The following is a 57671-nucleotide window of genomic DNA, read 5'->3' as shown; positions in this document are numbered from 1 at the left end:
AAAGAGGGATTTAGTACATTGACCGTCAGTAATAATAACCATTTTTTTGATGATGTTTCTGTGGGGGCTAGTGTTGCGATTAATGGTACGTGCTTGACTGTCACCCAATTTAAAAACGATATCGTCTGGTTTGATATATCAGATTTTACGGCTGATGTGACCACGTTAAAGTTTTTAAATGTGGGGGATGAAGTTAATATTGAAAGATCACATCAAATGAATAAAGAGAATGGTGGTCATAGTTTATATGGACATATTGAAGGCGCAGCAGAAGTTGTTGATTTTATTAAAACGGGTGAAACTTATCGATTAGTGATTAATATCCCTGGCGATAATATAAAATACTTTTTCCATAAAGGATTTATTGGGTTGCATGGCTGTAGTTTAACAATAAATGGTATAAATGAAGAAGAGAAAACCATAGAGTTGAATTTAATTCCAGAAACTTTAAGGGCGACTAATCTTGGTAATATTAAAGTTAATGATTTACTTAATTATGAAATAGATCAAACAACCAGAACGATTGTAGATACGATATCCAGATCGATGAATGCTATACCCTATGGATTTCAAGATGCATCGCGACGGCAAGGGAGTGAATCCCCGGGAGCATAGGTAACTATGTGACCGGGGTGAGTGAGCGCAGCCAACAAAGAGGCAATTTGAAAGATAACGGGTATAATAGATCAATATGATAATTGAAGTAATATAGATAAGTTAGGATAAGTTGAAATGTGAAGCGGTAAGTCACTTTACTTCCGCTTCTACAATTAATTCCAGGCAATTAAATAACAAACATTTGATTATTTTAATGTCCGTTTGTCATATATTCCATAATAAATAGTTAACTTGAGTTTTGCTTGAAATAGTGAATTAAAGTACCTTAGATACTATCTGAGTTTTTGATGATAACCAAAGTCGTAGAAATCCTCAGATTGATTGTAAGAAGTCTCGTACCATCTCAATAGCATTTAAAAATAATAGATTATCTGAAGGTAACTCAGTTAAATTTTTGCGATCTTAACATCCAAGATTAATGGAAATATAAGTAATCGATATTTTGATAAGATGGTTATTATTATGCGAATGCAAGTTAAAAACTGATTTAAATGAATAGCTTTCATAAAGTAATTGTTGTAAATATAATATTTTCTCGTTTTTCCTTTTCTGATATTTGATTCTTTAGGCTCTTCTATTAATGCATTCGGTAAAGATTTGCCTGAGGAAATCTGAGACAATGTTTTTTGTAACTTGGTAGAAATACTATAAATGGTAATGACTAACTAATAAGACAGAGAAACAGATTGTGGCAAAGAAAGAAAAACGGCCTCACCATGACGGATTATTCAAATATTTTTTAACGCAGCCTGAAACGGCCAGAGAGTTTCTATCCCTTTATCTGCCCGAAGAAATCCAGTCGTTGTGTGACTTAGCTACATTGAAACTGGAGCCCGGCAGTTTTGTGGATGAGCATTTACGTCAACTGCACAGTGATGTGTTGTACTCGGTCGAAACGGCCCGGGGACAGGGCTATATCTATTGCCTGATTGAACATCAGTCCACCCCTGACCCGTTAATGGCCTGGCGGCTGATGTATTATGCCATGTTAGCCATGGCGGCTCACCTGAAAAAAGGCCATACTGAACTCCCGTTGGTGGCACCTCTGCTGTTTTATCATGGTGAGATTCGGCCGTATCCTTACTCAAACCGGTGGCTGGATTGTTTCACGCTCCCCGAACAGGCGGCTCGCTTATACCGTCAGGCGTTTCCGTTGGTGGACGTCAGTGTGCTCAGCGATGAAGAGATCCTGACACATAAAGGGGTAGCCCTGATGGAACTGGTGCAAAAACATATTCGCTGCCGGGATATGCAGGAATGGCTCCTCCAATTGGTGGAACTCTTGAATGCAGGGTATAATACAACCGAGCAGCTCAATGTGGTGTTACGCTATATTTTACTGAATGGACATACGCTGGATCTCTTACAATTTGTCCATCAACTGATTGAACAATCTCCGGAGCATGAAACGATGCTGATGACTATTGCAGAACAGCTTGAACAAAAAGGGCTTGAGCGAGGTATCAAGCAAGGTAGAGAGGAAGGCCGAGAGGAAGGCCGAGAGGAAGGTCGAGAAGAAGGCCGAGAGGAAGGTAAACTGGAAACGGCTCGTGCCTTATTACGGCATGGCGTGAGTTTGGACATTATTGTCACCAGTACCGGACTGAGCCGGGATAAAATTGAAATGTTAAAGCATTAAATTAATCTTCTCTTTCACAGTAAAATGCCGATATTTAAGATCGGCATTTTTGTTCTTATTCAGGATGATGGCTATACAAGGGACTTTTACGTTTGCCCGGCGAAGCTGAAACCGGTCAGACTGAAGTAACAATCTCCGGAGCATGAAACGATGCTGATGACTATTGCAGAACAGCTTGAACAAAAAGGGCTTGAGCGAGGTATCAAGCAAGGTATTGAGCTAGGTCGAGAAGAAGGCCGAGAAGAAGGTAAACTGGAAACGGCTCGTGCCTTATTACGGCATGGCGTGAGTTTGGACATTATTGTCACCAGTACCGGACTGAGCCGGGATAAAATTGAAATGTTAAAGCATTAAATTCATCTTCTCTTTTACAACAAAATGCCGATATTCAAGATCGGCATTTTTGTTCTTATTTATAGGGAGCGAGTGCAGCCAACAAAGAGGCAACTTGAAAGATAACGGGTATAAATGGGTATCGTGTGGCAAAGGGCAGAGCTGACGGGTATTTAAAAGGGTAACAGAAACTATAGTGATACTAGGAAAAACTAAAAACATTATTTTCATGCTGAAACTCTCACATTGATTTTGGATAATTACTGTATCCATAAAAGCCGACAGGTCAGTGATTGGTTGGCCCGTCATCCTAAATTTAACCTATTGTTTTTACCTGTTTATTCTCCCCGGCTGAATAAAATTGAGCGTCTGTGGCAATCCTTGCATGAAACGGTGACACGAAATCATGGCTGTCAGTATATGTGGCAGTTGCTTGAGAAAGTGAAAACGTTTTTAAATTCATCCCCCTACATGAATAGCAGAGAATAAAAAGAGTGGGTGTCCATATAAGTTATTTATGATTGTTTTTTATCACCAAACCGAATTGGTTGTGTCAAAATAGAATTTAGTTTTTACATCAAAACTGTTAAATTCCAAACTTTCGGGATATAGTGGTTGTCGTAGTGTCAACTTTGACCATAACACCTTTATTGAGACAAAGTTCATTTTGATTTCCAATAAATCATAAGGCAACAACACGGTGAAAACAGGGCTAAAACAACGCTTTCATATGCTAATAGGATTAGCAGCAATACTGATCATAATCCAATTATTTGATACTTTAACCGGTGGCGCACTAAGTCATTTCGGCATCATTCCCCGATACGCTCAAGGGTTAATTGGTATTCCATTATCTCCATTCTTACATGGTAGCTGGGGGCATTTGTTCAGCAATCTCCCCGCATTATTAGTATTGAGTGCGTTATTGATGGCCCACTCCATTCGTTATTATGTGATAGCCAGCTTGTTTATTATCTTTGTGGGCGGAACATTAGTTTGGTTATTTGGACGTTCGGCTATTCATATTGGTGCCAGCGGATGGATTTTTGGTTTATGGGGATTGCTGCTGGCTAACGCTTTTTTCCTGAGAAGAGTAAAAGATTTCTTCTTTGCGATTCTCGTGTTTGTATATTATGGTGGGATTGTGTTTGGCTTGTTACCGTGGCAAACGAATATTTCAACGGAAGGCCATATTTTTGGCGCGATATCTGGGCTGGTTTTTTCTTGGTTATCGAAGAGATGGGTAATAACGAGCCATTAGTTTTATGGTATTGGGGATAAGTAGATTATCCCCATTTCAGATAATTATTAATTTCGGGCGATTATGTCCATTTCAACGCGGCATCATCTACAGGCTGTCCCAAAACTTGTTTATCTTTTTTGTAATCATGTGGAATCTGCCAATTTGGACTATATCCCTGACGAGGAAGCAAGTCCTGTGCACGTTTCACATAACCAGATCGCAAAGCGCCAAAAATATGTTCGTCCTCCTGCATCTCACCCGGCTGAGCATGTGGTGTTACAACGGTAGCATCGCGACGTTCCATTTCATTCAACAAACGGCAGATATAATCCGCAGATAGATCAACTTTCAACGTCCAGGCGTTATTGATATAACCAAATAGACAGGCAAAATTAGGGATATTCTGTATCAACGTTCCCTTATAAAGCATGCGATCATGACTTTGTTGCTTTTGTCCATCAATAGAGAGTTCAATTCCACCAATAAAATGTAATTTCAGCCCAGTGGCGGTAACAATAATATCTGCGGGTAATTCTTTGCCCGATTTTAATAAAATACTGTTTTCAGTTATACGTTCAATATGGTCAGTAACGATAGAGGCTTTACCTTTTTTTAGTACCTTGAATAGGTTATTGCTGGGAATAAGACAGAGCCGTTCATCCCACGGCATATATTTTGGCGTCAAGTGCTTCATGTCAAAATCTGGGCCGACACGCCTGCGAGCCAATGCCAGTAAAAACGATTTCAATAATGTAGGTAAATGTCGACTTATTTTATAAATTAAGCGAAACAGAAAAAGATTGCGCTTTCTGCTCAATGTGTAAATCCAGCGCTGTGGAATAATGCCTTTGCAAAACTCTGCTATCTTATCCCTTTCAGGCATTGAAAAGATATAACTGGGGGAGCGCTGTAACATCGTGATATGTTTAGTATCATTTGCCATTGCAGGCAATAAAGTCACTGCTGTTGCACCACTACCAATGACAACAACTTGCTTTCCTTTGTAATCCAACCCTTCAGGCCAGAGTTGAGGGTGAATTACCGGGCCTTTGAAATCTTCAATGCCGGGGAATTTAGGTAAATGAGGTTCATCATAGTTATAATAACCTGTTGCAGCGATGAGAAAACAACAAGTAAATTGCCGGGTTTCCCCACTTATTTCGTCAATCGCGGTAACGGTCCACTGGCGAGTCGCATTTGACCAGTCAGTATGAGTAATTTTTAGCCCAAACTCTATTTTCTTATCAATGTCATACTCTTTTGCCGTTGCATGGATATAACTTTGAATTGAAGGCCCATCTGCAAAAACACTGGTGTCTGTCCAGGGGCGGAATGTATAGCCATAGCTCATCATATCTGAATCTGAGCGAATGCCGGGATAGCGAAATAAATCCCAAGTACCACCTATCGTTTGGCGACGTTCTAAGATAATAAACTTCTTATCAGGACATTTCCTTGTTAAATGACATGCTGTACCAATGCCTGCAATACCCGCGCCAATAATCAAAACATCATAATGGTTATTCACTGTATCTCTCCTACAAGGTCATTTTTTGATGAGTTGAAACTCATCTAGCTAAAGCAATGTGATTCTTGTCGTCATTGACAGTAGCATATCAATATGAAATTGTTTTAGTCTTACGTTGCTCATTACAAACGTTTAACGTGTCAATATTCCCTACCACCACAATTAAATAATTAGTCTGAGAATATTTTCACCCTTTAATATGAATATTGGGCACCGTGTTTAAGTCGTTATAGACGAAACAAATACCACCAAAAGTTTGCTCAAGCATTTCTGCCTGCGCTCGCTCACCCCGGTCACATAGTTATCGATGCTCCCGGGGTGAATGAGTGCAGCCAACAAAGAGGCAACTTGAAAGATAACGGGTATATAATGTTTTTATGTAAAAAGCGGCATAATACCGCCTTAATTTAGTGTTCTATTTTTTTGTGATGAGATTACTCTGGTGTTTCTAACTCACACTAGCGGCCAATTCAATATCACAACGCAGTCATTGTAATTATTCTTGGTACCGTTTTCAGCACCGATAGTGGCTGTCCCGGGTTTTTCATCAAGGGTATTATAAGCATAACGGAGCTTGCAGGGTTTGCCATCTCCTTCAATCTCAATACAGATTTTGCCTGTACCGGATGTATAGGCTTTAGTCGCCATTAAATTATCTGTTCCTTTGCCGGTTAATGTATCTACCAGAAGATTGTCAATATAGACTTTTACCGTCTGCCGATGAATATCGGTATTAGAATAGGCTGTCAGGCCAAATCGAATACTTTGAGGTAATTGGAAACAGTGTTTACCCGTGTCATTAGTACCACATGTTCCGCTACAGCCTCCGTTATTTCCTCGGTCACTGCCTAATAAATCGGTATCAATCAATACTGCTGCTTGAGCTGTTTTGAAGGCTCCTGCGGTATAATGAGCAACAGGAACAATTTCATGTGCAAGAGTGTGTAATTGTGGATAAAATCCGATATGCTGATCCTCTTTGAGGAAATCAATAAAAGGATTATCTTGATGAATTTTTCTCCATGTAGCAGCATCCAGGTTTTTACTAAATGCTGGGTATTTCTTTGTTATTTCCCATCTGTCTAAGATAGATTTTCGCTTAATTGTGTGTGAGTTTACGGCATAATCAATGCAATCACTGCCTTTAAAGAAACAAACGCTACTTGTTGTTAATTCTATGGCCGCATCTATCCCATTTTCGAATTCGGTTCCTTTCAATCCGGGCCACCCATCTGCAATAAATTTTGGACCATCAGTTACTTTTGCTTTTGCTATGTTGAATTTAAGATATTGAGATCCTTTAAAAAAATATAAATAACCATTTAAATTAATCACATCGTCAATATGTTTGTGAAATTCGATAGGAAGATCGGGCCAATCATTACTGATAGGTTGATGGTAGTTTTTATCTGGTATATTTAATGTGTCATTAAATCTGGCGTTCTCTGCATTAAGGAATAAATAGACATATGGATTCATTAATATATATCCTTCAGGGTTTTTAGGTTTGTGATTGATTCTGCATATTTGTTAAACTTTCTGTTCATAGATAAAATATAGTAATAATAATATTAAGACTATTTGGAGAAACAGAAAAATTTACACTGTGAAAATTAATATAAAAGATGGGGCGTGGCAATATTATATATTAACAAATTATTTATTGATTTAATGATGTTGTTTTTCTGCAAAAATATAAATATATACTAAGAGATAAGGTTTATATTATGCAGTGAAGGTATAAAACACTGTTTTATATTTCTATTTAATTTGTTTTTGTGTTTTGACAATAACAGATTGAAAATATATTAGATTGATAATGCTTGCATATAAAAAGCGGCATAATACCGCTTTAATTTATTAATGATTTTTTGTGGTGAAATTAATAGGGTATTTTAAACTAATTCACCAGTGGCCAATTCAATACCACCACACTATCGTTGTAATTGCCCTCGGTACCACTTTCGGCACCAATAGTGACTGTTCCCGGTTTTCCGTCAAGAGTATTATAGGAGTAACGGAGTTTACAAGGTTTGCCATCCCCGATAATCTCAATACAGACTTTGCCTGTACCGGATGTATAAGCTTTAGTATCGATTCCTTTGCCAGTGAATGTATCTACCAGAAGATCATCAATATAGACTTTTACTGTTTGTTGATGGATAGCTGTATTAGTATAAGCTATCAGGCCAAATCGAATACTTTGAGGTAATTGGAAACAATATTTACCGCCATCACTAGTGCCGCATTCTCCAGCGCAATTGGAGGGTTTGGTAACCGGGAGGCAAGGATCTTTAACTTGTGCCATTTTCCACAGGCCGGTATAGGGTTTACGAAGGTTATTAGCAGCAGTGTATACATGGCATACTGTGTTAGGGACTCCAACCCAACCATTAGTATCAAGAAAGCCTCGGGTTCCCCATCGGTTATATAGCGTAATACTTTCATCTTCTTTGATTTTTCCATCAATCGATGGCATGTCAGAATAAATAATCCACTCTAATGTTTCTGGACGGATATTTTTATCTGATGTGTGTATCGGGTATATTTCGCCTTCTGGAACCTGTTGACTTGATAATGCATAATGTGCTAAATAGCCGCCATCACATTGATAAAGATTGTGGAGTAAAATAGTATCGTTGTTAATAACTTCACTGCCGATAGGCTTACCTGTTCCTGATTCAATTCGCCAGAATGTTCCTGCCTCAGTGGTGGTTATCACGGTATATTTTCCATCTGAAATACCGCTTTTTCCATATACACTAAGATACCCACCATCCCAGTTTCTGAAACTATTTAATATTTTTACGGTATCGCCATATTTAAGTATATTTGCCATAATTTCTCCAGAAAGTTTGTTATCTGTTTCTAATCGTTGATATGTCCCTTGTAACTGTTATGAACTCATCTATTACCGCTCAATAACCTTTTAAATTGAACCATTGTGATAAATAGGGGCTGCACTTTTGTGGTTCTTAATCGGGATAGCCGTCGCGATAAACGCCTGCTGATTGAGTATCAGCTCTAATGATTATTCGGTAAAGGTAGTGCCTTTGTTACTTACTTCTAACAATGAATGAGTCTGCTGAAATTGTTGTTGCTTGATTATTCTACTTTACCATCATCAGCTTCATCTCAAGCCTGATTACGTTGTTCATTTACTGGATAGTACACGGTGCTTTTTTTTGCTCGGCATGTGATGTAAATTGCTTATCACGTCGATGAAATTTAAGCCAACAGGAATTGAGATTTATAATGTCGAAGTTAATTGGAAATAATCAGGTAGTTGGAACTAATAATATAGTTGTTATTGCGATGGTTGTCGCATTAGTTCAATTTATTAATGCGTTAGAGTACATGATGGTAACTCCGCTTTTTGTTTATATGTCGAAAGATTTTCACATGCCGGTTACGATGGCGGGGGTTATTGCGGGTGCTTATGTTTTCTCCTCGGTATTTTCTGGCCTGACATCCTTTTTCTTTATTGATCGTTTTAATAAAAGAAAGGTTCTCATTTTAAACACCCTGTTTCTCGGCCTGATTACGTTCTTAACGATTTTCGCCTCAGAACCATACCAACTTATTCTGCTACGTATCATTGCCGGTCTGTTTGGTGGTGTGACGTTGGGGGTAGGTATTGGGATCTTACTGAATAACTCCCCGGAAAGTATGCGAGGAAGGGTATTGGGAATTGCGTTTTCATCTTTTTCATTTGTAAGTATTTTAGGTATACCGTTATGTTTATATTTGGCAGAGAGTTTTAACTGGCAAGTCTCTTTTCTATTTATCGTTATTTTATGCATAGTAAGTTTGCCTCTGATCCTCTTCTTTATCCCAGGAACAGAGAAAGTAAAAAATAGCCAGAAAAAAATTGTGCTAACCAAAAAAATAGCATTAGCTGGAATGGCAAGTGGCGTCAGTAACTTTAGCCCCTTCATGCTTATTCCGATACTTGCTCCGCTATTAATGAATGTATTTTATATCCCGGAAAATCAGGTTTCACTGGTATTCTTTTACGGTGGTATCGCGTCTTGGTTGGGAACTTATTTAACCGGGAAACTTTGCGATAGATACCCGCCTCAGAGAATTACCATCGCCGCGGCGACGTTATTTATTGTTAATATTTTTCTGGGATTAACGGGAAAAATAAATGGATACGTTTTCTTCTCACTTTTTATGTTCGCGACTTATGTACAGGTGATGGCGGCAAACGTGCTCGCTTCCTATGCCTCGACGCCTGAAAATCGGGCAGGTTTTGGTGCCCTCCAGATGGCATTTTCCAATTTGGGTGCTGGCGTGGTGTTCTTCTTCTCGTCCATTTTCTTAGACGGTAAGGAGATTATTGCTGAGAACGTGCGGCCTATTTTCATACTGACTATGGTTAGCGCCCTGATATTACCTATATATGTAATGAAATTAGCTCAGGTGATGAAAAGAGGGACGAAAAATTTAATGAGTAATGTTTAGCGTAATAATTAAGGGAAAATAAATGTAGATATGTGAGCTAGCCTTAATGATAAAATATAGATTTTGCGCTATATTTTAATTTAAGGCTAATCATTGATATAAGAAAATAGGCGTGATTAATAAGGATTGAATGTTATTTTAAGTGTAATGTCACAGGAGGAAATTAATGTTGCAAGGATAATTTAGGTCAATGCTGGATGGCAGTGTGCGAAAGGATGAAGTTATTATAAATCCTATCATAATTATTATTTGACTTACTAATTGATATAGGTGAATAAAATGGAAAGAAAATTAAGTAACACTCGGAATAAACCAGCTATTAATATTATCGCGGGAGTAACAAATATTAAATCTATTTATAATAAAGTGCCGTGTAAAGTTGTCGTTGAACATGGATATGTTGCCAGAAAAAGATTCTCTGTGGATAAAATGTCTGAATGGCATGGCGATTTATGGGCTCCCTGGATAGGTGATAAATATGAACCTAATAAAGCCATTCATATCTATACCGAAAGGGGATTTAAATCTGAATTTGAATTTAATATTTGGATATTTCAGGATTATTGGAATCCACCGAATGAAAATGCGGTTAAGTATTCTATAAATAGGGAATTCACTTACGATAATGCATTAGAGATCCCTGGTAATAATCGAGGTGGAGGAAATAAGATACTGACGTTGAATTTTAATGATAATAATATTGATCTGGAAATGATATAGCGTTATGAGATATTGAATATATCGGATAATGTGCTGTACCAATAGACATTCGTTGAAATGAAAGCATTTCTCCGCGTGTTGTTCAGTATTTTTGATTTCTTTGTGGATAGTTTATATGGTTGACTATTAGGCAAGTTTTTATTTGAGCTGATAATGAAATTATTGAAATGCTGATACGCGTAGAAATCGTTTATCTCTTTAATACCTATCTTATTAAACTATTTCGCTTACCGTTTATTGTTATAAAGAACAAATCCACTTAATGAAGTGAGTTGTACTGCGTATAGGTGAATACGCGGGTTGATGGAGATATAATTAATAATCAATATCATTTGAGCAAAGAAGATAAAATAAAGTCGTGAAATAATAATAACAATTATCCGATATTTATTGAATATTTTTACTGTTTATTACAGATTGTTACAATTTGTAACAAATTAAGAATTAAAAATGGCAATAATTATAATTAGTTACGAAATATCATTAAGAATTTCCTGAATTTTATTTATTTTTATTTAATTATGTCTTGTTTAACTTATGTTGAAGTTGTACCTCTTATTATCTATATAAGATTAATTTTTCTTTGTTGGATGTTTTCTACGGTAATTCTTTCGTTAGCGTGAGTATAGTTTGAGGCTATTTTTTTGCATCGGTTGTGTTATTAAGCCATTCGTCAATTGAGATGCCATTATTCATTCCCTCATATTTGCTGTTTGTCTAATTATCGGATTAATAACTATCTGGCTTTCGTCCTGACTTTCGTCAGGAACTGGAGCGTATTCTTCAGGATGAAATGTTGAGCGATGAACTGCGAGCTGAATTGGCAGCACTGACGCCGCAAGAAGGGTAATTGTCACATTATTTTCACGAGATTTAAGTAGTAAAGGTATTTGAATGACTATACAAGAGCAGGCTACATCTTCTGTGGCGACGGCTAACCATCATACCGGTGGGGTTTACTCGTCTTTGTTTGAGAAAATTAATTTACGTCCGGTAGAACGATTAAGTGATATTGCATGTTTTCATGACAGTGATGGATTGGCTGGGGTGACGGAAGATGAACGGGTGACCGCGGCGGTTAGCGTTCTTCTCGATCTGCTGAAAGCCTCCGCGCAAAAAGTGGAACAGTTGGATAAAGCATTGCTGGATTTTGAGATCGGCAAATTGGATCGCAAAATCGGCCGCCAACTGGATGTGGTGATACATCAGCCGGGATTTCAGCAAATAGAATCTGCCTGGCGAGGTTTAAAATTTTTGGTTGATCGGACAGATCTCGGTCAGAACGTCAAAATTGAAGTGTTGGATGTGGCCAAGGATGATTTGCGGCAAGATTTTGACGATGCACCGGAAATTGTTCAGAGCGGTTTCTATCGTCACGCTTACATTCAGGAATATGACACACCGGGTAGCGAACCGATTGGCGCAGTGATTGCCGACTATGAATTTAGTGCCGGATCGCAGGATATTGCCTTATTGCGCAACGTAGCCAAAGTTGCGGCAGCGGCGCACATGCCATTTATTACTGCTGTCGCTCCAACTTTTTTTGGCAAAAAGAGCATGGATGAAGTGGTGGTGATGAAAGATATGGGTCACTATTTTGAACGCGCCGAATACACCCAGTGGAGATCTTTCCGCGATAGTGAAGATGCCCGTTATATTGGCCTCACCTTGCCAAGAGTGTTGGGACGTCTGCCATATGGCCCGAAGAGTGTGCCGGTGCGAACGTTTAATTATGTCGAAGAAGCAAGAGGGCCGGATAGCAGTAAATATTTGTGGACCAATGCCGCTTTTGCTTTTGCCGCCAATATGGTCAGGAGTTTTGTCAAAAATGGCTGGTGTGTGCAGATCCGTGGTCCGCAAGCCGGTGGTGCTATCACTGATTTGCCGATCCACCTCTACGATCTGAGTACCGGTTATCGGGCTAAGATCCCATCAGAAGTGCTGATCCCGGAAACCCGTGAATTTGAATTTGCCAATTTGGGTTTTATTCCGCTCTCTTACTATAAAAATTGCGATTATGCCTGCTTCTTTTCGGCTCACTCCACGCAGAAGCCCGCAGTGTATGACACCGGTGAAGCCACGGCCAACAGTCGCATCAATGCGCGTCTGCCCTACATCTTCCTGTTATCGCGCATTGCTCATTACTTAAAGCTGATCCAGCGGGAGAACATTGGCACCACTAAAGATCGGCGTCTGCTTGAAATTGAACTGAATAACTGGCTCAACACACTGGTAACGGAGATGAATGATCCGACTGACGACATGCAGGCATCTCATCCGCTGCGTGAAGCATATGTGGTAGTTGAGGATATTGATGACAATCCGGGATTCTTCCGAATCAAACTGTATGCGGTGCCGCATTTTCAGGTGGAAGGGATTGACGTCAATTTATCTCTGGTTTCTCAGATGCCGAAAGCGAAATCGTAATTATTTATTGGGAGTTATGATGAAAATTCTACGTCCTCTCTGGATTGAAGACGCTTTTTTAGCCCCTCAACAATTTCAGCAACAAGCGCGTTGGGAAGCATTGACCAACAACTGTATTGCGCATCTGGGGCTGATTCATCCCTGGGGAGTGCTTGATATTCGGTTTGATCAGGAGGCACTGCGCTTAAACCGCCTGAAAGTTCAGCACCTCAAAGCCCGTTTACCGGATGGGACGCTGATTGATACTGATCATGCTGACAATCTGCCTGCGGTCTGCGATTTACAGCAGGTGGTGTCGGCGGATATGCGTGCTGTTGAGGTATTACTGGCGCTACCGCTGGAGCACGCCAATGGTGGCAATTGCCGTCAGAGTAGTGAAAGTGTGGGGTCGGGACAACCGCCGCTACGTTATCAGCAGGAATGGGTTGAAATTCAGGATAGATATGGCAATGGACGTGAATCCATTGCGGTTGAACGCCATGCCATTTCCCTACGCTTTCAGCATGATCAGAATGAGGCTTATCTGACATGTCCGTTGGCGCGTCTGGTGCGTGACGGACAAAGCGGTTGGATGCTGGATGACCGTTTTGTTCCGCCATTGCTCTCTTTTGCTGCCCATCCGCCACTGCTAGAGCAGCTTGATCTGTTGCTGACTCAGCTACGTGCTAAGCGTACCCGCCTGATGGGAATGCGCCGTGAAAGTCATCAACGCATGGCAGACTTTGCTGTTGCGGATGTATCGCTGTTCTGGTTGTTGAATGCGCTTAACAGTTATGAACCGGTGTTGAATAATTTTAACGCTGCCCCTGCACTGCACCCGGAAATTATCTACCGTGAACTGGTGAAGTTAGCGGGGGCGTTACTGACGTTCTCTCTGGAGAGCGATCTCGATGCGATCCCTGATTATCAACACGACCAGTTAAGTGACGTTTTCCCGCCACTGATCCGGCTTATTAGTACATTACTTGAGGCGAGTCTGCCATCAAGAGTCATTTCGATTGAACTGGAAGTGGTGCGTGAAAATCAGTGGAGAGCATCACTTCATGATAGACGATTGTGCGAAGAGGCCGATTTCTATCTCTCAGTGCGATCGTCGATGCCAGCGCACCTGCTACAAACCCAGTTTCCGCAACTGTGCAAAGTCGGGGCACCTGATGATGTTGAGCGGCTGATTAACTTGTCACTGAGCGGCATTCCTTTACATCCGCTTAGCCATGTACCGGCGGCGATCCCGTTGCGGTTGGAAAACCAATATTTTGCTTTTGATCTAAATAATCCAGTCGCTAAAGCCATGTTGGAGGCGGGAAGTTGCGCCTTCTATGTGCCCGGTACCTTGTCGGGCGTTCAGTTAGAACTGTTTGCGGTGTTACGTTCGTAAATAACCCGTGACTAAAGTCGCGGGTTTCCTTGAGGAGGATCTATGAACAAAGAGATTTCAATTGATGACCTGATGCTCGACATTGGGATGCTAGTGATTGCGCTAAAAAGCGGTGATAAATCGATGTACGGTGAGGCGTTATATCAAAAAGGGGTTGAATTGATAGATGCGGCACGGCAGCAATTAAGTGCAAGTGGTATCAGCGAAGAGAACATGGCTCACATCATCTATGCCTTGTGTGCATTGCTGGATGAAACCGTACTCAGACGCCCTGAGCGGGATCATGGCTATGAAACTTGGTCGAAAACGCCGTTGCAGACACGATTTTGCAATAGCAACCATGCAGGAGAACGGCTGTTTGAACGTATACGTCACGTGCTGGATCAACCACAACCCTCTCTGTTGGTATTAGCGGGTTTCCAGCGCGTATTGGCATTGGGCTTTCAGGGCGGTGATTTGGAAAAGATTTCTCAGGAACGCCAGTCATTACTGGATGTCCTGACTGATCGTGCCGGGGTGATGGCGGTGCAGCCCCATCAGATGATACGCGTCAATGCAGACCGTCATCAGGGCCAATATTGGCGTGCACGCTCTCCGTGGTTTTGGGGATGCTTGGCGGTAGCCGGAATAACTTTGGTGTGGTGCGGTCTGCGTCTCTACCTTCAGCAATATTTGTCTGTTAGGTAAGGCTAAGGAGGACACATTGAGTTGCGTATTAAAACGAGCGTTGTGGCTTTTAGCGGGTGTTCTGGCGGCGCTGTTGTGTCTGTTTTTCTTCCCGTTAGGGAATGTGTCAGTTGCATTGTGGTTGGCTGTGATCTCGATGGTAGCGGTGATGGCTTGGTGGTGGGTGAGACGTACCACACTTGAAATATCCCATCAGGCCAGTGTTTACCGTTTGCTGGCGGTATTGCCCGCTGCTTCGTGGCACCAGCCTGTGGTGCTAACTTGCGGAGATAGCGTGGCAACCCTGTTTGCGGGAGAACTTGTACGCTTCACGCCACAGGGCTGTTTTATCTGTGTGCCGAAACAAAGTGAGATGAGTACGCTGGTAGAAGCGATTATTGCCGCCAGACCTGATTGGTGTAGGCAGATCAGCGTGTTATTAACACTCTTTCCTGAACAGCAATGGGATCACGCGGTGATGGCGGCAAAGATCAGGGAATTTCGCTATCAGGTTGATCGTGTTGCTCAACTGACCGCTTGTCATACACCGGTATTGATCGCCAGCTATCTTGATGGCGATATCAGCCCGTGGTTCGAGCTACAGGCAGATAGCGCGACAATGACGGTATGGGGAGAAAAACACGCCGCTGTTGGGATGAATATCTGGTTGACCGAAGGAGATGCACAGCAACGCGTTACACGTTTACAACAAACAATTGTGGCGGCGGCATGGCAACGCTGGATGGTAGAAAACATCTTGAACGAATGCCGATCCCAGGAGCTGGTCAGTCGGCCTTGTTACCCGATAGCAATGGCGCTGACGTTTTTGCCACAAACGCCACAGGCAGACAGCTTATGGACGAAATGGCTGGTCGATCGTACCACTTTACCCCGCATTAGCCACAGCATTGCTGAGGCGGTGAACGTATCGCCATTTCCCGATGCCATGTTACGCCTGTTGCCACATCATGTTGGTCATACACCGCACCGACGAGCGGTCATCTGGGGCATCGGCCTACTGAGCGGATTTGCCTGTCTGGCGTTGGCCTCCTGTGCCTGGAACAACTTGCGTCTGTTCCGCCAGATACGCAGTGATTTACAGCATTATCAGGTCGTTGGCGTGAAAGATAGTGGTGCAAAAGTTCAGGCTTACCATCAACTTAAGCGTGATGCGACGTTGCTGGAAAAATATCAACGTGATGGCGAACCGGTGCGTTTAGGGTTAGGGCTCTATTTAGGTGATCGCCTTTATACGCCACTGATGACTGTGATCAACCATGCGGTGTTACCGGTATCTTCGCCTCCTGTACTGAAGAGTGGCAAGCCGTTGCCACAGACATTGAACCTGAGCAGCATGTCACTGTTTGACGTTGGACAGTCACGTCTTAAGCCAGAAGCAGCCAAAGTGTTGGTGAACGCATTGATCGAGATTAAAGCTAAACCGGAGTGGATGGTGGTGATAACGGGTCATACTGATTCAACCGGTGATGCCGTAAAAAACCGCGAGCTATCACTAGCGCGGGCAAAAGCAGTACGAGATTGGATATTACAAACTAGTGATGTATCGCCGACTTGCTTTGTCGTAAAAGGTGAAGGAGCAACGCAGCCGATTGCCACCAATACAACCGCAGTGGGGCGTGCTGTTAATCGTAGGGTTGAAATCAGTCTGATGCCGCCGAGCGTGATCGCCTGCCAACGACCAGAAAATCACTAGGGCTGATGAGGACGTCAACACCATGCACTCTGATGTTTGGCATGAGCGCAATCAGACCTAACACGCTAACAGACTGCCATACGCGGGTATGGCAACTCTTTTAAACAACTCTTTTAATTCAGCGGATGAAGTGTTGGTTAAACATAGAACTGGCTGGGAAAACCTCGCCAGACAGATAAATTTTTACCTGAGAATGGGGGCATTTGTTGAATGCCGCCTAACCTCTCAATGACAACTGGGACTTTAATATGGATACCGTATGTACCGCACTATTGTGCCGCTTAAATTCTTATTGCGCACGGGCATTGGAAGCTGCTGCTGCATTTTGCCAGACACGGGCACATGCTGAAATCACGGTGGAACACTGGTTGCTCAAGCTGCTTGAGGGTGGTGAAGGCGATATTACGGTGATTGCTCGACGTTATGCGTGGGATATGGATGCGTTATGGCGGTCGTTGCTGACTACAATTAACCGTTTACCACATAGCATCAGCCAACGCCCGCGGTTATCAAGCGATCTGTGTAGTTTGTTACAGGTTGCTTGGTGTATTGCTTCTCTGGAAGAGGGTAACGAATCTATTCGCTCGGTGCATCTTTTGCAGGTGTTGCGCGGCCAACCGGCTTGGTTGCGTATTCATCATAGCTGGCCGTTACTCAACTTGAGTGTGACGCAACTACAATGTTTGCGCCCGTTGCTGGATCAACAATCGGATGAGCGCCCGGAGATACAGATAGCGGCGTGTCTGACGGCGGATGGATCAATCGCTGAAATTGCGGGTAGCGACCCAGATAAATATGCGCTTAATCCCCAACCATTATCATCGGCTTTGCAGAACGTATTGGACAAATTCACGCTGGATATCACAGCCAGAGCCGCTGAGGGTGGCATTGATCCGGTATTTGGTCGTGACCGCGAAATCCGCCAGATGATCGACATCCTATCGCGTCGGCGTAAAAACAACCCAATTCTGGTGGGGGAACCGGGGGTAGGGAAAACCGCGCTGGTGGAAGGATTGGCACTGCGTATTGTTGAGGGCAATGTTCCTGACAGCCTAAAAACCGTCAGCGTGCGGATGCTGGATCTCGGCTTGTTGCAGGCAGGCGCGGGGGTAAAAGGCGAATTTGAGCAGCGATTGAAAAACGTCATTGAAGCGGTGCAACAGTCACCTGCCCCCATTCTGCTATTTATTGATGAAGCGCACACACTGATTGGCACCGGTAATCAGGCAGGGGGCGCTGATGCGGCTAACTTGCTAAAACCTGCGCTGGCACGGGGAGAATTACGCACGATTGCCGCTACTACTTGGTCGGAATACAAACAGTATTTTGAGCGGGATGCGGCACTGGAGCGACGCTTCCAGACGATCAAAGTCGATGAACCGGATGATGAGACAGCTTGCCTGATGCTGCGTGGATTGAAAGCGCGTTACGCCCGTTATCACGGTGTACATATTCAGGAAGATGCGGTGAAAGCCGCTGTCACTTTATCTCGTCGTTACCTGACTGGCCGACAGCTTCCAGATAAAGCGGTAGACCTGTTGGATACCGCCAGTGCGCGAGTCAGGATGAGCCTGGATACGGTACCGGAGGCGTTGACGCAACTCCAGTCCCAATTGACCGCACTTGAGATAGAGCAACAGGCGATACTGGAAGATATTGCACTGGGGCAATGCCATCACTCAGACCGTTTGACACAAATTGAAATGCAACGTCATGAACTGTATCGGCAACAACAACAGCGGGATAAACAGTATCAACAGGAAAAACAGCTCACGCAACAGTTGCTCGATGCCCGGCAGGATATCAGTCGGCAGGGTGATATAGCCCGGTTGCAACAGCAACTGGCGACACGACAGCAAGGGCAGCCGTTACTCTCGTCGGATGTTGATGTGCGTTCTGTAGCAACGGTGATTGCTGATTGGACCGGTATTCCACTGAGTAGCTTGTTGAAAGACGAACAGACCGGTTTGTTGCATTTAGAACAGCATTTAGGGGAACGGGTTGTTGGTCAGGAGGCGGCGCTACGGGAAATCGCCCAACGTTTACGTGCTGCTAAAACAGGATTGACGCCGGAACAGGGGCCATTGGGCGTATTCCTGTTGGTTGGGCCGAGTGGCGTAGGGAAAACCGAAACCGCGCTGGCATTGGCGGATAACCTGTTTGGTGGAGCGCGTTCGCTAATCACTATCAACCTATCGGAATATCAGGAACCGCATACGGTATCTCAGCTTAAAGGTTCACCGCCCGGTTATGTCGGATATGGTCAGGGGGGGATCTTAACGGAAGCGGTACGTAAACGCCCGTATAGTGTGGTGCTGTTGGATGAAGTGGAAAAAGCCCATCGTGACGTCATTAACCTGTTCTATCAAGTATTTGATCGCGGCTTTATGCGCGACGGCGAAGGGCGCGAGATCGATTTTCGTCATACCGTAATCTTAATGACCTCTAATCTGGGCAGTGATCAACTGATGGCGTTATTGGCACAACAACCTGATGCCCCGAACGCCGTATTGCATGAGCTGTTACATCCGATGCTTCGTGATCACTTCCAGCCAGCTCTGTTGGCTCGCTTTCAGACCGTGATTTACCGCCCGTTACAGGCTGGTGCACTCAGACGCATTGTTGAAATCAAACTGGAACAAGTGACTCGGCGTCTTCATAGCCATTATGGCCTGACTTGCACGGTGGAAAGCAGCCTGTGCGACATCTTAGTGAATGCTTGTCTGTTGCCGGACAGTGGAGCACGCAATATCGACAGCCTGCTTAACCAGCAAATTTTACCGGTGTTATCACAGGCACTGCTGGAACGTCTGGCCCATCACAATAAACCTGCTGGCGTGACGTTGGGCTTCGACGAAGAAGAGGGTATCACCCTTGCTTTTACCGATGCTGAACCGGTCGCTTCATTGGATAGCGAGGAAAACCCATGATGGATAGAAAAATGCTGCGAGCCCGTCAGCTTAAGGCGAGTCAAGCTGTGCTGCCGGGCCATGCCCGCTACCGGCTTGAAGTCCGGCGCTGCCATGCTGAACTGGACGTATTCAGCTTCACCGGCGAAGAGCGCCTGTGCGCCCCTTATTGCTATACCATTGATTTCACCAGCCCGACCCGGGATATCGACCCGGCGGTGATGTTGAACAAATCCGCCACATTTATCTTGCAGGCACCGGAAAACCCGGAGCAGGTGCGTAAAGTACACGGCGTCATCACCCGTTTTAACCGGCTTACCACCTCGGCGGATGAAACGCGCTATCAGGTCTGTCTGGAGCCCTATCTGGCGTTACTGCGCCACACCCGGCGCTGTGGGATTTACCAGCACCAGTCAGTGCCGGAGATTGTGGAAAAGATCCTGCGTGAACGACACGAATTTCGCGGGCAGGATTTTCTGTTCACGCTGGTGCGGGATTACCCGAAGCGGGAACTGGTGGTGCAGTGGCAGGAGAGCGATCTGGACTTTATCCAGCGCATTCTGGCGGCCGTGGGGATCTGGTATTGCTTCGAGATGGACAGTCGTCTGGGGATTGAAGTGGTGCGGTTCGGGGATAACCAGCGCAACTATCAGTACGACGTGCGTTTACCGTTACGTGACCCGGCGGGCATGAATCACAACGATCGTGATTCGGTGTGGGATTTGCACGTGGAACATCAGGTGGTGACGCAGGGTGTGAAGGTGCGGGACTACAACTACCGGGAAGCAGGCAATGACCTGCAATATCAGGTGGCACGAGATCGGGATAGCACCGTGGTCGGTGAAGTATACCGCTATGGTGATAACTTTCTTGAAAAGGGAGAACAGATCCAACCGGTACCGGAAACCGCAGGATTTTATGCCCGTTTACATCACGAGCGCAACCTGTACCAGCAGCACCGGATCAGCGGCAAAAGTTCCTCCCCGATGCTGGTCCCCGGCTTAGTGCTGGAGCTCGACGGAGAGCGACTGGCAGGGGTAGGAAAAGCGGGGGTGTTGATTGTCGCCATGCACAGCAGCGCCCGGCGTGACAGCAACTATCTGGTCAGTTTTAGCGGCGTTCCGTACAGCGAAGTGTTGAGTTACCGACCGGCGCTGCGGGAACGGCCGGTGATTGCCGGCACGGTTCCGGCGCGGGTGACCAGCAACTGGTCGAACGGCACCTACAGCCATATCGACACCACGGGTCGTTACCGCGTCAAATTTGATTTTGACCTGGATGAGTGGCCGTTGGGGGGAGAAAGCCTGTGGGTACGTTTAGCCCGCCCGTATGCCGGTAAAACTCACGGTTTTCACTGGCCGTTGATCCAGGGGACCGAAGTGGCGATCGCGTTTGAGCAGGGGGATCCGGATCGGCCCTACATCGCCCATGCGTTGCATGATTCCCGGCATGAAGATCATGTGACTCTCTACAACTACAAACGCAACGTGCTGCGCACACCGGCCAACAACAAACTGCGCATGGACGACGAGCGCGGCAAAGAGCACATCAAACTGAGCACCGAATATGGCGGGAAAAGCCAGCTTAATTTGGGCCATCTGGTGGATGGACAGCGGCCCCATCCCAATAAGCGCGGCGAAGGGTTTGAGTTACGCACCGACGACTGGGGGACGATCCGGGCCGGGAAAGGGCTGTTTATCAGCGCCGATCAGCAGATTAAAGCCTCGGGCCAGCAATTAGATATGGCGACGGTGATAGAGCAGTTAGAAACGGCTTTGTCTATCGCAAAATCATTATCACAGGCGGCAGAAATCGGCCAGGGTAAACCGGGGGATTGTGCAGCACAGACTAACCTTAACCAGACGCTGGAAGGGTTGAAAAAGCCGGGAATATTGATGCATGCGCCACAAGGGATAGGGATTGTCAGCCCTGAATCGGTCAGAGTGGCATCGGGTAACCGCAGTGTTGGCGTGATAGCGGGGAAAAATGTCGATATCAGCGCGTTGAAAGACATTACGGCTATTGGTGGTGAATCGGTGAATCTGTTTGCGCAAAAATCCGGCATGCAATTATTTGCTCATCAGGGAAAGCTGGCGATACAGGCACAGGATGATGAACTGTCAGCACTGGCTAAAAAGGATATTGATATCACCAGCATAGAGGGAAAAATCACCCTCAGCGCTGATCGGGAAATCTTGCTGTCTAGTGGCGGTGGTTATATTCGGATTAAAGACGGCAATATCGAATTAGGTTGCCCTGGCAACATCCTGTTGAAAGCGGCCAATATACAAAAAATGGGTGCTAAAAATATTCATACACCAGCGCCGGTGCTGCCACGGGGATACAGCGGTTTTTTTACTTTAAAGGATCAGGACAGCGGGGAAATTTTACCTCACAGACGTTACCGCATTACCACCGGAGATGGGCAAGTGTTTGAAGGGATGAGTGATGAAAACGGTAGAACCGTTGAAATTCATACCGCCACGCCGGACAAACTGAATATTGAACATTTTTAACTGACTGAGAGGAGAACCGTATGACTGTATCGACCGGAAAAACCGGGGTAAAACCGCAAAACACCGATGTGTATATCAAAGCGGAGCCAGCAATATATTTCCACCCTGACAGTGAAACCTTGATTTTTGTGGATAAAGAAGATGTCCACGCCTTGGTGGAGGAGCATAACTTTCTGAGTCACTGTGTGGAACAGCGCATTGAGGCGGAACGGCAGTTAGACGCGCTGACGGAGCAGTGTACTCAGCAGACAATGGCACCTGCTTACGGGCAAGAAGTGCAGCTAAAAGCGGCTTATGACGAATTGAATGGGGCTTGTGAACGGTTACGCAATCAGCTAAGTACCTTAAGTCCACCAGAAAATTTGCCTAAAACGACGTTATTGGATGAAAACGCCAAAAAAAGCGCGATTGGTATCACGGAACTGATAGCGATGGATAAAGGCTATCAGGGTTACAAATACACCTACGTTCGGTCGGACAAAATCAAAAGCCACTGGCGGCGCTATAAGCTGAATGATCAGGATAAGAAAAGCGGGGGCAAAAGCTTTTTACGGGAAGTGCCGTATACGGATAAACAGGGCAACAACCGTACCCGAATGGAGATAGATGGCAAGAAGCTGGAATCGCAAATTAAAAAACTCAAACCTTCATTAACGGTGCTGGATGTGAAGTTGATTGATGATCACAGTGGTGTTTGGGGGAAATGGGCGCAAGACCTGAATAACAGTCTGAAAACATCGCCGTATGAAGGGGAACATATTGCGTTTGATTCACAATCCCAACTGATGCGCTGGTCTTATGGTGCGGGAGCCAAAGCTGCATTGAACCCGCTGGAAATCAGTAAGAATGGATTGAAGGGGCTGTTGGACGGATCGGGGAAGATTAATTTTTATGCCAATTTTGCGTTGGCGGAGTCGCGAACCAGAGCGACGCTCCATCTGCCGGACAGGACCGGCGTGAAACTGTGCTATCCGCGTAAGGATGGCAGCGAAGGTGTGTTGGGAATATGGCGGTTTGACCTGACGTTGACACTATCGGGCAGCGTGGGAGCCAGTTTGGGGATTGAGGTAGGAGTAAACCTGAAAGGTAATGTGGCGAAAGGAGTACCGGTACCGATGGCGCTGGATGGTAATGGTGTGCCGGGTCGTCGCAAGGTGGATATCTCCAAGTTGCTGGAGGGATCGAATAACGGGGAGGAACTAGGCATGTTTGTCGGGGCAGAGTGCGGAGCCAATGTCAGTGGCGGCCTGATGTGGAAAAACCCGGAGAAGAATCCAATGGAATTTCGGCCGCTGGCGAAAGTCAGTGTTGGTGTTACGGGACAGGTTGGTGTGGGTTTCAGTGGCATTGTGTCGTTTAGTTATCGGGATGGGCGTATTCGCGTCGTTGCCAAAGGTGGCCTGTGTTGGGGGGCTGGCGCTAAAGGGGCGGTCAGTTTTGATATTGATGGCGAGGCGATATGGGAAGAGTTTATGCCGTGCCTGGCCTATATGTTGCGCAATATGGATTATGTGAAGATGTTGGAGTTGATGGCTGAGGAGCATTATTACGCGTTTTGTATGATGCCGTTGTTGAAGTTGGGAGAGTACACATTGGTTAAGAGTATGGATGAGCTAGTTTCTGTTCTGAACCAGTCTTGGAAGGATAAGGAAAAACGGGTGGCATTGATGGAGAAGATTAATGATAGTCAAGGTGATGTGCTGAAATACGCGCCACCGGAAACTCGCGGGGCAATGATTGCCGCGCTAATTGAAACTAATTTCTGGGATGAAGTAGCGAGTCCAGCCAGTAACCGTGAGTTAAAGGGTGAGTTCATGACGGTATTCAGTGCGCGTAAACGGGCAATACTGGCGGTACTGAAATGGGTGCAATCAAAACGCGACTACGAAAAGGTGATGAAGAATTTGCATAAGGTGCCGGGTGGAGGAGGAGAAGATCACGATGGAGGAATAAGTGACTGGAAGGCGGGAGAGGAGAAAGTGGTTGCCTTTTTAGGTCAAGGTGAAGCACCACGAGTCTATGGGAGTAGTGATAAGTTTGTTCCCTTTGCGGCTAAAGTCATTATTGAACCTAGTCATTATGCAAAAAATTTGAAAGATATTTATAACTGGTTGCCTGCTAGTGCTGAGGTGGCGAAAAGCTTAAATGAACCGCTGAAACCGGTAAATGCAGAGTTGTTTAAAAGTATTACACAGGTGGTTATTGAGCAGCACCGTTATGTGAGGATGTTTAAATGATGAAAAGAAAACATTGTTATCCCTTAGTGGCTGGTTTGGTATTACTAACATTGGCGGGTTGTAAAGATAAAAAGAAAGTTCAGGCAGAGCAGCAGGCTTTGGTAAAAGAAGCGCTGGCGGAAATGGTGCCGGTGAAAGGTGGCAGTTTTATGATGGGGGATTTTGGTCGCCGGGTAGCAGAACACTTGCCTTATAGTTTTGATATGGATAATAGGTTGGAACATAAGGTAACGCTGGACAGTTTTAGTATTTCGAAATATCGAGTGACTTGGGGGCAGTTTAACCGCTATCTAGCTATTTTGGGGTTGCCAAAAACGGCAACATACAATTATCTGAAAGGAGCAACAGACGTTGCGTATTTCGTTCAGAGTACTGGGGATAACTATCCGGCTTCGGTGGGTTGGCAGGAGGCTAAAGACTTTTGCCAATGGATAGGCAAAATGAGTAGTCAGAGCGTAGATTTACCGACAGAAGCGCAGTGGGAGTATGCGGCACGCAGTCGTGGTCAGTTATTTATTTTTGCCAATAATAACAACATATATGAAGTGGGGAAAAATTTTGCGGGTGATATCCGTCCGGTGGGTTCTTTTCCGCCTAATCCGTTGGGGTTGTATGACATGATGGGTAATAGAAGAGACTGGATTAATGATTGGTATGCCGCAGATTATTACCAGCATTCACCTGAACATAACCCACAAGGTCCTGAAAAGGGAGACAAAAAGGTATTAAGAGGATCTATCGGAAGTACCGATCAGGAAAACTTGGTGATTAATCGTTATAGCTATCGTCCTAGTGAAGAGATTTATCTACCGGGTTTTGGTTTTCGTTGTGTAGTTAACTACCCTGAAACCAAGAATCCAACTTTGGATTTAACAGATTCACATGACGGAGAAAAGCCGACAGTGAACCAGCTTAATAAACAGGGAGTAGCAAAATCATGAAAAGCATACTCTGTTATCCCTTAGTAGTTGGCTTGGCATTACTAACACTGTCGGGCTGTAAAGACAAAAAGAAAATTCAGGCAGAACAGCAGGCTTTGGTAAAAGAAGCATTAGCGCAAATGGTGCCGGTGGAAGGTGGCAGTTTTATGATGGGAGATTTTGGTCGCCGGGTAGCAGAACATTTGCCTTATAGTTTTGATATGGATAATAGGCTAGAACATAAGGTAACGCTGGATAGTTTTAGTATCTCGAAATATCGGGTGACTTGGGAGCAGTTTAACCGTTATAGGGCAATTCTGGGGCTGCCGAAGAATGATTTCTATCAACACTTTAAAAAGTTTGGGAAAGAGTATAAGTCTTATCAAGTTCTACTGGGAGAAAAGTATCCAGCTTCGGTGTACTGGCAAGAGGCTAAGGGTTTTTGCCAGTGGTTGGGAAAAATCAGTAGTAAGGATGTGGATTTACCAACAGAAGCGCAATGGGAATATGCGGCTCGTAGTCGCGGTCAGCTATTTATTTTTGCCAACAATAATAATGTGTATGAACTGCATAAAAATTTTACAGGGGATATGCGTCCTGTCGGCTCTTATCCGCCAAATCCGCTAGGATTGTACGATATGATGGGTAATGGACAGGATTGGGTGAATGATTGGTATGCCGCAGATTATTATCGGTACTCACCAGAATATAATCCACGAGGGCCTGAAAAGGGAAATGAAAAAGTATTAAGAGGATCTGTTGGTGATAGTGACCAGGATAATTTGGTTATTAGTCGTGACAAAGTAGATTTAAATTACTTTGAAAAACATAAGAGCTACCCACCGGGCTACGGTTTTCGTTGTGTAGTTAACTACCCTGAAACCAAGCATTCAACTTTAGATTTAAAAGATTCTGATAATAGAGAAAAGCCGGCAATGAGTCAGTCTGATAAACAGGGAGTAGCGAAATCATGAAAAGCATACTTTGTTATCCCTTAGTGGCTGGTTTGGTATTACTAACATTGGCGGGTTGTAAAGATAAAAAGAAAATTCAGACAGAGCAGCAGGCGTTGGTGAAAGAAGCATTGGCGGAAATGGTGCCGGTGAAAGGGGGCAGTTTTATGATGGGGGATTTTGGCATGCGCGACGGTGACAACCTGTTTTACAACTCAGATATAGATAATAAATATGAACATAAAGTAACACTGAACAGTTTTAGCATTGCTAAATACAAGGTGACTTGGGGGCAATTTAATCGCTACCGAGAGATTTTGGATCTGCCGAAAACGGCAACGTATAACAAACTGAGACAAAATAGGATTTCTCAGTATTTTGTCGAGAGTACAGGTGATAACTATCCGGCTTCAGTAGACTGGCAGGATGCTAAAGATTATTGCCAGTGGCTGGGCAAAGTAAGCGGTAAGAGGGGAGATTTGCCGACAGAGGCGCAATGGGAGTATGCGGCACGCAGTCGAGGTCAATTATTTATCTTTGCTAGCAGTGATAACTATTACGATGAAGAAAAGGGGTTCTCTTCAAGTAATAGCTCGGTGGGATCTTTTCCACCGAATCCTCTGGGGTTGTACGACATGATGGGTAATGGCATTGACTGGATCAATGATTGGTATGCCGAAGACTATTATCAGCGTTCACCAGAACATAACCCACAAGGGCCTGAGCATGGTGATAAAAAGGTTGTGAGAGGCTATGTAGGGCTAGGATTTGGGGGGGTACTGAATAGCACAACGGTGGCAAGAAATAGTGTGTCATTAAAAAAATATAAAGTTAATTCTCCAGGCTATGGTTTCCGTTGTGTAGTTAACTACCCTGAAACCAAGCATTCAACTTTAGATTTAAAAGATTCACATGACGGAGAAAAGCCGACAGTGAACCAGCTTAATAAACAGGGGGTAGCAAAATCATGAAAAGCAGACTCGGATCTGAACTGGATAATGACGAGTATTCAGAAAGCGATTATCAACATTCACCGGAGTACAACAATAGCAAGGGTAAAAGGGAATTGAAAAAAGATACACTTTATCTGTGAGTTAAAATTTTCTCTGTGTGATGAATTTTTTTTGAACTAAAAACACGATTTTGAATCTAACTAGTTTTCTATGGTTGTAAGGAGAAGCCAATAACTGAATAGAATGATCCTTGAAAAGGAGAAAAACAGTTAAATAAACAAAACAGTAACGTCGCTATATGAGGAAAGGATAATGATAACCATTATGAAATGGCGATGGGTTTTGCTTTCACGATTAAAGAGGAAAATAAGCAATAGTTAAATGAGTTGTAAAAAACTGTAAATAGGGTTCGGCCCTATATCTGATGGAATAAGAAGTTCGAATGTAAGATAACGTGGCGTTTCGCCCTAATGAAAAGGTATTAAAGAGATGAAAGCAAAAAATGTAACGATAAAAAAAGAGTGGAGTTTATCGGATAACGAAGCAACAACGGGGATGCCCTCTCTTTCCGTAAAACGCAGTTGGGTGATACGTAAATGGAAATGGATGATGGTCTGTTTTATGCCTTTTTTCATCGCGGGTATATTTACGATTGTCATGGGCGCAATGAAATCCTCAGAGCCCTATAAAAAAGCTTTATCGCTGGCACAATCTAATCCTGCGGTGAAAAGTATTTTAGGCCAACCCATTGAAGCAGGTTGGTTTGTTTCTGGCAGTGTTAGCGAGAGTGAAGCGGGATTTGAAATTCCTATAAAAGGAAATCGGTCTGGTGGTACTGTGTATGTTGATGCAGATAAACATGCAGGACATTGGCAATATAAAAATATTACTGTTCAACCTGATGCCGGGGGGCAATTTATCGATTTACTGGCGGGCGGTAACTCCATGAAATAAAGATTATTTTCTTTGTATCGCATTATTGAAATTCTCTTGAACCGGTTTAATTTAATTGGAAGTTAATGATAATCATTCTTAAAAGAGAAAATCGAGAAACATAGAGTCAATGATATTTTATTCTGAATTATAAAATATCGTTTTCGCTATGTCATTGTCAGGTTATTACAAATGTTTTCTATAAAGGTAAAAGTATGAGCTGGAACAAACCCGTAATTGCAATCCAGCAGGAACCTATCTCTCCTGTATTATGGCATTGGCTGGTTTCAGGCATGCTTATTATTTGCATCGGTATGACTTGCTATGTGTTATGGTCTGGATACATCAGGCTGCAACAGTGGTGGATAATTTTTGGTGCGGTGGGCCTAATATGGCTGGCTGCATTTGGACTGAGGTTATATCTCTTTGGTTATCGGCTGGAGATATATCGTTTTTGGCATCAAGAACGACAACATATTGATAGAGAGTGGCAAAATTGGGCCAGTAGACATATGTCTGTGTTACACAGTGATGTGTTTTTACCGGAGAAAATAACAGCCGGAACTATCGTGCGGGAAGAGCCGAAAATTGCTGTTCAATATGGTGAGAAAAAAGTAATAGACTATTTTCCATGGTCAGAGAATAAATGGCGTGATTCAGTGCAGATATTATTAAACAGTGTTGAAAAGGCGATCTCTGATATCCCGCCGGACAGACAAATCTGCGCAACGGTTATCACTCATGGTTCTGTGCAAGAATATGAGAAATTAAAAATGACATTGCAAGAAAAGTGGCAATCGATTTTTCCTTCACGTAAGCCATTGTCTCAATTAAATCTGGTACCTTATTTGTCAGCAATGCAGATTGAACATTGGTTAAAAGATCCTGCTAGTGAAGTGCAATTGTTAATATTGCTGCAAATTGAAAACACCGGGAAATTTTCAGAAGGCTTAGGGGTATTGCTTATGGCAACCGATGATTTGACACAAAAATTTGAATTGACTGAGAAAGCCAGAATATATCGACCGATGGAAATTGACGCTGAAAATTTTGAACAACAATTTAAAACCTTTATTAATACCCAATTATCTGCGAAAGAAGCCATAGGTATGTTAGGGGATAATAACGATATGTATTCCTACGCTTCGCAAATTATGCCAGTAATTCAAGAGCAGAATGCGGCATTAAAACTGGAACGGATTAAAGATATTGAAAAGTTTATTGGTCTGGCTGGTTCGGGGGCTTATTGGTTGGCAACCGGGTTGGCTATTGATTTATCTCAATACCATTCAGGGAATTATTTAGTTTTAGCGAAAAATGATCGTAACTGGACAGTAAATACAGTTCAGGCATTGGAGGAAGAATCAAAATGATCGGTAATAGGTGGACCAAAATCGGTAACGCACTGCTATTTATCGTCGTTGCTGCTATATCAGCATTTTGTATCTGGTTTTACGGTGAAAAAATCGGATTGGATGCAAATGATAAAAAAATATTTGCTTGGGGATTATCTGTATTGATCTTTAGTGTACTGCGCCTTTTCCCGGTAATCGTTGGGATCTATCGGCAGGAATACCTCAGAAGGGAAATTGAGCAACAAGGTATGCGTCCGGCCAGAGAAGAACGGTTAAAAATTTATACATCTGCGGATGAAAATAGGGAGATGATCAATTTTCACCTCAGTCGACGTTATGGTCGCTTTTGGCGTAACAAAGTACGTATCTTACTGGTGATGGGCGAAGATCAAGAAGTAGATCAGATAGCTCCTGGCCTTGTTCAGCAGAAATGGCAAGAAGGCGAGCACCACCTGTTGCTGTGGGGCGGCGGTTTGCAGGTACAGCCGGATAAAGCGCAGTTACAGTCGTTGCGCCAATTGCGTCGCCGTCGCCCGCTGGATGGCGTGGTGTGGGTGATGACCGAAGAGCAACTCGGCCAGCGAACGCAGATAGAGACCGCGTTGCGCATGCTGGAGAAACAGGGACAACAGCTTGGCTGGCAGGCCCCGGTGTATGTGTGGAATGTGCGTCACAGCAACTGGGACCAGCGCGACCGGCCAACCCAGACCGTGGGCTGTTTTCTGTCAGAAGAGTGTACGCCTGAGATATTGGCGCAGAGCCTGCACAGCCTGATACCCACGCTGGCGAACCGGGGTATGGAACAGGCGATAGCGGAAAACCGTCACGATTTTCTGTTGCGACTGGCGCAGTCTTTGCGGGATAAGGGGGTAACACGTCTGGTCGGGCAGTTGACGCCGTTGTTAGAGCGGCCGCCGATAAGGTTGTCGGGCGTGACGTTCAGTTTACCGCTGCCGGTGCCGTCAGGCATGGTGGAGCATGGCTGGCTGGTGGATGCCAGCTGGAATGGGGTGCTGGAACAGGTGCGTGATAGCCGGGGACAGGCGGTGGGTTTTCCGTGGGAGAAAAGTGCGCAGTGGGGCGTGATAGCGCTGGCAGCGTTGTGGGGAATTGGCAGTGTGACCTCGTTTGGGGTTAACCGGCATCAGATAGCGGTCAGTCGTGAACGCCTCAGCGCGGCCGGTGACCGTCAGGGAGATGTATCAGCCCGTTTGCTGAGTCAGCATGGGCTGCAACGGGAGATTGACCGGTTGCAGTCTCAGTCAGCGCGTGGCACGCCCTGGTACAGCCGTTTCGGGTTCAATCAGAATGAAGCCTTGTTGAAAGCGATGTGGCCGGTGTATCAGCGCAACAATGCCGAACTGATACGTGATGCCGCTGCCCGGTTGCTCCATCAGCGCCTGACCGAACTGGTGAACCTGCCGGCGGGCAGTGCACAGCGTCATCAGCGTATCACACCGGCGTATAACCAGTTGAAAGTGTATCTGATGATGGCGCGGCCGGAGAAAGCGGATGCGGCGGTGATGAGCCGGGTATTGATGGCGGACTGGCCGCACCGTGCCGGGGTGACGGACGGTCTGTGGCAAAACAGCGGCGAGGCATTACTGACTTTTTATGCTGAGAATTTACCGCGCCACCCGGAGTGGAAAATCAGTGTGGATAATGAACTGGTCAGTGAAGTGCGTCAGATATTGCTCAATCAGCTCGGGCAGCGTCATGGGGAAACGATGCTGTACCAGAAAATGCTGCAACAGGTGGCCCACAGTTACCGGGATTTAACTCTGGCGCAGATGACCGGGGCTACGGAGGCGAGTCGCTTGTTTAGCAGCCGTCAGGTAGTGCCGGGGATGTTTACCCGTCAGGCGTGGGAAGGTCAGGTGCAAAAAGCGATAGCGCAGGTGGTGGCGTCCCGACAGGAAGAAATTGACTGGGTACTGCGTGACGGTCGTCAGCCAATATCGAAGGCGGCTTCACCGGCGGAGCTGAAAGCCCGGCTGACAGCGCGTTATTTTACCGACTTTGCCGGGGCATGGCTGAACTTCCTTAATAGCCTGCGCTGGCATAAAACCCATAACCTGTCCGACACCATCGACCAGTTAACCCTGATGGCGGATGTGCGCCAGTCCCCGTTGATTGCCCTGATGGACACACTGACTTATCAGGGAGAAACCGGACAACCGGGCACGGCGTTGGCGGATTCGCTGGTGAAATCGGCACAAAACCTGTTCCAGAAAAATAAACCATCAGTGATTGACCCGACCCGCCTTCCACCGGGGCCACTGGATAACGCGTTTGGCCCGTTATTGGCGCTGATGGGCAAAAGCACAGAGGAAAACGGGCTGACGGCGGACCCGTCACTGAGTCTGCAAACCTTCCTGACGCGGGTGACACGGGTGCGTCTGGCACTGCAACAACTGGCGAATACCGATGACCCCCCGGCGGTGATGGAAGCTCTGGCACAGAGTGTGTTTCAGGGGAAAAGCGTGGAACTGACGGACACGCGGACCTATGGCAGCCTGATAGCGGCGAGTCTGGGAGCGGAATGGAACGGGTTTGGTCAGGCGGTGTTTGTGCAACCGTTAACCGAGGCGTGGCAGACGGTGTTACAGCCGGCGGCGGCCAGTCTGAATGCGCAATGGCAGTCGGCGGTAGTGGCGGACTGGCAGACCGATTTTGACGGCCGTTATCCATTCGTGGCGGCGCAAAATGAGGTCTCTTTGCCGATGCTGGGGCAGTTTATTCGGGCCGACAGCGGGCGGATAGAGCAGTTTCTGCACAATCAGTTAGGCGGCGTGCTGCATAAAGAGGGCAAGTATTGGGTGGTGGATAAGGTGAACAGTCAGGGACTGCATGTTAACCCGGCCTTTTTAACCGCGATAAATCAACTGAGTCAGGTCGCGGATGTGCTGTTTGCTAACGGCAGCGAGGGAATACGGTTTGAATTGCGGGCGAAACCGGTGGGTGATGTGGCGGAAACGGACCTGACGATAGATAGTCAGCAGTTGCGTTACTTTAACCAGATGGAGCGCTGGCAGCGTTTACGCTGGCCGGGGGACGGGGATAATCCCGGGGTGGTGCTGACCTGGACCGGGGTGAATAGCGGTGCGCGGCTGTATGGCGACTATCCGGGGGCGTGGGGATTCATTCGCTGGCTGGAGGCGGCACAAGTGCAGATGGTGGATGAAAGCCGTTACCGGCTGAAATTTACCACGCCGGAGGGGTTAGCGCTGACCTGGATATTACGGACCGAAGTCGGGAAAGGGCCGCTGGTATTATTGAAACTACGGGGATTTACCCTGCCGAAAACGATTTTTGAGGAGAATACGGGAAATAACCTTGTTGAATCGGGGATAAATAACAATGACGACGAAGAAGAATATCGCCAGAATAGGTAACTGAATTCTGCTATTCATTCATTTTTGATATTTTATAAATATATCATCATGATATTCCTATTTATCTGTAATGCTTTATTCTGAGGCAGGATAATAGCTGACCTGAATCAGGGTGAGGCTATTATCGATGAGATTATTTTAAATAATGCAATCTATTCTCATTCGCATAATATAACTGAGAATCATTCTTTTTTACGTGTCTGTAACGTATTGATGATAATGAATATTAATCATGGTGTGGATGGAATAATAATGCCTTGACGTATTTGTATATTGGATAACGTATTGAAAATAGAGTAAAAGTATATTTTATTGTTATGGTTTTGAGAAATGTAAATATCAGTATGATGAGTTGCTATCATATTATTTAAATCAATGCGATCTTTTTATATAAACAAATGATATTCTGTTTATGTTTGGTTTAAATATGATGAACTTTGCCGTTGACATTAAACATTTTGTGCTGTTTGACAAAAAAAGACTTGATTTTAATATGCACCCGCAGGGAGGATTGAATTATTCAGTAACCGTGTATGCAGTTAATGGATCGATTAATTCGAACACATGTGCCTGGCTATATGATTATTCTTCTCCCGGTTAACTGTTGAGTCAGGAAATACCGGCATCGATTGACTGTTCCCCGGATTTACCAGGGATGAAAACCGAGAATGTATTCGGTTGGGGTTTTAATCACGTCACCGATATTGGTGATATTACCCATTCAATAATAGAGGAGTCATGGGTATGGCAATCCCTGCGTATTTATGGTTGAAAGATGACGGCGGTGCCGACATTAAAGGTTCGGTGGATGTACACAACCGGGAAGGCAGTATTGAGGTGGTGGCGCTGGAACATGCGCTACATATCCCGACGGATAACAATACTGGCAAGCTGACCGGCACCCGTGTGCATGCGCCGCTGGTGTTTACTAAAGAGGTCGATGCGTCTAGCCCGTATCTGTATAAAGCGGTGACAACGGGTCAGACCCTGAAATCGGCGGAATTCAAATGGTACCAAATTGATGATGCTGGTCAGGAGAAGGTCTATTTCATCACTCATCTGAACAACGTGAAGGTGGTGAAAGTGGCACCGTTGATGCATGACATCAAAGATCCGACCAAAGAGAAGCACAACCATTTGGAACGTGTCGAACTTCGTTACGAAAAAATCACCTGGACGTACAAAGACGGCAACATCATTCACTCTGATGCGTGGAATGAGCGCAGTCAGGCGTAATGGGTTGACGGGCTGGCGGTTATACCAGCCACTTTGAATCTAACAGGCATCGGTATGATTGCGGTGCCTGTTTTCCCCCGGAAGGACAGGAGATTTTGTGATGAATCAATCATTATGTTGGACATGTGAATCCACCGGGCCGGCACTGTTGCCGGTGCGTTATACCGTGGTGCCTGATGATGTTTCGGAAACCTTACCTGCGTGGGCCGAAACGTCGGTGCCTTCTGCGCCGGGCTACCATTATGCGTTGCGTGCCTTACGGCAAGGGTTCTTGTATGTTTATTATACTAATGCTGGATTAGATGAACCGGAGAGTTGGGATGCCTGGAGCGTTAGCGAGGATGGGGCATTGTGGCAACAGTTTAGTGCGCCTTTTGGTGTCTCTCCTCAGAAAACCTCAGATTGTCGTGCGCCGACCCATTTGAGCGCCAATATGGAATTTATCGTACTCCAGGATATGGCCTTGTATACGGAAACTTGGCTGGCTTTCACACCCTCAGCGTGGAGCCAGGAGACCATCAAGTATTATCACAACAACCGCGCAGCGCGGGAAAAGCGGATGCAGTGCGTGAAACCGTGGCAGTGGCGCGGGGTGCCGGAAGGGGTCGGGATTGCTCAGGCGACGATAGAAAACCTGAATACCGTCATCGATTACGGTCTGGGTGACAATGATTCCGGCAAATATGTTCTGCCTTGCAACCGGAAAGTGTCGCGTATCAGTCGGACATTAGAAGAGGCACCCTACTACGAAGTTTATCACGGTGCGTTGAGACCGAAGAGCACCTTGTATCCGTGGAGTAGCAAGCGAGCGGGATGTGCGGACATTACGGTCAGGGCGATGCAAAAGCGGGGCTTGGCCGCAGATGGCACGCCGGTATCGCCGGTGTTAATCGCGTTGCATGATCCGATAGGGATAGCGCATGAATTAGCGGGCTGGAGTGATGATATTGCCGGGGTGCATAAAACCTTTTTGGATGAGTTGTCGATCGAATTTATGACCGACAGTTCATTGAATGGGGTGGAAAATCAGTTACGTCAAATGCACGCCACACATTTCAAAAAGCCGGATAAAAAAAAGGATGCCATTTTGGCGGCTTCTACGGGTTTGTCAATTCAGGAGTGGGAAAAACGCAGAGAGGATTCAATTCGTCACGCCATCGAATCGGATAAGAAAACCTTTGCCCACGATTGGAAAAAATATACCGCAGAGCTGAATCTGGCTAAGCGACAGGCATTTAACCAATGTTATGCCGATCTTTGCACCGACGTGGCGAAAGCGCTGGAACAACTGGCTCAGTTGAGGGTGAGTTGGCTGAAACAGAGTGGGTTTATCACCTGCTGTCAGGATTTTCATTCCACCCGGCTGGAGGACAACCTCAATTATCGTGAGGCGGTGGATTATGCCATCGCTTCGCTGAATGTGACCGAAACGGGCTGTGCATATTTAGATGCCTTAATTGACGAATATTCTGCGCTATCGCCGGGAAATATTGTCTGGCGCTCGTTATTGCTGAATAACCCGGAAGTGATGAAAGAGATGGACGGGTTTTTACAGAAGATGAAGCTGAATAAGGGGAATGAAAAACCAGCCGACATCTCAGTGTTTATGAAGACGGTAACGACACTGAGCGGAAAACTGGTTGAAGCCTACGATAAAGCGAATGAAGCACTGGAAAAGCCGCCAAAATCCGACAGTACCTTTGCCCGGGCGATGTTGCACAGTGACCGGCGGCTGGTCACGCTGGGTGACCGGTTCTTTAATTTTACCCGTTTAGGAAAAGTGCTGAATAGCACCAATGAAATGCTGAGTAAGGGGCTATTCTCGGTGATTTCAGGTGTGTCTTTTGATCAGGCGGTTGATTTATCGGTATCACAGCTTAAAGAGGGTAATGCATTTCGGCAACAGGTATTGGAGAGACTTAAGAGACCGGGAGCAGAGGCTCGTCTTGAAACGAGAAATAGTTATAACGATAGGTTTAAAGAATTTGCTCAAAGCGCCGAAGGAGAGCCGGTATTAAAAAAATCCCGGATTAAGTTATTAGTCTTATTTTTTAATGGGCTGGAGTATGCCAATCAGCGAAAAGAGAGTAAAGGGGATACCAAGAGCCACGCCCAGGTGACCGCCGCGTTTTTAAGTACACTGAGTACGGCAATGGAGATTGTGGAGCCGATGGTGAAGCACGGCATAAAAAATATGGCTGCTACCGACACCATTAAATTTATAGGGTCGAGTGCAGGCACGCTCGCTTCTGCATTAAATCTGGGGGTAGATATCAGTGATTTTGTATCTGAATGGCATGGCAGACGGCGTTGGCAGTATTTTGGATTAATCGTCTGCAAAATTGGGGCTGATGTTGGCGCAATGCTAAAAGCGTCCAGCGGGTTGTTAGAAGTATTGCTAGAGAGAAAACTGATAGAGAGGGGGGTTTTAGAAACTACATTAAAAATGTTGGGGTCTTTGGCTGCCGGCAGGGTTGTTGGTTTTCTGGCTAGCTGGCAAGTCATGCTTGGGATTCTTATTCTTGAGTGGCTGATTTCATTATATGTTGATAATGATTTACAAAAATGGTGCCGGAGTTGTGTTTTTGGGTTAGAGCCAGTGAAGGGCTTGGAAGCCACACAATGGATTTCCCCTGAATCACAGAAAGATAAGTTGTATGAAGAACAAAGTAAAAGTTTTGCTGATGTAATTAAGGATATCTCATGAATACTTGTCAGATGTTAAAAGGTGCTATTGACTTTGATGAAGTAAAAGATCAAAGAAAAGATATTGATATATTGGTAAAGGTTAAACGGGAAAGAATTCAGCGTCGTCCTGAGGATAGAGAGGAGGTAGAAAAAGCGATAGAGGAGCTTCAAGCCAAAATCCCAGAACTGGATGCAATATTAGCAAAAGAACCGCCATCGCCGGAATTGCCCCCGCGTAAACCATTAATCAAAGTGAGTGGTGTGTTGGAAGAGTGGGAAACACTCTGTGTCAAAGGCTATTTTTCTGATCGCGAATATGACCCGGAAGAATTTGCCCGCCGGGAGGAGAATAGGCAATTTGGTGCATTATTGCTGGCGATGTTGGGAAATAGTTCTCAGGCTGCGGTGAATTTGCGGACTGATGTGCGATTGAGTGAAATATGTCATTTTGTGCAGGGCAAAATCAATGGTATCCCTTTTCATGGTTGGATAGGGTTGACGACAGTCAAAGCAGGTGATTATGTTGAATTAGCGGTGACCGATCAGGGGGAATATTATGTCGTCTATGCATTAACAAACCCTGAACGCAGAACGATTTCTATCACGCCGTGTTGTAATAAAGGAACCCGGTCAAAAGCATGGGATGAAGTTTTTTATACTTTCTGCGTATTTTTTATGATCATAGCTATTTGTCTTGGCGCTATCTTTTTTTCAGGCGGGGGCAGTTTTTGGGATGGGCCAGATCTTTTAACCTTATGTATTATGTCTGTGGCAACCGTATTTTCTTTCTATGCATATTTTGTCAGCATCAAAAAACCGTGGCCGTCAGTTAAGCTGGCTCAGGATATTTTCTCAGTGCTGGATTTCCCTAATCCACAGGATGTTAGTCTTAGTAAATTAACGAAGAAAAGGATTAAGGAGATAAGGGCTAACCCATCGCCTGAAAACAGTGAAGAAGTATTACCGGATAAGCTTTGTATCCTGAGCCATTATTACTATTACTGATTCAAGTAATTAAAAATAGGAATCAACTGTATGAAGAACAACGTAACAGTTTTGCTAATGCAATTAAGGGCGGCATATGAGTACCTGTCGTTCTTTTAAAGAGGCTATTGATTTTGATGAAATCAAAAGGCAGAGGAGCAGCCTTGATACATGGATTGAGGTTAATCTTGACTGGATAATAAGCCACCCAGAAAGTAAAGAAGAGTCAGAAAAAGAGATTGAGAAAACAAAAGAAAAAATCCCCGAACTGGATGCCATATTAGCAAAAGAACCACCGCCGCCGGAATTACCGCCGGGTAAGCCATTAATCAAAGTGAGTGGCGTATTGGAAGAGTTCGAAACCCTGTGTGTGGTTGGTTATTTTACCGATCGTGAATATGATCCGGTTGCCTTTGCCCGTCAGGAGGAACGGGAGCTGTATGGCGGGCTATTAATGTCGTTGGCAGGAAATACTCCAGGATATAATTCGCAGACCAAGGTTCGAGAGAGTGATACCTGTGATTTTGTGCGGGGGAAAATTAATGGTATCCCATTCCACGGCTGGTTAGGGTTTACTGTAGCCAAAGCGGGTGATTATATTGAATTAGTGGTAATAGAGAAACAAGGGCACTATGTGGTTTATGCTATTGCTCATCCTGAATTAAGGGTGGTTTCTATGACGCCGCGTTGTAGACAGGGAATTCATTCAAATGCCAAATACCAGGCACGCGGTGCTTGGTATGTTTCTTTACTGTTATTTTTTATATTTATGATACCGAGTCTTTTTGATGAACAAAACGGAGAAGATATTCTTGGTTATATAAAATGTATCGCTTCATTCTGTGGTTTGATGGCAATTGTCCTTTCACCGTTAATCTATTTTTCCTGTATGAGAAACCCTAAACCAACATTCAGGCTGGCTGAGAAGATTTTCACGGTATTAGGTTTTTCTTATCCTACGGAAATTAACCTTTATCAATTTACGATGAAAAGGTTAAAGGAAATGAAGGCTAATTCTCCGGCAGGGAAATCTGGTAAAGAGAGTGAAAGAGTTTTACCGGATAAGAGCTGTTACTCCAGCTATTTCTACTATTACTGATTTAAGTAACAAAGCAGAAGAGGAAAATTAAAGAGAACGTGTATGGGAAGTTCTTAAGATTATCTATACTGAGTTATCGAGATATTAAGAGATTGCTTACCTTTGGAAAATTCAGTAACGAATTATCCAATGTAAAGTTTTATCTATTTTTATGCGATTGATATGTAATTTTGTGTAAATTAAGGTTTTTTTGTGAATAAGATCTATAAAATAGTTTGGATAGGTTTAGCTATTAATGTATTAACCTATTTCGTTTTTCTGGCTGCTATAAGAGTATTGGGTGTTGACTATTCTGATCTCTCTTATAGAGAGCAAACTCTTGTTGATAAATCATCAATGGTTAATGCTTTGATGCTAATTTTTATTTTGCTGGAGGTGGTTAATCTGTTTGTGATTCTCAAAGTGCCAAAGTATGCAAAAATTAGTTCGTTTATTGCATCTTGTCTCTTTCCATTTGGCGCGGTTTATTTTATTGGCTGTTTGTTGTTAATTCAAAGAGTTACACTATCGCCATTCTCTGAATATCAAGGTGATAATACTGTTCCCGATTCTGCTGTGTATTTTGTTCGGGACAGGTATTGGAAAAAGGCGTGTATTTTTAGTGGCATAACGCTGGTGATGTTAATTAATGGCGCGATTAGTATTTGTATGATGATGACCATCATGCATTACGTTTCATATCGGAAAACAGAAGGTCGTTATTTCTTTGCCGAGACAGAAGGAGGCTTTTTATTAACGCCAACCGCGTTGAGTAAAACTATTTTCTTGCCTTATTGCTGTATTAATAGGGTGGAGGAGCGCGAAAACAGTGTGCTGATTGCTATTAATTTAAATAAAAAAATCGACATTGTATTTTCAAAGAAATTTGTTGAAAGAGGCGATCTGATAAAAGTCATCAAGCGGCTTTCACAGGCCGCATTGGATAATCCGAACGATAATATTATCACGTTCTAAATGTGAAAAATTTATTCTTAATAATATATACCCTATGGATTTCAAGATGCATCGCGACGGCAAGGGAGAGAATCCCCGGGTGCATAGATAACTATGTGACCGGGGTGAACGAGCGCAGCCAACAAAGAGGCAATTTGAAAGATAACGGGTATAGGGATCATGATGTTTAACAGTGTTATTCGCTTGAGCAATCAGCTCAATAGCGATGGTGAAGCTATTTCTGTCTCTTTATTAATGAGCAGAATTCCAGTGGCTGACAGAGATATTCAGCGTCAAAGGAGAATATAAAGATGCTGCAACAGCTAATTGAGAGTTGTTTTGTTGAACGTGATGTCCTTGCGGAAGCACGGCAGAACGCGGCGCGGTGGGAAAACTGGTTGTTACCCATTAGTACCGATGCGCCTACAGGTAATGATCCGGTCTATGAAGACGATTTTCAGTGTATGCGGGAGGAGGTTAATAAAATCAGTGGCGTTGATACTTCCCTGATTTGTCAACTGGCGGAGAAGTTGTTAACCACCAAATGCAAAGATGTCCGCGTGGCGACCTACTATGTGTGGGCTCGTCTGCATTGTGAGGGGGAACGTGGTCTGGCAGAAGGGTTGGCGCTATTAGCCGGAATGGCGGATCGGTTTGGTGAAGCCCTGTTACCCAGTCGGGCTAGCAGCCGGAAAGCGGCGCTGGAGTGGCTGACAGGTGTAAAAATGCGGGACAGTTTATCACGCTATCCAGAGGTAAATCGGACCGATTTTGACCACATTCTGGCCGCGTTGGTGTTACTGGAACAGTCATTTTCCTCTTGGGATGAAGAATCTCGTCCAAGCTTGGTCGGGCTGGTAAGAACACTGGAGAACCGATTAGCTCAGTCCGGTGGCGTGAGTGCGGTAGTGCCACAAACTGCCGCTCCGGTACTGCCATCGGCGGGACAGAGCAAGGCATCAGCATCGGGTAAGTCACCGGTATGGCGTCAGGTGCAATCTGGGCGTGATCTGCTGGATCAGGCGCGTGAACTGGTGCGTTATCTGAGTGATCAACCTCAGGGCTGGCTCTCTTCTGCCCGGCTGATACGTAGTATCCGTTGGGATACCGTCCATCAGCTACCACCACAGGATGCTGATGAGCGTACCCGTCTGGTGCCTCCCCGCACTGAATCTCGCGCTCAGTTAAAGCGGCTCTACCGGCAACAGAACTGGCATGAGTTATTGGAACAGGCCGAGCGCATGTTTGCCGAAGGGGTGAATCATTTTTGGCTGGATTTGCAATGGTACCTCTGTCAGGCATTAAGCCGATTGGGCTGCCCTTACGAAGGTTGGGCGGACATCATGAAACACGATCTGAGAATACTGCTTGAGCGGCTGCCGGGGCTGGAGAGTATGGCCTATAACGATGGGACGCCCTTTGCTGATGAGGTGACAACCAGTTGGATAGCCCAACAGGTGCATGACAATCAGTCAGATTGGCAGTTTGAGCATTTGCCGGCGCAACCTCGACATGATGATGACGTTTTGGCGCTGGAAGCGGAGGCGCTGCAACTGGCGGACAGCGAAGGCATTGATGCGGCGTTGCGTTGGTTGGGGCAATTGCCCGGTATTAATGGAGCCCGTCACCGCTGGTTACAGCGCTTGCTGATGGCGCGGGTGGCTGAGCAATACGGCAAAAATGAAATGGCGTTGCATTTGTTGACTGAGCTTGATGCCGATGAGCAATTCAATCTTGGCGAATGGGAGCCGGAACTGATGTTTGAGGTGAAAGCATGTCTGCTTAAGTTACTGCGCATGAAAGCTCAACGCAGTGAACATGATAAGGCGAGGATGGCGCAACGGATGGAGACGCTGCTGGCTGGATTGGTGGCGATTGATCCGGTCAGAGCTTCGGTGCTTTGCGGTTAATTGACTCTGCTTAATCAGGTGGAGGCGCAACTGTATGCCTTCTCAACTTGTTTTATTTTAACCATTAAGAGTGATGCTATGGATGATTTAATTCTCCGCTATTACGAAGCGGAAATGCAATATCTGCGTGAAGCTGGCAAAGAGTTTGCGCAGGCGCACCCGGACCGGGCAGCTATGCTGAATCTGAGTGACGATCGGGATCTTGATCCTTATGTGGAGCGATTGCTTGAAGGCTTCGCTTTCCTGATAGGGCGGATGCGTCAGAAACTTGATGATGATTTGCCGGAACTGACGGAAGGGTTGGTGAGTTTGCTGTGGCCGCATTATCTACGCACTATTCCTTCACTCTCCATTGTTGAATTGGCACCTGATTATCAGACCTTGCCAAAAAGTGAAGTGATCGCCAAAGGGTTTGAAGTGATATCTCAGCCCGTAGGACCAAGCAAGACCCGCTGCTATTACCGGACTACCCGTGATATACAGATTACACCGCTGCATATCACCTCTGCGACGTTGCAAAATGAAGCCGACGGCCGTTCAGTGATCCGTTTGCGTTTTGACTGCGGTCAGTTGACCGAGTGGGATAAAGTGGATTTGGCACGTCTGCCTCTGTATCTCAAAGCGGGCCGTCCGGTGAGTGCTGCCTTACATCTGGCATTGACCCGACAGACTCAACAGATTTACGCGCGCTTATCCAGTCAGGAAGAGCGCTCTCGCCTTAAGAATGGCTGTTTTTCCCCGATGGGGTTCGACAATGATGATGTTCTGTGGCCGAAACAGGAGAGCGCGTTCAGTGGTTATCAGTTGTTACTGGAATATTTTACTTTCCGTGAAAAATTTATGTTTGTGGCGCTCAATGGCTTGGATTCGTTAGAGATTCCTACCGGTACGCCTTGGTTTGAGTTGGATATCGTACTCAGTGAATTGTGGCCCTATGAATTGAAGTTTTCAGCGGAAAATATCCGATTGCATTGCGTGCCGGTAATCAATTTATTCCGTGTTGAAGCTGATCCGATGCACATTTCGCGGCTGCAAAATGAGTATCTACTGCGCCCGATGCGCATTCAGGATGGTCATACCGAAATCTATTCGGTGGATGAAGTCTCCTCTTCCCGCCGAGGTGATGCTCAGCGTTTTGTACCGTTTAGCAGCTTTCGTCATCGGGGCGGCATCATGCGTAGTTCCGCACCGGAGCGTTATTTTCATACGCGCGTCTGTCGAGGTCCTTCTGGTTTGCACGATACCTGGCTGATCCTCGGTGGAGAATCGTTTGAAACTGACCCAGAGCTTGATGATGAAACCCTTTCACTGCGTATCACCGGAACCAACGGCCAGTTACCTCGTCAGGCATTACGTAATACCCAACTTGAACAGACACTACACTCCGCCGCGGGCACGCTGCGCGTAAGCAATCTCTGTTCGCCGACGTTGCCCTGTTATCCCCCAGCGAACGACCGTTTCCACTGGCGGATATTAAGCCATCTCGGTTCTAATTTTCTTAGCATGATGGATAACCCGGAGGTGCTGCGCGGCACGTTAGGGCTTTATAACTGGACAAATGATGAGATGAACTGCCGCTGTCTGGATGCCATTGTTGGGGTGAAACACGCTTTGATCGAACGTTTTGAAAAGGGCTTCCTACTCCGGGGCGTTGATATTGAGATTACGCTGAACAGCAATGGCTTTGCCGGCGAAGGCGATATTTTCCTGTTCGGTGAGCTGCTTAACCGCTTCTTCTCGCTGTATACCGATATTCATCTGTTTAACCAATTGACACTGATCCTTCAACCTTCTGGGAGATGTTTGCGATGGCAAGAAAATCACAATCAGCGTATTCCCGGTTAATGCAGCAACTGGCACCGAATATTTACGATTTTAACTTTTATCGCTTCTGTCAGTTGCTGGAGAGTATGCGGGATGGGTGCCCGCCGTTGGGCAGTACGATGTCGCCCGGTGATGATCCGATCCGTTTCCGGCCTGATCCCGGTATGGGCTTTCCTGCCGGTGAACTGAAAAATGTGGAGTGGGATGAGCAACAGCCTGAACAGCCACCGACAGTACGCACGACGTTTCTCGGCTTGTATGGTGTGGATTCACCGCTGCCGACGGCTTATCTGAATGATATCGTTCAACTGAGTGAAGGCTATGAAGGCGTAGCAGACTTTCTGGATATTTTTAACCATCGAATGATGACCCAGTATTACCGTATCTGGCGTAAATATTCCTATCCCGCGACTTATGAACCGAGTGGTCAAGATCAAACCTCGCAATGCCTGCTTGGGCTGATTGGTTTGGGGATCGCCGGCAGCCAGCAACATATTGCTACGCCGGCTTCTCGCTTTCTGGCGCTGCTCAGTATCATGCGGTTGCCAACCCGGATAGCCGAAGGGGTGATGGCGCTGGTTAAGCTATTGGCCCCTCTCACGCAAGTACAGGTGGTTCCCCATGATTGCAGACGAGTACGGTTGACCCAACCGGCTCGCTTAATTCGTCACCATCCGGTTCAGCTTTCTCAACGTCCAGTACTGGGCAAAGTCGGGACGGATGTTAACAGCCAAATGGTGCTGGATCTCTATACCGAAGATACCGATGAAGCTCAAGGGTGGTTACCACAGGGGGAACTGCATACCGACCTGTTGGTGTTGCTACGCGTTTATCTGGGTTGGCGTTGCAGCGTGCGATTACAGCTCACTTTACCCAAATGGGTATTGCCATCGGCGCAACTAGGGAAACAACGCGTTCGGTTAGGTCGAACAGGCATATTGGGATTGAAACCGGGCTCACAAACGGTTTCAGGCATGGTGAAAATTAATCTGGGGCACTATCAAGGGCTCTTACCGAGTTATCAATATAGGGAGGCCGAGAATGGCAGTTATCAATGTTAAATCCGTCATGATGGGCGGCATCGTTTGTCTGATGTTGCAGGGATTAGTCGGATGTGGTCTGACGCAGACCGTAACTGACGGCACGGTAGCCGTGACGCAATCCATTTTCCATAAACAGGTGAAAACGCTGCGTTTGGATTTCAGTGCACGCAGTGCGCTTAACACCACCGACGCGCAAACCCCGTTGAGCACGGTAGTACGTGTTTATCAGCTTAAAGACAATAAAGCATTTGAGCGTGCCAGTTATACGGACCTGTTGAAAGGTGATAGTGAAGCGCTGAAGGCGGATCGGCTGACACAGCGGGATATCAGAGTGGCACCGAAGGGGAGTGTGTCGCTGGATATGCCGATGGAGAAAGCGGCACGGTTTGTTGGGGTTGTGGGGCTGTTTCATACACCGGATGCTACCAATAATAGTTGGCGGTTAGTGATCCGACGTGATGAGTTGGATGCAGATAAACCGCGCACGATCGAGTTGGGTAGCGGCACACTGACACTGAATGCGGTGAAGGAGTGATCAATGAAACAGCTAAGACCTTCGCTTTACGAAATGTTGATGTTTAACTTTAACGGTGGGCTGGATCTCAATCAGATCGATGAACGAAATCAAGTGATTTTATCCGTGATGGATAATATGCAACGTATCCTGAGCAGTCGTGCGGGTTCGCTGGCTCATTTACCGGATTATGGTCTGCCCGATTTCAACGTCATTTTGCAAGGGCTGCCCGCGTCGTCACAGAGTCTGATTGCCACAATCGAACACACGTTGTTGACCTATGAACCGCGTTTGAAACGAGTCTATATCACGCTACTACCGCAAATTGAACCGGGGCATCTGCGGTATGACATTAACGCTGAGCTAAAAGACATAGGATTAGTGCGGTTTAGTACGGAATTTATCCCGGAAGGGAAGGTATTAATCCGCCATTTACGTCAACAAGGCCATATAGAGTAACCCTCTGTTTCATCAGGCTAACTCTGAAATAGCCTGATAAGGATAACTGTTATGACTACAATATCATCCGGTAACACGATACATACCGGGGATGATCCACGTGCACTGCCGGAATTCAGTGCACTGAAAGAAGAAATCGGTAAATTGAACCATCCGGCTCGACCTGATGTTAATTGGGCCAGAGTTGAACAACTTTGTCTGTCGTTGTTTCGATTAAATGGCGTAGAGCTACAAAGTGCCGCTTGGTACACGTTAGCCCGAGCTCAGCGCACCGGATTAGCCGGTATTGATGAAGGATTCGCATTGATTGATGGATTAGTGAGCCATCAATGGGCGCAGTTCTGGCCTCAGCCGACGCATGCACGGATTGAAATTTTCGCTTGGCTGGTTGCACGCTTACAGCAGGTATTGCGTACTTGCGTCTTCTCTTATATTGACTTGCCGCTCATTTACCGGGTGGAAAAGGTGCTTGAGCAACTGTGCGAGGTGCTTCAACGTCTGGAGCTGAAACATGTGAGTAAACTTGACAGCCTACGTGTACAGCTTCACAACAGCGCCCGGCGATTAGAGTGTCTGGAACAGGAAAAGGGCGCGGTACCGGTATCTCTCGCTTCGGCGCAGTCTGTTGGGGGCAATGCTATTTTGCTGCCTGAAGAACCCCCTCCGCCGCAACTGATCTATGTGGTGCAGGAGACAATCTCGTCGGTGCAACCGCAAGTCAAAGTTGCTCAGGTTTTGACGACTTCGCGCTGGAAAGTTTGGCGCGGTTTTGTGGCGGGGATTGTATTTTGTGCGTTGGTGGTGACAGGCGGTTGGCTGGTGGACAAGATGCGACAACCGTCTCCATTAGCTGAGGCTTTGTTGGCAACGACCTATCCATTACCGCAGACACTGCTTCCGGCTCAACTTGCCGAATTACACCAATCGGACAATGCGACGCTACTGAGCCAGTTACAGGATAAAACGTTGGATGCGAGTCGTGCGCAACTGACAAATTTAACCACTTTGCCAGCCTTTTGGCCTTTGAGTTATGGTTCTCAGTTATTACAACAGCTACGTACATTGTGGCCGGCCAGCCAAGCAGTACAGGATATGCAAAATCAATGGTTACACCAGCGTGAGGCGGCGGCACTGCCGATGCAGTCATTGGAAAATTACCATCTAGCTCAATTACGCCTGCAACATCTGACAGAACGACTTGATGCATTGGATGAAAAACGCGGTCGTTATCTCACCGGTTCTGAATTGAAGTCTATGGTGTTTGGCATTCGGCAGCCGTTGGCGAATACTCCGCCATTAGAGGAGTTGCTGCGTCAACTGGCGGAACAAAAAAAGAGCGGCACTGTATCGCTGGCATTACTGATGCAAATTAACACCCGTTTTAGTCAATTGCTGAATCGCTATTATTTGTTGCTGAAAGTAGGAGGGTAGTTTTGTGGAAAGTAAGAAATTAACAAAATCGGGTTAACATGCTGATCATGAAGGGGAGGGGATGTTTTATCTATTTTTATGGCTGTTAAAACAGTCAGTGCAGAGGACATGAGGTAAAATCAGATTTCGTTGTTGCTCAGTGGCGTATCATTTACACTGAACGAAATTCACTATCCAGATACGATAATGCTCCAACAACTCGACACCGCAGACCGTGTGCGCCGTAAGATTGCTCCCCGGATTACTAAGAAACGCAAGGCTGAGCTTGGTCAATTCATGACCCCTGCTAACGTAGCCCGTTTTATGACATCCCTTTTTCCACCTAGTACTCTGCGAACCTGCCGCCTGTTAGATGCGGGCGCAGGGGTGGGGACATTATCGTGTGCTTTCCTTGATCGATGGGTGACTGGCGGTTTTGATTTTGAGTCCGCAGAGGTGACGGCTTACGAGATTGATGGCAACTTGTGTGGCTATCTAGCACAGCACTTGGCGGGATACAGTTGTGTGACGCCGCGTATTATCGTGGGTGATTATATCGAACTGGCAACGACCGAAGGTCAACAGGAGCAAGGTTATACACATGCCATCCTCAATCCGCCTTACAAAAAGATTAACAGTAATTCAGCGCATCGACTGGCTTTGCGCCGTGTTGGTATCGAGACAGTAAACCTGTATTCGGCCTTTGTGGCGCTTGCTGTGTCTGAGACGGTGCAAGGTGGGCAGATCGTGGCGATCATCCCGCGCAGCTTCTGTAATGGACTCTATTACCGCCCGTTCCGTAATTTCATTTTAGAGCGTGCGGCTATCCGACATATGCACCTATTTGGATCGCGCAACAAGGCATTCAAAGATGATGAGGTTTTGCAAGAGAACATCATCATCCGGTTTGAGTGTGGTGGTCAGCTAGGGCCAGTGACGGTATCAACTTCGACTGATGACACTTTCACCGATCTTGTTACCCATGAGTATCCATTTGATCGGATTATATTCCCGGATGACCCCGGGCAATTTATCCATGTGCCTACGTCGCCGGAGAAAAGCATCCTTGAGCTATCTTCGGCGATCCGTTACACACTGGCTGACCTTGGTATCAAGGTATCTACTGGGCCTGTGGTTGATTTCCGTCTGAAAGCGCACCTGCACAGCATGCCGGGGCCGGGGACTGTGCCTTTACTCTACCCCGGCCATTTCAGTAGCAACGTTACTCGATGGCCCATCGAAGGTATGAAAAAGCCCAACGCTATTGAACACAACACTAATACTGAAAAATGGCTTTACCCAAGTGGTTTTTACTGTGTGGTACGGCGTTTTTCGTCCAAAGAGGAAAAGCGTCGAATCATGGCGAATGTGGTTGAACCGGATACATTTGGTGACGCGCCCGTACTGGGCTTCGAGAACCACTTAAACCTATTCCATGAGAACAAGCACGGTTTACCCGAACGATTGGCCCGTGGTTTGGCCGTGTTCTTGAACACGACGGCTGTTGATGAAAATTTTCGACGTTTCAACGGCCATACTCAGGTTAATGCAACTGACCTCAAGATGATGAAGTACCCGAGCCGCGACACTTTGATTGAACTTGGCGAGTGGGCCATTCAGCAAGGAGAACTTACGCAAACTATGATTGATGCCAAATTAGAGAGCTTAATCTAATGAACGACAAAAACGACTATATCGAAGCTGCGTGCCAGATCATCACTTCCTTGGGGCTGCTGCGGAAAACCCGCTTTTGGGCATCACACCCATCATGAACTGGGTGCGAGAGTTCTACAACAAAGAATATGCGCCGAATACCCGCGAGACATTTCGCCGTCAGACTATGCATCAGTTTTGTCATGCGAGTATTGCCCTTTACAATCCAGATAAACCTGACCGAGCGGTGAACAGCCCCAAGGCGGTTTACCAGATTGAACCCGCTACTTTAGCTTTGTTGCGAACTTTTGGTATGCCTGAGTGGTATGACAATCTAACAGCCTATTTGGCCGAGCGGGAAACGTTGAGCGCCCGTTATGCCAAAGAGCGTGAACATAATCGTATTCCTGTTGAGATCGCTCCGGGGAGCATAGCACGCTGATCCGGGCGATTATCGAGGATTTTGCCCCACGCTTTGCGCCGGGTAGTGTGTTGGTCTACGCTGGTGATACTGGCGACAAGTGGGGTTACTTCGACTCTGTACTGCTATCTGGGTTGGGTGTTGATGTAGATTCACACGGTAAGATGCCAGACGTGGTACTGCATTACACTGCAAAAAATTGGTTGTTGTTGGTTGAGTCTGTTACTAGTCATGGCCCAGTTGATGGCAAGCGGCACGCTGAACTCGCCGAATTATTTGCTGGATCGACAGCCGGTCTGGTCTACGTTACCGCTTTTCCTAACCGAAGTATTATGAGCCGCTACCTTGGCGAAATTGCATGGGAGAGTGAGGTGTGGGTTGCAGATGCGCCGTCCCATCTTATTCACTTTAACGGGGTGCGTTTCCTTGGCCCTTACGAATGAGTGTGCCGTGTTTGGATAGATATTGCGTTTATATCAAATTTGATATAGATTCTTGCTTATTCGGTTTTGGTACTGATTTTAAGGTAGAGATGATGGAATTCACAGTGACGAAAAACCCTTATGCTTCATCTAGCAATAATCCTAACGAAGCAAATGATAAACATATTCGCGCTCAATTAATGGTGATCATCCGCAAGATGATTCAGGAGCGCGGTTTAAGTCAGGTAAAAGCGGCGGAGCTTTTGGGAACCACTCAAGCAAGAATTAGCGAGGTCATGAATGGGAAGCTGGAAAACCACACGATTGATAAATTATTCAATATGCTGAATCGGCTCGGTTGGAATTTCGAATTTAATTATCACGAAGGTATGGTGACTGTCGTGGTAGATAAAATAATAAAAATCGCGTGAATATCATAAATATCCGCTAAGGTTTTTTATTAACAAGCGAATTATTTGTTATAAAATTAATATCTAAACTATTCTTATAAAGAATATTGAGAAATTATGATCTTTATATTTAATTCCTTTTAATAACGCTGTTGGAATATATTTCTTGGTTATATTTAATATAACCAAAAGTTATATTCTGTAGGGGAATCAGGCATACATTAAATTGTCACATAAGCCAGCCGGTGATTAATGTTGGTAGATCGCCGGTTTTAAACGGTCTGACCTACTGAAGGTAAGAGTACGTGTTTGGAATATGTCTCGTCATCACTCTATGCCAACAATAGGGTTAATTGGGCGTATCAGCCTGTTTAAGAAATAGGTAATAGAAGCTTTCAGGTTTTCCTATATTGTATTTTGTCTCATCTATCAATTGTTACTCCATGAAAAAATAACCCAATGCTTAATTCATAACGTATTGTTTTTTAGTATTTTTTAATGCAGGAATTATTGCTGACCCTTTATTTTATTTTCTGATTAGTCAGAAAGTATGAATTTGTATAGTGACATGATAAAGTGTTTTGGTATTATAAGTTATTGTAAATGTAACACCGATATATTATTGTTCTTTACGTGAAAAGGTTAATATTTTTCGTAAATGCTGACAAAAACTGTCACTAATTTATGAATAATGCTTGTTAGGGGTAATCGTGTTTTTCCGTGAATAGCAATAATATATACCCTATAGATTTCAAGATGTATCATGACGGCAAGGGAGTGAATCCCCGGTAGCATAGATAACGATGTGACCGGGGTGAGCGAGTGCAGCCAACAAAGAGGCAACTTGAAAGATGACGGGTATAAATAACGATAGGAATAGTTCAGATGAAATATGCCTTTATTACCGGCGCGACAGGAGATATTGGTTTCGCAATTACAGAAAGATTATCTGATGATGGCTTTGAACCAATATTATTATCGCGTACTCCTGAGCGTCTTGATAGCGCAATTGACAAGTTACGCAATAAATATGGTAGTCAATTTGCAAAGAAAATAGTTTGTGATGTTTCTAATCATGAAAATGTTAAAAAAGCGTTTGACCAACTAGAGCTTGAAGATAATAAGCTGGCGGTGCTTGTGAATTGCGCTGGCATTTCTGGTGGCGGTATTACTGCTGAAATAAGCCCACGAACTTGGCAAAATGTCATAAACGTTAATTTAAATGGCACTTATTTTGTTATACATGAAGTTTTGAAAAGAAAATTAATGTCATCTGGCGGCAGAATTATCAATATTGCCTCCACCGGCGGGAAACAAGGTGTTATTCATGGTACGCCTTATTCTGCTTCTAAGCATGGTGTTGTTGGCCTGACTAAATCCTTGGGGCTTGAATTAGCACGTAATGGTTCAGGTGTTACGGTTAACGCAGTTTGTCCAGGGTTTGTTGAGAGTGAGATGGCGGAGCGTGTCAGAGAACATTACGCCAAAATTTGGGGCACTGATATAGCAGAAGCGAAAAGAAGAGTAGAAGAGCGTGTTCCTATTGGAAGATATGTTGAACCTAATGAAGTGGCAGAAATGGTTGCTTATCTTGCATCTCCTCTTGCCGGGGCTGTAACCGCTCAAGCACTTAATGTGTGTGGTGGATTAGGTAATTACTAATCATGGACGATATTTCTTTATCATCTGATTTTTCTGATCTTTGGATTATAAAAATCGACGATATTGATTTATCTTCTATTGAACAGTTAATTCACCGGTCTGATATCGTTCGCCATAACCAAATTTGTTTAGCGGATAGAAGAAAAAAATTTATATTTAGACGAGCTGCGTTACGTTATGTTTTAAATCAATATTTATCTGATTATGAAATCATAACGAATGATAACGGTAAACCTTATATATCCACGGAGCAAGACTTCAAATATTATTTTTCTCTGAGTGCATCAGGAAACTATTGCGCCATCGGGTTTAGCTCAAGAGAAATAGGTGTTGATATTGAAGTCACTCCTTCTAAGATAAAATTTTCTGAAATTATTGAACGTTTTATTAAGGATAAGGAGTTGGAATATATAAAAGGTATAATGTTAAAACAACTATCAGGAGTGAGTCCCGGATTTAAAAACTATTATCACTTAATGTCATTATACTGTTGGGTTAGACTTGAAGCATATATTAAATTATTTGCTTCGACTTTACATGAGAAATTATTGGCTAATAACTCTGATTCTGTTAAAGATATGAAAGAATTAGAGGCGAGCACATTATTGATTCATCATCAGCAATTTGTTTGTGCATTATCTCAAAAGAAGGTAATTTCTACACCAAATATCAAGGAAATAAACTATTTCGAGATTATAAGGAACAAAGATGAGTAATATTATTGACTTAAGTGTTCCTATAGATTGTGATTTTTGGGAACCTGAGAAAGTAACTAGAGGAGTCGTTGATCATAAAGAGGGCGCTAATAAATTAGGTGAAAGTTATTTATATTTCCATACCCATTCATGGTGGAAAAGAGCCTTTGTAAAACTGTTTAAACGCAAAAAGTGGATCATTGATCACAATGATTTTCCTGATGGTATGGGATTATCACTGATGTATTATCGATTGACCACGCATACTGGAACGCATATTGATGCTCCCTATCACTATGGGTGGCATAAAGGGCAAGATCAGCCAGCAACAATTACTGATATTCCTTTGGATTGGTTTTATAGCCACGGTGTATTACTTGATTTTAGTCATGATAATCAATCAATTGATAAACAGGCGGTAGAAAACCAATTAAAGAAAATTAATTATAAAATAAAAGAAAATGATATTGTCCTGATCAATACTGGAGCGGATAAACTCCTGGGGGAAAAATCCTATTTTACTCACTATAAAGCGATTGAAAGCAGTGCTGTTCAATGGTTAGTAGAGCAAGGGGTAAAGATTATTGGGACAGATGCATTTAGCTTTGATCGGCCATTCATAGAGATGATTAACGATTATAAAAAAACGGGGAATAAAGATTGCTTATGGCCATCTCATTTTATCGGGCGGGATCACCCTTATTTACAGATAGAACGGCTTTGTAATTTAACCAGTATTCCTAAACCTTATGGATTTAAAGTGTGCTGTTTTCCAATAAAATTAGAGAAAGCAGATGCTTCATGGAGTCGAGTGGTCGCAATATTATAATAATATGTCATTATAGGGTCAGACGGGGAGAATATGAGCAGAAAAGAGATTTCATATACCCAATGGATTTCAAGATGGATCGCGACGGCAAGGGAGTGAATCCCCGGGAGCATAGATAACGATGTGACCGGGGTGAGCGAGTGTAGCCAACAAAGAGGCAACTTGAAGGATAACGGATATAAGCTAGAAAAAGATATATTATCTTTGCTATGTTGTTTGGCTATATTGTACTGTGAGTGAATATATCAGTTCTATAATAATAAATTTGTCATCTCCTTTCTGGATGATTTTTAAGAGTAAATTGAGTCATTAAGAAAACGCTTAGTTACTCTATCCATATGTAGATCGAAGGGAGTTAACTTAGTTTGGTTTAACCTGAAACATTCATATTATTCTTGCAGTTTAAATAGATGAAAAATCAGTGAAATAACCAAATGGATATTAAAGTGGAATTATGGCTTGGTGCTTATTTTCAAGAAATTTGGTTAGGAGATAAAAATCAAATATATATGACAAATATAATTTTATAGATAAAGTAGTTTAATATCACTACTTGCAGATAACGATTTTCTTAAATGAAAATGGGTAAGTTTTATATTAATAAAATTTGCCTGAGTAAATGTTTATTCTATTTCTATCGAGATAATTATTGTGATAATAAATAACAGAAATGAATCTCAACCACGTAGAGTTGTGGTGACAGGGCTAGGTGTTGTTGCACCGACAGGTGTTGGCGTTAATGAATTTTGGAACAATATTCATAACGGGAAATCGGGAGTGAGTAAATATGAGTGGGGAAGAGAAAGATTTGGCTTTAAAAGCGGAGCAATAGGACAAGTTTACGGTAGTGATGGCAATAACAAAGAGTTTGTTCTGAAAAGTGAGCGTAAATATCTCCAGTTTGCGCTAGATGCCGCTGAGATGGCGATGCAAGATGCAAATTTAAGACCCTCAGACATTGATGGTCGACGTTTTGGTGTTGCGATAGCGACAGCGATTGCCGATGCTGCGGGAATGGAAGAGTGTTTACTCAGAATCACCAAAGGGGGCAAAGAGAATATTCACCCTGATTTAATTAAATCAGAAGATTACGACAGCTTTGATTTCAGCTCTGCCGCAACCTCTGTTGCGAAAAAATATGGTGCATCTATGTCCGTCAGTAACATATCAACCGGATGTGCGGCAGGGCTTGATGCATTAGGCATTGCGATGGAGCATATCCGTTATGGCAGAGCGGATATTATGCTGGCTGGTGCAAGTGAAGCGCCACTTTGTCCACTCTCTATCGGCTCTTTTGAAGCTTTAGGGGCGCTATCATCAAGAGAGTTGGAAAATCAGCAAGCAGCAACTTGTCCTTTTTCCCTTGAGCGGGATGGATTTGTGATTGCAGAAGGGTGTGGAATATTAATTTTAGAGTCTTATGAACACGCTAAGCAGCGTGGAGCACATATCTATGCTGAATTAGCAGGGTACGCATCCGTCAATAATGCTTATCATATGACTGACTTGCCCGCGGATGGCATGGCAATGGCACGATGCATTGATATGGCATTGAAGGATGCCCAGATATCGCCATCAACGGTAAATTATATTAGTGCTCATGGCAGTTCTACAGCGCAAAATGATATTAACGAATCAAATGCGATTAAATTTGTTTTGGGTGAAAGTGCATTTGGTATTCCAATTAACTCATTAAAGTCAATGACAGGTCATGCTTTAGCCGCCGCTAATGCGATCGAGTCTGTAGCATTATGTCTTGAAATAGAAAAGCAGTATGTTCACCCAACAATTAATTATCAAACGCCGGATCCTGATTGCGATTTAGATTATATTCCTAATCAAGGTTGCTCATATCCAATTAAGACCGCGTTAAAATTATCAAGTGGTTTTTCTGGTATTCACAGTGTTATTGTTATGAGGGCAGTAGACAATGCGTAAAAGAGTTGTCGTTACCGGTGTTGGTGCAATACATCCTGATGGCAATGATGTCACTGCCATAAAATCAAAAGTCATTCAGAAGTTATTGGGACAAGAATCGAAAAACAATACCACCGCAAGTTCTATAATAAGGACATTGAGTGATTTCGATGGCGCGAAATATATCAATAACCGCTTAAGACGTAAAATTGATGAATTTTCGGTTTATGGTATCGTTGCCGTTGAAATGGCATTAAAAGCGAGTAGATTGGATGTCGATAAGCTTGATCCTAATCGCGTTGGCATATATGTCGGAAACTGTTTTGGTGGATGGCAACATATTGAGGATGAAGTTAAAGCGCTCCATATTGAAGGCATAAAGGGAATGGGGCCTTATGTTGCCACGGCATGGTTCCCTGCGGCACTTCAAGGGCAATTGTCACTGCTTTATGGTTTTAGTGCGCAATCTAAAACGTTTTCCACCTCCGATGTGGCAGGGATGCAAGCAATAGGCTATGCGGCGGAAGCAATTTCTAATGGTGTTGCGGAAGTGATGTTATGTGGTGCGTCAGAACATCTTTCCAGCCCATTAGTTAAAAATTTACTGGAGAAAACGTCAAGCCAGAAACACTCTGAGGTTTTTGGCGAAAAACAGCCAGGAGACTTTTCCGAAGGCGCGGCATTTCTGGTGCTGGAAGAGAGACAACATGCTTTAGAACGTGGTGCTTCGATATTGTGTGAATTAACCGGCTTTGTTGATTATTTTGCACCGGATAAAAATACTAGAAATAACACCTTAGAATATACCGCTGAACTGTTCAACCATAATGAAAATGCTGTATTTATTATGGATGGAATATATGATGATGAAAAAGAAATAACGAGTAAGGCTTTCTCAAATAAAGAGATAAAAACATCATTTATAAATCTGAGGCCCTATTTGGATAATCAATTTTCAGTCAGTGGCGTGATTGATTCAGTCCTGGCGTCATCATTCTTGTCAGAAAGTCATGGGGATGAGGAACAACAATCTAAAAAAATCAATGAGTTTTCAAATACTAACCAAATAATCATTCAGCGCTTTAGTAATCAAGGTCATGTGTGTGCGTTGAGTTTTTCAGCTATTTAATCTCTAAAATATGTAAGTACGCGAGGAAAAATATATGAATAATCATCCAGAAGTAAAAATAAAAACGATTTTGTCTCTTTTTCTTAACATTAATATTGATGATTTCAATATGGATGCAAACCTTGCTGATGCCTATGATATGGATTCTACGGAATTAGCTGACTTGGCAAAAGAGATTGAGAAAGAGTTCGGTATTTCCGTGACGAAAAGTCAATTCAGTCATTGGGAAACAGGAAGAGCAGTCCTTGATTTCGTCTCATCAAGTTTAAACGATAAAAATTAACTGCTAATTAAAGGGAAACAGAAATGAAACTAATCTCTATGTTGTTACATTCAGGGCGTGGTAACTTACATCATGATTGTATTATCACTAAGGATTATCACTATACAAGAAAAGAGGTAATATCTTCTGTTTCCCATTTAATTGATGATTTACTTAGTCGAGGTGTTCAAAAAGGTAGTAAAGTCATTGTCATATTTGAACATGATGAATTAGGTATTTTCTTTTTAGCTGCGGCTAGTGCTATGGGGTTGCATTTATTAATGCCCTATAATTTATCATCAGCGACAATCGATGAATGGATTAATTTTACCAATGAAGTGCAATACGATTTTGTGGTTTACCTTAAGAAAGATAAACATTTTGTTGGAAGATTAAAAGAAAACAACATTAATGTGATTGATATTTCAGATCATAAGATCCGGGTCAGTGATGATATCGCGGAAATCCCAATAATAACTTATTCTCCGCAATCTATTGCTAACTTTATTGTCCTGTTCACCAGTGGTAGTACAGGTAAACCGAAAGCCATTAGTATTTCAGAATCATTAGTTTGTCGACGAATTTATTCGGTGACAGAGAAATTAAAATTCACTCAAGATGCTAAAATATTTATGTCAGGTTTGTTGAATAATACAACGGGAGTGATTTTTTCTTTCGGTTCATTATTACATCAATCAACACTTTTTATACCGGAAGACAGAAATGTAGAGAGATGGCCTGATTATCTTTCTCGTAATAAAATCACTCATATTATGTTACGCCCAGAGTCGATGAAGTTATTCGTTAAATCAACCGCAGAACATAATATCGATCTCTCTGACTTACAAGTTGTTGCTTATGGTGCCGCAGCGATGCCGCCTAGCGTACTGGAGAAAGGGCGTCAATTAATTGGCTGTGAATGGATGCAGGGATATGGGTTAAGTGAAACTTATGGTCCTTTTTGTTGGGTAGATGAGCAAGATCATCGTGATAAAAGATATCTCAATTCAATTTATTGTGTTGGCAAAATTGATAATACATTGGCGGTAGCGGTTAAACCTATTATAGGCTCATCTGATAATATTGGAGAAATTATAATAAGGGGTGAAAGTATTATGGAAGGATATTATGATGTCCTTTCTGGAGAAATAACACCTCCTGATGAGTGGTTTGCCACTGGTGATCTCGGTTATATAGATGAAGAGGGTTATTTAGTCTTAAAAGGACGTAAGCAAAATACTTTTATGAGTGCTAACGGACATAGAAT

At 44.4% G+C, this 57671-nt stretch carries 48 protein-coding genes and 2 pseudogenes (2 of these 50 running past the window's edge); 47 read left to right on the top strand and 3 right to left on the bottom strand.

Annotated elements, in window-relative coordinates:
* The 5 genes and pseudogenes from AACQ38_RS00700 to AACQ38_RS00680 all read left to right on the top strand — a co-directional run.
* Nucleotides 1–615, top strand: partial view of a riboflavin synthase gene (locus AACQ38_RS00700; protein ID WP_011147951.1) — the 3' portion only. Its footprint begins 51 nt before the window's first position; only the last 615 of its 666 coding nucleotides appear in the window; its start codon lies beyond the left edge, outside the window; its stop codon occupies nucleotides 613–615.
* A 691-nt stretch (nucleotides 616–1306) separates the two neighbouring features.
* Nucleotides 1307–2257, top strand: coding sequence for an Rpn family recombination-promoting nuclease/putative transposase (locus tag AACQ38_RS00695; protein WP_165577182.1), 951 nt, complete (start codon nucleotides 1307–1309; stop codon nucleotides 2255–2257).
* 150 nt (nucleotides 2258–2407) lie between these two features.
* On the top strand, nucleotides 2408–2611 hold the full coding sequence (locus tag AACQ38_RS00690) for a hypothetical protein (protein WP_049789802.1): 204 nt from the start codon (nucleotides 2408–2410) through the stop codon (nucleotides 2609–2611).
* 195 nt (nucleotides 2612–2806) lie between these two features.
* Nucleotides 2807–3079: pseudogene (locus tag AACQ38_RS00685) on the top strand (transposase); the annotation flags it as partial.
* Nucleotides 3080–3290: 211 nt separating this feature from the next.
* A complete protein-coding gene (locus AACQ38_RS00680; RefSeq protein WP_011148334.1) occupies nucleotides 3291–3851 on the top strand; it encodes a rhomboid family intramembrane serine protease in 561 nt (186 codons plus the stop codon).
* A gap of 61 nt (nucleotides 3852–3912) precedes the next feature.
* Here AACQ38_RS00680 and AACQ38_RS00675 read toward each other — a convergent pair whose 3' ends face one another.
* From AACQ38_RS00675 to AACQ38_RS00665, 3 genes are all read right to left on the bottom strand, one after another.
* Complete coding sequence (locus AACQ38_RS00675; protein WP_165577181.1) at nucleotides 3913–5361, bottom strand: NAD(P)-binding domain-containing protein; 1449 nt, start codon at nucleotides 5359–5361, stop codon at nucleotides 3913–3915.
* Nucleotides 5362–5814: 453 nt separating this feature from the next.
* Nucleotides 5815–6840, bottom strand: a complete 1026-nt coding sequence (locus AACQ38_RS00670) for a fucose-binding lectin II (RefSeq protein WP_165577180.1) — start codon at nucleotides 6838–6840, stop codon at nucleotides 5815–5817.
* 421 nt (nucleotides 6841–7261) lie between these two features.
* Nucleotides 7262–8200 carry a fucose-binding lectin II gene (locus tag AACQ38_RS00665; protein WP_165577179.1) on the bottom strand — a complete coding sequence of 313 codons (939 nt, stop codon included), beginning with the start codon at nucleotides 8198–8200 and terminating at the stop codon, nucleotides 7262–7264.
* Between the two features lie 416 nt (nucleotides 8201–8616).
* Between AACQ38_RS00665 and AACQ38_RS00660 the strand changes: the two genes are divergently transcribed.
* From AACQ38_RS00660 to AACQ38_RS00455, 42 genes and pseudogenes are all read left to right on the top strand, one after another.
* Nucleotides 8617–9828, top strand: coding sequence for an MFS transporter (locus tag AACQ38_RS00660; RefSeq protein WP_011148330.1), 1212 nt, complete (start codon nucleotides 8617–8619; stop codon nucleotides 9826–9828).
* A gap of 279 nt (nucleotides 9829–10107) precedes the next feature.
* Nucleotides 10108–10548, top strand: coding sequence for a hypothetical protein (locus AACQ38_RS00655; protein ID WP_011148329.1), 441 nt, complete (start codon nucleotides 10108–10110; stop codon nucleotides 10546–10548).
* 757 nt (nucleotides 10549–11305) lie between these two features.
* Nucleotides 11306–11398, top strand: a pseudogene (locus tag AACQ38_RS00650) (type VI secretion system contractile sheath small subunit); the annotation flags it as partial.
* A 44-nt stretch (nucleotides 11399–11442) separates the two neighbouring features.
* Nucleotides 11443–12975 carry a type VI secretion system contractile sheath large subunit gene (tssC, locus tag AACQ38_RS00645; protein ID WP_165577178.1) on the top strand — a complete coding sequence of 511 codons (1533 nt, stop codon included), beginning with the start codon at nucleotides 11443–11445 and terminating at the stop codon, nucleotides 12973–12975.
* Between the two features lie 19 nt (nucleotides 12976–12994).
* Nucleotides 12995–14353: a type VI secretion system baseplate subunit TssK gene (tssK, locus tag AACQ38_RS00640; protein WP_058589811.1), complete on the top strand. Its 1359-nt coding sequence runs from the start codon at nucleotides 12995–12997 to the stop codon at nucleotides 14351–14353.
* 42 nt (nucleotides 14354–14395) lie between these two features.
* Entirely contained in the window at nucleotides 14396–15040 is a 645-nt protein-coding gene (gene tssL / locus AACQ38_RS00635) for a type VI secretion system protein TssL, short form (RefSeq protein ID WP_011148326.1), read from the top strand.
* A gap of 16 nt (nucleotides 15041–15056) precedes the next feature.
* Nucleotides 15057–16733 (top strand): OmpA family protein, encoded by a 1677-nt coding sequence (locus AACQ38_RS00630; protein ID WP_165577177.1) that lies wholly within the window; start codon nucleotides 15057–15059, stop codon nucleotides 16731–16733.
* A gap of 248 nt (nucleotides 16734–16981) precedes the next feature.
* Nucleotides 16982–19663, top strand: a complete 2682-nt coding sequence (gene tssH / locus AACQ38_RS00625) for a type VI secretion system ATPase TssH (RefSeq protein ID WP_165577176.1) — start codon at nucleotides 16982–16984, stop codon at nucleotides 19661–19663.
* Nucleotides 19660–22158 (top strand): type VI secretion system Vgr family protein, encoded by a 2499-nt coding sequence (locus tag AACQ38_RS00620; protein ID WP_165577175.1) that lies wholly within the window; start codon nucleotides 19660–19662, stop codon nucleotides 22156–22158. Before tssH ends, AACQ38_RS00620 begins: the two co-directional genes overlap by 4 nt.
* 20 nt (nucleotides 22159–22178) lie before the next feature.
* On the top strand, nucleotides 22179–24395 hold the full coding sequence (locus AACQ38_RS00615; RefSeq protein WP_207631747.1) for a hypothetical protein: 2217 nt from the start codon (nucleotides 22179–22181) through the stop codon (nucleotides 24393–24395).
* Nucleotides 24392–25336 (top strand): formylglycine-generating enzyme family protein, encoded by a 945-nt coding sequence (locus AACQ38_RS00610; protein ID WP_165577174.1) that lies wholly within the window; start codon nucleotides 24392–24394, stop codon nucleotides 25334–25336. Before AACQ38_RS00615 ends, AACQ38_RS00610 begins: the two co-directional genes overlap by 4 nt.
* Complete coding sequence (locus tag AACQ38_RS00605; RefSeq protein WP_165577173.1) at nucleotides 25333–26289, top strand: formylglycine-generating enzyme family protein; 957 nt, start codon at nucleotides 25333–25335, stop codon at nucleotides 26287–26289. The genes AACQ38_RS00610 and AACQ38_RS00605 overlap by 4 nt, the downstream gene beginning before the upstream one ends.
* Nucleotides 26286–27239, top strand: coding sequence for a formylglycine-generating enzyme family protein (locus tag AACQ38_RS00600; RefSeq protein ID WP_207631746.1), 954 nt, complete (start codon nucleotides 26286–26288; stop codon nucleotides 27237–27239). The genes AACQ38_RS00605 and AACQ38_RS00600 overlap by 4 nt, the downstream gene beginning before the upstream one ends.
* Nucleotides 27236–27361: a hypothetical protein gene (locus tag AACQ38_RS00595; protein ID WP_278249214.1), complete on the top strand. Its 126-nt coding sequence runs from the start codon at nucleotides 27236–27238 to the stop codon at nucleotides 27359–27361. Before AACQ38_RS00600 ends, AACQ38_RS00595 begins: the two co-directional genes overlap by 4 nt.
* Before the next feature lie 349 nt (nucleotides 27362–27710).
* Complete coding sequence (locus AACQ38_RS00590; protein WP_113026793.1) at nucleotides 27711–28175, top strand: cytochrome c oxidase assembly factor Coa1 family protein; 465 nt, start codon at nucleotides 27711–27713, stop codon at nucleotides 28173–28175.
* Between the two features lie 194 nt (nucleotides 28176–28369).
* Complete coding sequence (locus AACQ38_RS00585) at nucleotides 28370–29527, top strand: hypothetical protein (RefSeq protein WP_165577172.1); 1158 nt, start codon at nucleotides 28370–28372, stop codon at nucleotides 29525–29527.
* Nucleotides 29524–32904: an ImcF-related family protein gene (locus AACQ38_RS00580; RefSeq protein WP_242685492.1), complete on the top strand. Its 3381-nt coding sequence runs from the start codon at nucleotides 29524–29526 to the stop codon at nucleotides 32902–32904. The genes AACQ38_RS00585 and AACQ38_RS00580 overlap by 4 nt, the downstream gene beginning before the upstream one ends.
* Nucleotides 32905–33508: 604 nt before the next feature.
* On the top strand, nucleotides 33509–33676 hold the full coding sequence (locus AACQ38_RS00575) for a hypothetical protein (protein WP_207631745.1): 168 nt from the start codon (nucleotides 33509–33511) through the stop codon (nucleotides 33674–33676).
* On the top strand, nucleotides 33649–34140 hold the full coding sequence (locus tag AACQ38_RS00570; protein WP_011148312.1) for an Hcp family type VI secretion system effector: 492 nt from the start codon (nucleotides 33649–33651) through the stop codon (nucleotides 34138–34140). The genes AACQ38_RS00575 and AACQ38_RS00570 overlap by 28 nt, the downstream gene beginning before the upstream one ends.
* 100 nt (nucleotides 34141–34240) lie before the next feature.
* Nucleotides 34241–36847, top strand: coding sequence for a T6SS effector BTH_I2691 family protein (locus AACQ38_RS00565; protein ID WP_165577171.1), 2607 nt, complete (start codon nucleotides 34241–34243; stop codon nucleotides 36845–36847).
* A complete protein-coding gene (locus AACQ38_RS00560) occupies nucleotides 36844–37833 on the top strand; it encodes a putative type VI secretion system effector (RefSeq protein WP_165577170.1) in 990 nt (329 codons plus the stop codon). The genes AACQ38_RS00565 and AACQ38_RS00560 overlap by 4 nt, the downstream gene beginning before the upstream one ends.
* A 76-nt stretch (nucleotides 37834–37909) precedes the next feature.
* Nucleotides 37910–38911: a putative type VI secretion system effector gene (locus tag AACQ38_RS00555; RefSeq protein WP_165577169.1), complete on the top strand. Its 1002-nt coding sequence runs from the start codon at nucleotides 37910–37912 to the stop codon at nucleotides 38909–38911.
* A gap of 192 nt (nucleotides 38912–39103) precedes the next feature.
* Nucleotides 39104–39865: a hypothetical protein gene (locus AACQ38_RS00550; RefSeq protein WP_165577168.1), complete on the top strand. Its 762-nt coding sequence runs from the start codon at nucleotides 39104–39106 to the stop codon at nucleotides 39863–39865.
* 2 nt (nucleotides 39866–39867) lie between these two features.
* Nucleotides 39868–40035, top strand: coding sequence for a hypothetical protein (locus AACQ38_RS00545; protein ID WP_165577167.1), 168 nt, complete (start codon nucleotides 39868–39870; stop codon nucleotides 40033–40035).
* Entirely contained in the window at nucleotides 40028–40153 is a 126-nt protein-coding gene (locus tag AACQ38_RS00540; RefSeq protein ID WP_278249213.1) for a hypothetical protein, read from the top strand. Before AACQ38_RS00545 ends, AACQ38_RS00540 begins: the two co-directional genes overlap by 8 nt.
* Nucleotides 40154–40155: 2 nt before the next feature.
* On the top strand, nucleotides 40156–41754 hold the full coding sequence (tssA, locus tag AACQ38_RS00535) for a type VI secretion system protein TssA (RefSeq protein ID WP_165577166.1): 1599 nt from the start codon (nucleotides 40156–40158) through the stop codon (nucleotides 41752–41754).
* Between the two features lie 78 nt (nucleotides 41755–41832).
* Nucleotides 41833–43599, top strand: coding sequence for a type VI secretion system baseplate subunit TssF (tssF, locus tag AACQ38_RS00530; protein ID WP_165577165.1), 1767 nt, complete (start codon nucleotides 41833–41835; stop codon nucleotides 43597–43599).
* Nucleotides 43563–44639, top strand: coding sequence for a type VI secretion system baseplate subunit TssG (gene tssG, locus AACQ38_RS00525; RefSeq protein ID WP_165577164.1), 1077 nt, complete (start codon nucleotides 43563–43565; stop codon nucleotides 44637–44639). The genes tssF and tssG overlap by 37 nt, the downstream gene beginning before the upstream one ends.
* A complete protein-coding gene (gene tssJ, locus AACQ38_RS00520) occupies nucleotides 44620–45156 on the top strand; it encodes a type VI secretion system lipoprotein TssJ (protein WP_165577163.1) in 537 nt (178 codons plus the stop codon). The genes tssG and tssJ overlap by 20 nt, the downstream gene beginning before the upstream one ends.
* A gap of 3 nt (nucleotides 45157–45159) precedes the next feature.
* Nucleotides 45160–45594 (top strand): type VI secretion system baseplate subunit TssE, encoded by a 435-nt coding sequence (gene tssE / locus AACQ38_RS00515; protein WP_011148303.1) that lies wholly within the window; start codon nucleotides 45160–45162, stop codon nucleotides 45592–45594.
* A 51-nt stretch (nucleotides 45595–45645) separates the two neighbouring features.
* Nucleotides 45646–47025: a VasL domain-containing protein gene (locus AACQ38_RS00510; protein WP_165577162.1), complete on the top strand. Its 1380-nt coding sequence runs from the start codon at nucleotides 45646–45648 to the stop codon at nucleotides 47023–47025.
* A 186-nt stretch (nucleotides 47026–47211) separates the two neighbouring features.
* Nucleotides 47212–48678 carry an Eco57I restriction-modification methylase domain-containing protein gene (locus AACQ38_RS00505; protein ID WP_165577161.1) on the top strand — a complete coding sequence of 489 codons (1467 nt, stop codon included), beginning with the start codon at nucleotides 47212–47214 and terminating at the stop codon, nucleotides 48676–48678.
* Nucleotides 48679–48772: 94 nt separating this feature from the next.
* Nucleotides 48773–49099, top strand: coding sequence for a hypothetical protein (locus tag AACQ38_RS00500; RefSeq protein WP_242685496.1), 327 nt, complete (start codon nucleotides 48773–48775; stop codon nucleotides 49097–49099).
* Complete coding sequence (locus AACQ38_RS00495; RefSeq protein ID WP_242685495.1) at nucleotides 49096–49521, top strand: BsuBI/PstI family type II restriction endonuclease; 426 nt, start codon at nucleotides 49096–49098, stop codon at nucleotides 49519–49521. The genes AACQ38_RS00500 and AACQ38_RS00495 overlap by 4 nt, the downstream gene beginning before the upstream one ends.
* A gap of 92 nt (nucleotides 49522–49613) precedes the next feature.
* Nucleotides 49614–49931: a helix-turn-helix domain-containing protein gene (locus AACQ38_RS00490; protein ID WP_207631744.1), complete on the top strand. Its 318-nt coding sequence runs from the start codon at nucleotides 49614–49616 to the stop codon at nucleotides 49929–49931.
* Nucleotides 49932–50795: 864 nt separating this feature from the next.
* The gene (locus AACQ38_RS00485; RefSeq protein ID WP_165577159.1) at nucleotides 50796–51572 is read left to right on the top strand and encodes an SDR family oxidoreductase; all 777 of its coding nucleotides are present in this window, start codon (nucleotides 50796–50798) and stop codon (nucleotides 51570–51572) included.
* A gap of 2 nt (nucleotides 51573–51574) precedes the next feature.
* Nucleotides 51575–52288, top strand: a complete 714-nt coding sequence (locus tag AACQ38_RS00480; RefSeq protein WP_011148297.1) for a 4'-phosphopantetheinyl transferase family protein — start codon at nucleotides 51575–51577, stop codon at nucleotides 52286–52288.
* Nucleotides 52281–53096 (top strand): cyclase family protein, encoded by an 816-nt coding sequence (locus AACQ38_RS00475; RefSeq protein ID WP_165577158.1) that lies wholly within the window; start codon nucleotides 52281–52283, stop codon nucleotides 53094–53096. Before AACQ38_RS00480 ends, AACQ38_RS00475 begins: the two co-directional genes overlap by 8 nt.
* Before the next feature lie 651 nt (nucleotides 53097–53747).
* Nucleotides 53748–55034, top strand: a complete 1287-nt coding sequence (locus AACQ38_RS00470) for a beta-ketoacyl-[acyl-carrier-protein] synthase family protein (protein ID WP_011148295.1) — start codon at nucleotides 53748–53750, stop codon at nucleotides 55032–55034.
* Entirely contained in the window at nucleotides 55027–56142 is a 1116-nt protein-coding gene (locus AACQ38_RS00465) for a beta-ketoacyl synthase N-terminal-like domain-containing protein (protein ID WP_011148294.1), read from the top strand. Before AACQ38_RS00470 ends, AACQ38_RS00465 begins: the two co-directional genes overlap by 8 nt.
* A gap of 34 nt (nucleotides 56143–56176) precedes the next feature.
* Nucleotides 56177–56425, top strand: a complete 249-nt coding sequence (locus AACQ38_RS00460) for an acyl carrier protein (RefSeq protein WP_011148293.1) — start codon at nucleotides 56177–56179, stop codon at nucleotides 56423–56425.
* A 23-nt stretch (nucleotides 56426–56448) separates the two neighbouring features.
* Nucleotides 56449–57671, top strand: partial view of a class I adenylate-forming enzyme family protein gene (locus tag AACQ38_RS00455; RefSeq protein WP_165577157.1) — the 5' portion only. It continues 325 nt past the right edge of the window; only the first 1223 of its 1548 coding nucleotides appear in the window; its start codon is at nucleotides 56449–56451; its stop codon lies off the right edge, out of view.

The sequence above is a fragment of the Photorhabdus sp. RW14-46 genome (genome assembly GCF_963887965.1).
GTDB classification, from domain to species: domain Bacteria; phylum Pseudomonadota; class Gammaproteobacteria; order Enterobacterales; family Enterobacteriaceae; genus Photorhabdus; species Photorhabdus laumondii.
This window is presented reverse-complemented; position numbering and strand designations above follow the sequence as displayed.

What these genes read in the sequence shown, in the direction of transcription:
- AACQ38_RS00485 (WP_165577159.1), top strand. Translation starts at nt 50,796, where the DNA reads ATGAAATATGCCTTTATTACCGGCGCGACAGGAGATATTGGTTTCGCA.
- AACQ38_RS00595 (WP_278249214.1), top strand. Translation starts at nt 27,236, where the DNA reads ATGAAAAGCAGACTCGGATCTGAACTGGATAATGACGAGTATTCAGAA.
- AACQ38_RS00610 (WP_165577174.1), top strand. Translation starts at nt 24,392, where the DNA reads ATGATGAAAAGAAAACATTGTTATCCCTTAGTGGCTGGTTTGGTATTA.
- tssL (WP_011148326.1), top strand. Translation starts at nt 14,396, where the DNA reads ATGAACAAAGAGATTTCAATTGATGACCTGATGCTCGACATTGGGATG.
- AACQ38_RS00605 (WP_165577173.1), top strand. Translation starts at nt 25,333, where the DNA reads ATGAAAAGCATACTCTGTTATCCCTTAGTAGTTGGCTTGGCATTACTA.
- tssJ (WP_165577163.1), top strand. Translation starts at nt 44,620, where the DNA reads ATGGCAGTTATCAATGTTAAATCCGTCATGATGGGCGGCATCGTTTGT.
- tssH (WP_165577176.1), top strand. Translation starts at nt 16,982, where the DNA reads ATGGATACCGTATGTACCGCACTATTGTGCCGCTTAAATTCTTATTGC.
- AACQ38_RS00555 (WP_165577169.1), top strand. Translation starts at nt 37,910, where the DNA reads ATGAGTACCTGTCGTTCTTTTAAAGAGGCTATTGATTTTGATGAAATC.
- AACQ38_RS00600 (WP_207631746.1), top strand. Translation starts at nt 26,286, where the DNA reads ATGAAAAGCATACTTTGTTATCCCTTAGTGGCTGGTTTGGTATTACTA.
- AACQ38_RS00510 (WP_165577162.1), top strand. Translation starts at nt 45,646, where the DNA reads ATGACTACAATATCATCCGGTAACACGATACATACCGGGGATGATCCA.
- AACQ38_RS00690 (WP_049789802.1), top strand. Translation starts at nt 2,408, where the DNA reads ATGCTGATGACTATTGCAGAACAGCTTGAACAAAAAGGGCTTGAGCGA.
- AACQ38_RS00540 (WP_278249213.1), top strand. Translation starts at nt 40,028, where the DNA reads ATGTTTAACAGTGTTATTCGCTTGAGCAATCAGCTCAATAGCGATGGT.
- tssE (WP_011148303.1), top strand. Translation starts at nt 45,160, where the DNA reads ATGAAACAGCTAAGACCTTCGCTTTACGAAATGTTGATGTTTAACTTT.
- AACQ38_RS00660 (WP_011148330.1), top strand. Translation starts at nt 8,617, where the DNA reads ATGTCGAAGTTAATTGGAAATAATCAGGTAGTTGGAACTAATAATATA.
- tssC (WP_165577178.1), top strand. Translation starts at nt 11,443, where the DNA reads ATGACTATACAAGAGCAGGCTACATCTTCTGTGGCGACGGCTAACCAT.
- AACQ38_RS00565 (WP_165577171.1), top strand. Translation starts at nt 34,241, where the DNA reads ATGAATCAATCATTATGTTGGACATGTGAATCCACCGGGCCGGCACTG.
- AACQ38_RS00465 (WP_011148294.1), top strand. Translation starts at nt 55,027, where the DNA reads ATGCGTAAAAGAGTTGTCGTTACCGGTGTTGGTGCAATACATCCTGAT.
- AACQ38_RS00580 (WP_242685492.1), top strand. Translation starts at nt 29,524, where the DNA reads ATGATCGGTAATAGGTGGACCAAAATCGGTAACGCACTGCTATTTATC.
- AACQ38_RS00655 (WP_011148329.1), top strand. Translation starts at nt 10,108, where the DNA reads ATGGAAAGAAAATTAAGTAACACTCGGAATAAACCAGCTATTAATATT.
- AACQ38_RS00615 (WP_207631747.1), top strand. Translation starts at nt 22,179, where the DNA reads ATGACTGTATCGACCGGAAAAACCGGGGTAAAACCGCAAAACACCGAT.
- AACQ38_RS00505 (WP_165577161.1), top strand. Translation starts at nt 47,212, where the DNA reads ATGCTCCAACAACTCGACACCGCAGACCGTGTGCGCCGTAAGATTGCT.
- AACQ38_RS00620 (WP_165577175.1), top strand. Translation starts at nt 19,660, where the DNA reads ATGATGGATAGAAAAATGCTGCGAGCCCGTCAGCTTAAGGCGAGTCAA.
- AACQ38_RS00585 (WP_165577172.1), top strand. Translation starts at nt 28,370, where the DNA reads ATGAGCTGGAACAAACCCGTAATTGCAATCCAGCAGGAACCTATCTCT.
- AACQ38_RS00560 (WP_165577170.1), top strand. Translation starts at nt 36,844, where the DNA reads ATGAATACTTGTCAGATGTTAAAAGGTGCTATTGACTTTGATGAAGTA.
- AACQ38_RS00490 (WP_207631744.1), top strand. Translation starts at nt 49,614, where the DNA reads ATGGAATTCACAGTGACGAAAAACCCTTATGCTTCATCTAGCAATAAT.
- tssK (WP_058589811.1), top strand. Translation starts at nt 12,995, where the DNA reads ATGAAAATTCTACGTCCTCTCTGGATTGAAGACGCTTTTTTAGCCCCT.
- AACQ38_RS00590 (WP_113026793.1), top strand. Translation starts at nt 27,711, where the DNA reads ATGAAAGCAAAAAATGTAACGATAAAAAAAGAGTGGAGTTTATCGGAT.
- AACQ38_RS00500 (WP_242685496.1), top strand. Translation starts at nt 48,773, where the DNA reads ATGAACTGGGTGCGAGAGTTCTACAACAAAGAATATGCGCCGAATACC.
- AACQ38_RS00665 (WP_165577179.1), bottom strand. Translation starts at nt 8,200, where the DNA reads ATGGCAAATATACTTAAATATGGCGATACCGTAAAAATATTAAATAGT.
- tssF (WP_165577165.1), top strand. Translation starts at nt 41,833, where the DNA reads ATGGATGATTTAATTCTCCGCTATTACGAAGCGGAAATGCAATATCTG.
- AACQ38_RS00570 (WP_011148312.1), top strand. Translation starts at nt 33,649, where the DNA reads ATGGCAATCCCTGCGTATTTATGGTTGAAAGATGACGGCGGTGCCGAC.
- tssG (WP_165577164.1), top strand. Translation starts at nt 43,563, where the DNA reads ATGGCAAGAAAATCACAATCAGCGTATTCCCGGTTAATGCAGCAACTG.
- AACQ38_RS00460 (WP_011148293.1), top strand. Translation starts at nt 56,177, where the DNA reads ATGAATAATCATCCAGAAGTAAAAATAAAAACGATTTTGTCTCTTTTT.
- tssA (WP_165577166.1), top strand. Translation starts at nt 40,156, where the DNA reads ATGCTGCAACAGCTAATTGAGAGTTGTTTTGTTGAACGTGATGTCCTT.
- AACQ38_RS00480 (WP_011148297.1), top strand. Translation starts at nt 51,575, where the DNA reads ATGGACGATATTTCTTTATCATCTGATTTTTCTGATCTTTGGATTATA.
- AACQ38_RS00475 (WP_165577158.1), top strand. Translation starts at nt 52,281, where the DNA reads ATGAGTAATATTATTGACTTAAGTGTTCCTATAGATTGTGATTTTTGG.
- AACQ38_RS00670 (WP_165577180.1), bottom strand. Translation starts at nt 6,840, where the DNA reads ATGAATCCATATGTCTATTTATTCCTTAATGCAGAGAACGCCAGATTT.